This is a genomic window from Streptomyces sp. ME19-01-6 (assembly GCF_033793745.1).
GTDB lineage: Bacteria > Actinomycetota > Actinomycetes > Streptomycetales > Streptomycetaceae > Streptomyces.
The window spans coordinates 296,353-353,765 of the sequence record NZ_JARAXF010000006.1; the positions used below are offsets into that span (position 1 = coordinate 296,353).

Consider the following 57,413-nt stretch of genomic DNA (forward strand, 5'->3'; position numbering starts at 1 on the left):
GTCCAGACGGTGAACCGAGAGCAGAACCCGTTCATCCACGATGTGCTGTCCGCTTTCGTCGAAGCGACGGGTGTGCCGATCCTGTGCAACACCTCCCTGCACGACAAGGGCGAGCCGATCATCGACAGTATTTCTCAGGCCATTAATTTCTGCCTGCGGAAGGGAGTCCCGGTCGCCTATCTGAACCAGTGTCGTGTCACCTTCAAGAACGCGGACTCGTTCCCCGAGGAAAAGCCACACCCAAGGAACTCCGAGCCGTTTCAGCGGGACGAATCACAGTTGGCCGAGCTCGCCGAGCGGCTGAATCCGTCCGGGCTCGACGACCTCTACCTGCACATGTGGCTCCGTCACCCGATGTTGCGCCGCAAATTCGACCCGGCGGATCAGCGAAGTGCCCGGACTCTCAAGCGAACAGTCGACTCGTTGCTGGCGATGGACGAAGACCTTCGCAGCCACTTCTCGAGGTGGATCGACCTCTCACACAACCCACGAACGAGAGTGGCCGCAGGTGTCGAGGGTGACGCCTCTTCTCCAGCGTCACCCCCCAAGCCCTGAGCACTCAGCTGGTCAACAGCGCACCCGGGTCCACATCGGGGAAGTGGCGGCGGGCGATATGCGGAGAGGACTGGAGCCACCTGGCCAGGACGCGTCGGCCGTAGTGCTCTGTCGTGGCCGCCCCTTGTGGAGCTGTCGTGTCCTTCGTCAGGGCTTCGATGTGGGGGTTGAAAGCGAAAGCGAATGAGTACCGTTCGACGCCTGTAGGCGGGGTGATCACACGATGCACGGGGGCGGGCAGCCGGCCGCCCGTCGCCACGTGAAGTGTTTCGCCGAGGTTGACCACGAGCGCACCGGGCAGTGGTGTCACATCAACCCAGCCGTCGTGGCCGTCTTCCATCTGGAGCCCCCCGGCGTCGTCCTGCGCGATGAGGGCCAACAGACCGTGATCCCGGTGGGCGCCCAGACCATTGTCATCAAAGCCGGCGGTGCCGGCCGGGTAGTGGCTTGTCCTGAGACGGTGGTTGGGATTGCCCGCGACCAAGCCGTCGAAGAAGTCCGGGCGACCGTGGAGGGCCGTTGCGATCGCGCTCAGCAGCCGATGACTGAGTGTGGTGAGTTCGCCCAGCCAGTCGAGCATCACGGGTCGCAGCTCGGGGAGTGCGTCGGGCCACTGGTTCGGTCCGATCAGCTGTCGCCAGGGTGCCTCCGGAGCCAGTGGTTGCGGAGCCGTCTCGGGGCCTATCACGAACTGCTCACGCCGATCCGCGTCGGTAGGACCCTTGGTGTGTTCACCTCGAGACGGAACGAAGCCCCGAAAATGAGGAGAATTCAGGTCGGCGACCGACATCCGTACCTGATGGGAGAGGGCGAAAAAGCGCTTGGACACCTCGAAAGCGCGGTGAATCGTTTCGGTGGGAACGCCGTGGCCCACGAGGTAGACACAGCCTGTGTGCTGGAGCTGATCGACCAAAACGCGTGTGGATTCGGTCGATTCGGAAGCAGAGCCGGAATCCAGTGTGGACACGTCGAAGACGGGCAGGGGGAGCTCCGTGCCTCGGTGCTGTGTCACAGGTGATCCCCTTTCATGAGGTGCCGACCTTTGTGGGTCCGCTGATCATCTGCCCACCGTACCCTTGACGCTGTGACGCCGTCGGGCGTTGTCGTAGCTGGAACCGACTTGGCCCATGCTCCGCCGGAGCCCGAAACGGCAGCCGTTTCCCTTGGTTCGCATTCAGCTCGCATTCCGCTCACACCGGCGGCTCCGCCGGGGCGGGGCCCAGGGTGGTGGTGCCGGGGGCCGCGCGGTGGCCCAGGCCCCTGCGGTACGCGTCCATCGCCGCCTCGGTGCGGCCGGCCCGCCGCAGCAGATCGCCCAGCAGCCGGCACAGGTCGGCCAGGTCGCCGGCCGCGCCCGTCCGCTCCAGCAGGGACAGGGACGCGCGGTAGTGCTCCTCGGCTGTCGCCGCCTCGCCGCGCTCCTCCGCGATCAGGCCGAGCAGCCGGTGTGCCCCGCCCGCGTGCACCGCGCCGGCCTCGGCGGTGAGCCCGGACGCCGCGACACCGCCTCCCGCCTGATCGGCATCCGCCCCGCCATCCCCCGTGGACCGCTTCAGCAGCGGCAGCAGCAGCGCCTCCGCCTCCGCCGTCCGCCCGCGCCGCCGCAGCACGTCCGCCAGTTCCACCTCCACCTGCACCACGTACAGCGCGGCCCGCTTGGACGCCAGCATGTCCCGCGCGATGCACAGTTCGCGCTCCGCCCGCTCCAGGTTGCCGTCCTGCGCGTGGACGTAGCCGCGCATCCAGTGGCAGTGGGCCAGGTCGGTGTGGATGCGCAACTGTTCGTACAGCTCCTGCGCCTTGGCCAGCGAGGCGTCGGCCTCGGCGGTGCGGCCCTCGGCGATGAGCGTGCGGGCCACGCCGCGGTGGAGCCGGGCGATCAGCCCCGGGTCGTCCACGCTGGGGGCCAGCGCGAGCGCCAACTCGGCGGAGCGTGCGGCGCGGCCGTGCGCCCCCATGTCCATGTACGGGGCGATCGATGCGGTGTAGAGCAGCAGCAGGGCGTTCGGATCGTGCAGGCCCGAGGCGTTGAGCTCGTCGATGGCGCTCTCCAGGAGGTAGCAGGAGTAGCGCAGCTCGCCCGAGAGGAAATGGGCCACGGCGCGGCCGCGGATCGCCGGGACCCGCCGGGGCAGCGGCTCGTCGGCCAGGAGCTCTTCGGCCGCCTCGTAGTGGGCGCGCGCCGCGGCCAGTTCGCCGACCTCCTGCGCGCAGTCGCCGAGCCCCACCAGGGCGGTGGCCCGCTCGTCCCGGAAGCCGAGCCGCTCCGCCTCGGCCATCAGCTCCTCGAACAGCGCGGCCGCGTCCTTCGCGTCGCCCGCGGCCAGCTCCCTGCGGGCGTCGGTGAGCCCGGCCCGCAGCCGGATCGCGTCGTGCGGGTCGCGGCCCGTGGTCAGCTCCTCGTAGCTGATGCCGAGGCGCTCGGCGAGGTGGCGCAGCGCGGCTTCGGAGGGGCGTGCCTTCCCGGACTCCAGCGTGGAGACATACGCGGCGGTGTAGGCGGGCTCGGCCAGCTGCCGCTGGGTGAGTCCGCGTTCCGTACGCAGCCGGAGTACCCGGCGCCCGATCTCCGCGGCTCCGTCGGCCGTTCGTACGTCCCCGGCGTTTCTCTCGCCCACCGTGCCCTCTTCTCCTCGGCCGCAACTCAAGCGCCGAGTTAAGTCCATTTACGCGAGGATTGAAACATGTCGAGGTGATGGATCAGGGGGGCCGGCCGAGCGGGAGGCGGCGACCGTCCGTCGGTCAGGACCCCTCTTCGCCGATCACCACTTCGACGTACCGCTCGACCATACGGCTCCCGGCCGGGAGCGGTCCGCGGCATGCCCCGAAACACATGGTGAGACGCCGTCTGAGACACTGTGGCCGGTGTTCACGGGACGTCGGTGACTACTGACAACTGCTGACGATTACTGGCGACTTCCCTAATTCCCATTGCCGAATCGCGCTCCGAGCCCCTAGGTTGAGCGGCGACTTAATCCTGCTTAACTGGCTGCTTACGAAGTTGAGTTCGGGGGGTATTGACCGTGCGCAGACGTCTGCCCAGACGTTTCTCCATACGCACCGCAGCCGTCGCCGGCGGTTTCGTCCTGACGGCGGCCCTGGCCGCCACGGCGTCGGCCACCCCCGAGCCGCCGCCGCCCCCCGCCCGCACCGCGGCGGCCGACGGCGCCGACCTCACCCACGAGGTCGAGTACTTCACCCGCCCCGGCGGCCACCCCCGCCACACCGAGGTCCCGGCCGCCACCCCCGACCGCATCGCCCGCGCGGACCGTGCCCTGTCCGCCTCCGAGACCGCCGCCGACGGCGACGTCAGCTCGGTCATCCAGACCGGCCCGGTGGCCGACAAGCTCGACGTCGTCTTCATCGGCGACGGCTACACCGCCGCCCAGCAGGGCGACTTCCACACCGACCTGCGGTCCAAGTGGGAGCAGATGTCCGCCGTCGAGCCGTACGCCTCCTACAGGGAGCTGTTCAACGTCTGGTCGGTGGACGCGGTCTCCAACCAGTCCGGCGTCTCCGGGGACCCGGGCAAGGACGTCGTCAAGGACACCGCGCTGAAGTCGTACTTCTGGTGCGACGACATCGAGCGGCTGCTGTGCGTCGACACCGACAAGGTCGAGTCGTACGCCGCCAAGGCCCCGGACGCCGACCTGGTCGTCGTGCTCTCCAACTCCACCAAGTACGGCGGCGCGGGCTACACCCTCACCTCCCAGGTCGGCTACGACGGCATCGCCACCGCCTCCTCCGACCACGCCGACTCCGACCAGGTGGCCGTCCACGAGACCGGCCACTCCCTCGGCAAGCTGGCCGACGAGTACTTCTACGCCGACTACGGCACCTACACCGGCGCCGAGCCCGGCGAGTCCAACGCCACCAAGCTGACCGCCGCCCAGCTGACCGCGCAGCAGAAGAAGTGGTACCGCTGGATCGGCCAGACCTCGCCCGACGGCGGCACGGTCGGGGCGTACGAGGGTGGACGCTACTACCCCAAGGGCATCAACCGCCCCACCGAGAACTCGATCATGCGCACCCTCGGCCGAGAGTTCAGCCTCCCCGGCCGCGAGGCGATGATCGCGGGCTTCTACCAGCACGCCAGCGCGATCGCCAGCACCACCGGCACGGACACCGCCGTCAAGCGCGACGCGACCATCAAGGTCACCTTCCCGGCCTCCGCGTCCGTCACATGGTCCGTGGACGGCACCGAGGTCACCGCCGCGCGCGGCAAGAGCTCGGTCACCCCGGCCTCCCTCGGCATCACCTCCGACGGCCGCACGCACACCGTGACCGCCAAGGCCACGGACAACACCAAGGCGGTCAAGGACCCCGCCCTGCGCAAACTGCTGACCGACTCCCGCACCTGGAAGGTCACCACCTAGCCGCTCAGCGCCGCCACCCCCCAAGCTGCCGCCCCGTGGACCCCCGCCGCGGGGCGGCTTCTATTCCGCTTTTCCGCGCTTCCGCCCGGTCAGCGCGCGTAGGGCCGCAGCGGCGGCTCCTCGCGAACCCACGGCCGGCCGTGGAGCAGCAGGTCGAGCGGGAGGCTCAGCAGGCTCGGCAGGGTCTCGACGGCCACCGGGGTTTCCAGGGGCGGACCGGGATCGGTGTCCGCCTGTGCGGACGGGGGGGGGACAGAGCCAGCGTCAGCAGGGCCGCCGCGAGGCCGGCGGCCCAGGTGCGTAATCGCATGGGAACCTCCGCGGGGGAGCGTGTGAAAGGGCCTCCTATCGTGCGCAGACGTCACAAGGGCGTCAATATCCGTCCCTAACACCCCCACATCCGTATGTAACCCCCCACCCGTCAGGGGGTGTCCGCCGACAGCCCGCCCAGCAGCTCCCGTGCCTGCCCGGCGAACTCCCCGCTTCCGGTCGCGGCGGCTCGTTCCAGGAGCTCGCCCGCGCGCCCACGGTCGCCGTCCTCGGCGGCCATCTCACCGAGCCTGAAGGCGCCCTCGGCCACCAGCTCGGGCTCGTGGGTGGCCTTCAGCAGCCGCTCGTACCAGGTGCGGGCGCCGTCGCGGTCGCCCAGCCAGTAGTGCAGCTCGCCGAGATGGCCGGTGGCCAGCGGCCGGTGGATGCTGTCGGCCTTGAACGCCATCTGGTACCACTTCAGCGCGCCGGGCAGGTCGCGGCGGCCCTTGGCGATGCGGCCGAGCAGCATGGTGGCGTAGCCCTTCGTGCGGAGATCGCTCCCGGCCAGCTCCACCGCGCGCAGCAGGTACGTCTCGGCGGTCTCCGCGTCCCCCAGGTTGAGAGCCGTCCAGCCGAGGCCGAGGGTCGCCCAGGCGGGCCCCTTCACCTCGAGATCGAGGGCCTGCTGGTAGGCGGCGCGGGCCTCCTCGTTGTCGCCGTCGCCGCCGCGCGTGCGCAGCATGTCGCCGAGGCGCAGCACCATCTCGGCCAGGGTCTTCCGGTTCTCCTTCTGGTCGAGCTCACGCCCGGCGGCGATGCGGTGGGCCGTCCGGGCGGCCTCCACGGCGCCGTCGAAGTCCTCCAGGGTGACCAGCACCGAGGCGAGGGAGTAGGAGGCGTGCATGGCGTTGGTCGCCCCGCCGGTCTCGATCGACCGCCGGTACGCCTCGGCGGCGCCGGGCAGGCCGTCCCGCCTCTCCCGCAGGAGATCGGCCTTCTTCCGGTACACCCTGGCGAGGGCCGCGGGGTCCTCTTCGCGCTCGATCAGCTGGTCGTACAGGAAGAGGGTGTCGCCATCGTTCAGGGCGTCGTCGGCGAGCTTGCGCAGTTCTTCGACCGTCGGGTTCGCCTCTTGCGGGGGTCCGACGGGCGCCCCGGCGCGGTAGATCCGGAACTCGCCCCCGTACCCCTGGGATCCGGTGATCACCGAGACCGCGAGCATGCTGCCGTCCGGCGACCAGCCCAGGGCGGGGAGGATGTCGCCGTCTTCTGTCCGGCAGCGCATGAGCAGCGCGCCGTCGGAGACCCGCCACAGGTCGATCCGCTCGTCCGCCTCGGTCTCGTCGGCGGACGGGCCCTTCCCGCCGCCGGTCACCAGGTAGGCCCCGTCCGGCCGGACGATCGCGTCGGACCGGATTCCGGCGAGCGTGGTGAGGACGCGTCCGGTCTCCGGATCCAGGATGTGCACATCGCCCCCCTGGCCGACGAACATCCGGGTCTCGTCGCCGGTGAAGGAGACGCTTCCGGCCCGCGCCTTCCCCCTCGGAAGGTGCAGTCGGCGGGGCGATGCGCCGGACGAGCACAGCACGTCGACCCAGGCGCCGTAACCGGTGAAGCCGCCGTAGCCGCCATCGGCGCGGTAGCGGCCGAAGCCGGTGTCGGCCCGGTAGCGGCCGGTGCGCGAGCGGGCTTCCCGCGGCTGCGGGGGGACATCCACCTCGGCGCCGCTGTCGACGTCGTAGGCGCGGGTCGCGGCGGCGGCGTCCTCCGCCCCGCCGCCCCATCTGACGCGCTTGGTGATCTGGTGGGTGCCGGGCACCCACTGGATGTCCTGGCCCCACAGGGAGCTGTACGGGACGCGGACGTGCTCGCTCCAGTCGTCGGTGCGGAACACCACCAGCTCGCACGCCTGGCTGGTGACCGCGAGATACCGTCCGTCGTCCGAGAAGGCCAGGTCGCTGGGGGTGCTGTCGTCGTCTCCCTCACCCGGGAACGGGTCGAGCGTCACCGCGGGGCGCCGCAGGTCCAGCACCGTGGGGGCGTCCTCCTCCAGCACCTGGTCGGCCGTGATCGCGTAGAAGGTGGTCGCCCAGCCATGGCCGGGGCTCAGCGACCCCAGCCAGCGCGGGTCGGTGACCTCGACGTCGTAGTCGGCCTGCACGAGCAGATCCTCGTGCTTCCAGCGGCCGTCACGCTCGTAGTAGAAGTCGTGAAGGCGCTGCCAATCGGCCTCGGCCACGGGGTGGTTGCGGGTGGCGATCCGCTCGATCCGCCGGACGTACCGATGGGTGTGGGCGGCGACCCACTCGGGATCGAGCACCTGGTCGACGCCGACCATTCGCAGCGGGTGGAGCGAGCTGATCGGCAGGTGGTGCGTCGCCTCCCACAGCAGCGTGAAGAAGAAGCTCGGATCGTCGGGCAGCGAGGCGTGGGTCCGGCTTTCCGTGTCGTAGTACACGACGAAGACGCGGAACCGGACGCGCGACTCGTCGGGCGCGACGTCGAGGACGCGGATGCCGTACAGATCGGTGGCCATCGGACCTTCCACAGCAGGGGACTTGGGGAGTCCGGTCCATGGTCACAGACGGGTCCGACAGCCCGCCCGGCACCTTCGGAGTCGCCCCCGCTAAGGCCGCCGCAGCAGTCCCCGCTCCAGGGCCACCACCACCGCGCGCGTCCGGTCGTTCACGTCGAGCTTGGCGAACAGGCGCAGGAGATGGGTCTTGACCGTGGCCTCCGTGATGACGAGGCGTTTGCCGATCTCGGCGTTGGTCAGGCCGTCGGCCACGGCGCCCAGAACGTCGGTCTCGCGCGCTGTCAGCGGGTCCTGGGCCGGGCGGCGCATGCGCGCGAACAGCTTCTCGGCCACCCGGGGCGCGAGGACGGTCTCGCCGCGTGCCGCCGAGCGGATCGCGTCGGCGAGCTGTTCGCGGGTGGTGTCCTTGAGGAGATAGCCGATGGCGCCGGCCTCCACTCCGCGCTCGATGTCCCGGTCGGTGTCGTACGTCGTCAGGATCAGGACCCGGGTGCGCGGGTGTCGGACGACGATTTCGGCGGTCGCCCCCACGCCGTCGAGCACCGGCATCCGCAGGTCGATGAGCGCGACATCGGGGGCGTACCGCTCGACGAGTTCGAGCGCCGCCCTGCCGTCCCCCGCCTCACCGACGATCTCGATGCCGTCCTCGCCGGCGAGCAGGGCGACCACGCCCGCCCGCATCACGGTGTGGTCGTCCACCACGATCACCCGGACTCGTTCGCTGGTCATCCCGTACCCTCGCGCATCTCGTCGCTGCCCCCGCTGTCGCCGTCGCCGTCCTTGGGCATCTCCACAGGTATCACCGCCAGGACCCGCGTGCCGTCGCCGACCGAGCTGGTGACCGTCAGCCGGCCGCCCAGCTCCGCCAGGCGCTTACGCATCCCGACCAGTCCGAACCCCGCCGACTCCTTTGGGACGAAACCGGAGCCGTCGTCGGTGACCTCCAGCTCCACCCCGTACGGCCGGCGGGTCAGCATTACCCCGACCGTGGACGCCTGTGCGTGTTTACGGACGTTGGCCAGGGACTCCTGGGTACAGCGCAGCAGCGCGATCCGGGTCTGCTGGTCGCATGCGACGTCCGCCAGGTCGGCGGCCACCGTGAGCCCCGTGTCCTCCGCGAAGCGGTCGAGGATGCGGCCAAGTGTCCGCGCCACGGAGCCGGCCGCCGCACCGTCCCGCTGCTGTGCCGAGCCCACCAGCTCCCGCGCCTCGGTCAGGTTCTCGCGCGCCGTCGACTCGATCGAGCGCAGCTGCTGGGCGCTGCGCGCCGGATCGGAGGCGAGACCGGCCCGGGCCGCCTCCGCCAGCACGACGATCGACGCGAACCCCTGCGCGAGGGTGTCGTGGATGTCCCGCGCCATCCGCTCCCGTTCGTCCACCGCCCCCTGCCGCTGGTGCGCCTCGGACAGCTCCGCCTGGGTCCGCTCCAACTCGACGATCAGCCGGGCCCGTTCGGTGCTCTGCGCGACCACCGAGTGGGCCCACAGGCCGATCAGGACCCCCACGGCCACGACGATCAGGGTGGACACCAGCGTCTCGCTGAAGAACTCCAGCGACCAGCCCTGCCGGGGCCAGGTCCCCGCCAGCGTCGCGGCGGTCGCCAGCCCCAGGAACCCCATGGAGGCCCTGGGGGTCCGCCCGAACATCCAGTAGTGCGGCAGCGTCACCATGAACAGCGCCGCATAGCTGCCGCGCAGATACGCGATCCCGCCGAGCGCGAGCACCAGCACGGACAGATAGACATGCGGCCGTACGACGGGATTGCCGGGGAAGCGGTCGAGCAGCGCGTAGCACAGCGCCACGCAGCCCAGCAGCGCGAGCGCCCCGTACCTGCTCCCGCCGGGCCGGTCCATCGCGGCGAGCCCGATGGCCATCGCGGCGAACAGCACCCAGCACACCGCGTTCCAGCGGCGCAGCGACGCGGCCCAGAAGACGTCGGCGGAGGGCCCGGCAAGAGCAGTCATACCGATCAACGTACGTCGACCACCGGCTGTCCATGGGCCGCACGGTCCGGCACGGCCGCGGCCGCTCGCCCCGGCCGCGACGGCCACCAGGTCGACTCGCCGAGCAGGAGCAGGGCCGAGGGCAGGATCATGATCCGCACGACGAAGGCGTCGAGCAGCACGGCCGCCGCCAGCACGAAACCGATCTGCTTCATCTCGATGATGTGCAGGAAGACGAAGCTCACGAAGACCGTCGTCATCACGACCGCGGCGCTGGTGACCACGCTCGCCGAGGTGCGGAGCCCGTCGAGGACCGCCTGCTGCGTGGGGACCCCGGCGAGCGCGGCCTCCCTGATCCGGCTGACCACGAACACCTGGTAGTCCATGGAAAGTCCGAAGAGGATCACGAAGAGGAAGAGCGGGACCCGCGACCCGATCGAGCCGGTGGAGTGGAAGTCCAGCAGCCCCTCGGCCCAGGTGCCCTGGAAGACGAGGACGAGCAGCCCGAGCGCGGCCGCGGCCGACAGCAGGTTCAGTACGACACCGATCAGGCCGAGCACCACGGAACGGAAGGCGTACACGGTCATCGCGAACGTCACCAGCAGCAACGCGCCGATCACCAGCGGCAGTTTGCCGTTCTGATGGGCGGGATAGTCGGCGTAGCGGGCGACGTCACCGCTGACGCCGTACTCCGCGCCCTCGATCCGGCCGACGGTGGCGGGCAGGTAGTCGTGGCGCAGGTGGTCGAGGGAGTCGTAGGCCTGAGGGGAGTTGCCGAGATACGGCACCTTCAGCCGCAGGACGCTGACCCGGTGGTCGGCCGACGTCCTGATCAGCGAGCCGTCGGCGAACAGCGGATCGCGGTCGGCCAGTCCGGCGAGCCTGCGCAGCGCCCCGGTGACCTCCTGGGTGCGCGAGGCGTCGGCGCGTACGACCACGTCGTGCGTGACCCTCTGCTCGGGAAACGCCTCGTTGAGGCGGTCGTACACCCGCATCGCGGGGATCTCGCGGGAGTGGGTGTCCCGGCTCATCTCCGTGATCTTCAGCCCCGTCAGCGGAAGGACGAGGGCGAGCAGGGCGAGCACCGAGACACAGAGCGTGGCGAGGGGGTGCCGGGCGGCGGGCCGCAGCAGCGCCGCCCAGATCCGGCCGCCGCCCTCGCCGCGCGTCCGCCGGGCCGGCTTGCCGCGCTCCGCCCGGCGCCGCGCCCTGCGTTCCGCCCGCTTCCCGAGCACGACCAGCAGCGCGGGCAGCGCCGTCAGGGAGCTGGCCACGGCGACCAGGACGACCACGATGGTGCCGGTGGCCAGCGAGGAGAAGATCACGTCGGAGGCCAGATACAGCGTCGCGGTGGAGGCGACGACCGCCATCCCCGACACCACGACCGCACGGCCCGAGGTGGCCGCCGCCAGCTCCACCAGCGCCTCGGTGCTCAACCGGCCGCCGCCGCGGGCCCGCTCCTCGCGCTCCCGCTTGAGATGGAAGAGCGTGTAGTCGACGCCGACCGCGAGGCCGATCATCAGGATGACGTTCGTGCCGACCCCGGCGTCGGGGGACAGGTGCGAGGCCACCATCGACAGGCCGATCGCCGCCGCGATCGACGACAGGGCGAGCAGCAGCGGCACCGCGGCCATGACGACCGAACCGAAGACGATCAGCAGCGTGATCAGCGTGACCGGAAGCGTGATCGCCTCGGACAGCGCCAGGTCATCGCTGCGCTGCTGGTCGACCCCCTTGCTGACGGAGGGGGAGCCGGTCTCCTCGAGCAGCAGCCGCGGGCGGGACTTCTGGACGGCCGCGGTCTGCGCGACCAGCGCGTCGACCTTGTCCTTCGCGTCCCGCTCCTCGCCCTTCAGGGACACCTCGACCATGAGGATCCGGCCGTCGCCGGACCACAGCGGCCTGGCTACGCCCGCGACCTCGGGCAGTTGCTTCATCCGCGCCGTGAGGTCCCGCGCGGCCGCTTCGGCGGTTTGCTTGTCGGCCTGCTTGTCGAAGGCGCCGGAACGGGCGGAGATCAGCACCTGCTCGGTGGAGCGGCGCTCCAGATGCCCCTCGGCCGCCATGGCCTCGGCCCGGCCCGCCTCGCCGACGCGGTAGTCCGCGGTCTTGGCGCTGTTGGTGCCGACGGCTCCGCCGACGACCAGGCACAACGCCACGAACACCAGCCATCCGACGATCGCCCGCCAGGGGTGCCGCGCGCTCCAGCGTGCCACGCGCACAGTGAGTGAGTTCATGCCCGAAAGCCTTGCTGAGCAGGGCGTTTGGCGGACAGAGGCGTCAGGTTGAACCTGCCGTCCGCCGATCGGTGGACCCGGAGGAGGGGGTTATCCCCCGCACGCCCATCACGCATCCCTCAAGGCCCGGCTGCCGTGGCCTCCTGCCGTGACCCACCACCCGGCGCACGCCCCCGCACCCCGGCGCCCGTCCCGCGGCAGCGTCAGTGTCGCGCCCGCCGTCAGCACGAGCCCGGCCGCCGCGAAACGGCGCCGGTTCAGGCGTCACTCGAAGGTGTCCAGATAAGGAGATGCTGGGCCGCTACTCCTTCCGGCTCCCCGACCTGCCCGGCGGTATGAGGCCCCTGCGTGACCCGGACGCGGCCGATGAGTAGACCAGGAGGAAGGAGATAGCCGCCGACCCCGGCCGTTGTCTGGCGGCACACGGCCGCCGGACAAGGTCGCCCACCGCCGAAATCAGACGCCTTCGCGCAGGTACAGGTCGCGCAGCAGGCCGATCTCGCCGCCGTGATGCGCGACCTCGACCAGAGCGTGCAGCGCGAGCTTCAGATAGGTCTCATCGGCCCAACCGCCGGGGCCCAGGCCGATCGGCGCCAACAGGCGCTTGTCGCCGAGGGCTGCGATACGGGAGATGAAGTGCTCCCAGTCCTCGGCGAGCGCCTGGACGCCCTCTTTCGCGGTGCCCGGCCACTCGTGGCGGTCGCCGAACTCGGGGACGTCCTCGAAGAAGTGGATCACATAGCCGCGCAGGCAGAGGCTGCCGATGTGCCAGATGCGCCAGGCGATCGTCGTGAGGGGGTCCGGCGCCTCCGGACTCGATTCCGGAACGAGCGTGGCGACGCGGAAGACGCCGTCGTCGCCGGGGCGGATGCTGATGCAGTCGCTGACCGGCTCCCAGTGGTACTCGGCGTCGGTCAGGCCCTCAAGGCGCTCGAACAGCCGGGATCGCGTGCGTTCGAAGGCCGCGAGAATGTCCCGCGTGGCGGGGTCGGGCACGATCATGTCAGCCATGTCAACTCCAGGGCTCGGTGGTTTCGGGTCGGTCGGGATGATCAGGATCGAAGGGTCGGCCGGCTCGGTCACGTGCCCCCGCCTCGGCGTGTGTCGCCGGGCGCGAGCAGGCTGGTGAGTTCGGCGATGGCGTCCGGCGACGGCTTGCAGTAGCGGCGCGGGTTCTCCGGCTTGCGGTGCCGGGACTTGGCCATCAGCATCAGCAGCGACGCGCCGGCCTCGCCCCGGTGTGTCAGCGCGGAGTGGCGGTATTCGTGCAGGTCCCAGCCCATGCCCGGGCCCTGTGTGGCGGCGTGGATGTCCAGCAGGGCGCGGGCCTGGCCGTAGGACAGGCGCGCCGCCCCGGTGTCTGGGCACACGTCCCGAGGGCCAATGACCTTCCCCTGCCCCGCCCTCCGTCCTCGCGGACGCGCTCGGCGTCAGCGCCACCACCGCGGATGCGCTACGCGGAGCGAGCGGGCACCGACTACCTCGCCTACTCGTCGATCGTGAAGCGGTAGACCGTGGACTGTCGGGTCTGGAAACCGAGACGCTCATACAGCCGGTTCGCCGCAGCACGGTCCGGTCGGGAGGTGAGATCAACGGTCCGGGCGCCCGCTTCCTGGGCGAGCCGCAGGGCCTCCCGAGTGAGAAGGCCCGCGACCCCTTGGCCTCGCGCCACGCTGTCAACGACCACATCTTCGATGCGGGCCCGCAAGCCGGACGGCAAGGGCAACAACACCAGCGTCAGGGTGCCAATGATCGCGTCAGGCTTCCGTGCAACGAGCACTGTGTTGGCATCACAGGTCACCATCCGGTCGATCGCTTCGTAGTCGAGGGGCTTGGCGGTCGAAGACAACTGCGGAAGCAACCTGTCGAAAGCGTCGACGAGTTCCTGACTCGCCTCCCGAATGATCTCTACACCGACGTCCATGCCAGGAGCCTATCCGTCGACCGACCCTGCACGGTCACTCCGACAGCACGGGTCGTTACCGCCCACTCACCCCCACTGAATAGCCGTCCTTACCACCATGACTTCAAGATCGCCCCGCGCCCGACGTCCCGTCAGGAGCCCACAGGGCCGACAGATGCTGAGCGCCGGTTTTCGTTCGGGTCTCGTGGCGGCCCGTGCAGGGGGCTGACCTGGGGCTCCGCCGCCGACTCGCATAGGATGCGGTTTTCTCGCATCTGATGCGAGTCACGGAGAGTGGTGAAGCGGTAAGGTTCAACGGTTGTCCGCGCTCCGAGAGTCCACCAGTAACCAGTACCGAGGACCTCTTCGAGCTGTGCGCTTCAGTCCGAAACCGAACGAAGCGGGGGCTGAAGATCCGCGAGCCAGGGATGTTCCGGATGTGCGCGGGTGAGTAGCTCGGCCAAGGTCTCGCGCTGAGCCGAGGTCATATGCGGGACGGTCGCGTCGAAGTCTGCTTGATCCTTCCGGCGTGCGTGCTTGGCCTTGAACAGCAGGACCAGTTCGGGCGCCAGATACGGGATGCCGTCCTGGGTGTGGTGGATGATGTCGCTGTAGGGAAACCGGATCCTCTCATCGCGTCGGCAGATCCAGGTGTCGCCGTCGTGCGGTTCGCGGAACACGTCGAGCAGGTAGTTGCCGGTGGCCGGATCGCGCAGCCATGTCTGATGTACTGCGGCCAGCACCTCCGGTGTGACGTCCTCCCAGATCCGGCCGCTGCCTGCTGCGTCGAAGACGTATCCGGGGAAGCGGTTGCGGACCTCGGGAAAGCTTGCGGCCGGAATCGCGATCTCGATGTCTCCATGCGCGCGCGTCTGCCTGCCGCGGAACAACTCCAGCGCCCAGCCCGCGGCCACGTACCAGGGAGTGCTGATCCCGGCCAACTGCTGTGCGACCTCACTCGGGGTCCAACAGGATGACCACCTGGCGTGGAGGGCTTCGATCTCCTCAGGTGACAGCTCGATGCCGCCGCTGGGCAGTTGCTCGCTCACCGCAGGAATCTATCAGCGGACTCGAAGGCCCTGACTTTGGTCAATGAAGGAGATCGGCGGGACCTGAAGCCGCACGCCGCTGGCGATCACATGAGGTCACCAGCCGGCTGGGCTACTCCGAGAACTGGCGACAGTTGATGACGAGAGCCCACCATCAGTCGTCGAAGTCGGTGGAGCGGGTGAGCTTCTCCCAGGAGCCGAGTTCGGTGCGGGCACGGTCGAGGTGCGCGGTGATCGCGTCGGCGGCGTCGTTGCCGAGCGGCAGACGCAGCGGCGGCTCGTCGGCGTCCAGAGCGGTGAGGATGGCGGCCGCGGCCTTGGCCGGGTCCCCGGGTTCCTGGCCGATTCCGTCCGGCAGCCCGGAAAGGACGGGGCCCACGGTGTCCTGATAGGCGTCCAGGGCAGCCGCGGAGGGCCGCAGTGCCGCGGTGCCGGCGAAGCCGGTACGGAACGCGCCGGGCTCGACGATCAGCACCCGGATGCCGTGCGGGGCGACCTCGGCGGCCAATGCCTCCGAGAGCCCCTCCAGGGCGAATTTGGTGGCGCAGCAGGCGCCGCCTTTGGCGAAGGCGAACCGCCCACCCATGCTGGTCAGCTGCACGATGGCGCCCGAGCCCCGGCGGCGCATATGCGGCAGCGCGGCCCGGGTGAGCGCGGCCGGGCCGAAGAAGTGCAGGTCCATCAGGCCCCGCAGCTCCGCGTCGGTGGTCTCCTCGACCGCCCCCACCATGCCCCGTCCGGCGTTGTTGACCAGGATGTCGATCCGGCCGTGCCGGGCCGCCACGCCGTCGACCGCGCCTTGGACGCCCGCGATGTCGGTGACGTCCAGCGGTAGGGCCTCGACCTGGTCCGGGTGCGCGGCGACCAGGTCGTCGAGCAGCGCGGTACGGCGGGCGGCGGCGACCACGATGTCCCCTGCGGCCACCGCCGCTTCGGTGATCGCCCGGCCGAACCCGCTGCTCGCCCCGGTGACCAGCCATACCTTGTTCATGATCTTCTCCCTGTGTCGGGTGATCCGCTGTTCTCGGCGATCCATGCGTGCACCACCTTGCGAGGCACACCGTTTGCACGTCCAAGACCTGCTGTGATAGCCGATGGTTATGGACGTTCACGGACGGGACCTGAGGTACTTCGCCGCAGTGGCCGAGGAGCTGCACTTCACGCGCGCAGCCGAGCGGCTGTACGTCTCGCAGCCCGCGCTGAGCAAGCAGATCAGGACGCTGGAGAAACAGGTGGGGGCCGAGCTGTTCGAGCGCGACCGGCGCGAAGTGCGCCTGAGCGCGGTCGGTGCGGCGCTGCTGCCGCATGCTCAGCGCATGCTCGCCGAGTGGGAGGCGGCCCAGGAGACAGCCGCCCGGATCGTGGCCGACCAGGCGGCCGTCCTCGTCGTGGGGATGAGCACCAGCCCGGGGCGCGGCGGCGTGCTGCCGGCGATCCGCTCCCGCTTCACCGCCGCGCGCCCTGACGTCCGCCTCAGACTTCGCCAGGTCCCCTGGGACGACGCGACCGCCGGGCTCGCCGACGGCACGTGCGACGCGGCGTTCGTCTGGCTACCGCTGCCCGATCCGGACCGCTACCGGTGGGTGGTGGTCGCCGAGGAACCCCGCCTGGTCGCCATGGCCGATACTCACCCGCTCGCCGACAGGGAGATCATCGACTTCACCGACCTGCTGGACGAGCCGTTCCTCGCTCTGCCCGACAGCGCGGGGCCCCTCCGGGACTACTGGCTCGCCACCGACGACCGCGGCGGGAAGCCGGCACTCATCGGCGCGGAGGTGGCGAGCACCGAGGAGACGTACGAGGCGCTCGTCGCGGGTCTCGGAGTGGTCCTGCTGGCGGCCGGGAACGCCCCGCTGATCACCCTTGGCGGAGTCGTCACCCGTGCGGTGAGGGGCATCTCGCCCAGCCGCTTCGCCCTGGCCTGGCGCGCCGACGACCGCCGCCCGCTGGTGCGGGAGTACGCGCGCGCGTGTGAGCTGGCGACCGGGACAACGGGCTGAGGCGGGGCACAGCCGCGAGAAGCGCGCCACATCTATGCCGCCAACTCCCGCTCCAGCGGCGTACGGAACCGGGGCGTGACCCTGACCTCCCCCAGCCATCCGCTCAGCCGCGCCGCCTCCGCCGCCACGGCGGCCGTCGCCTCCCGGCCCACGTCGCTCAGCGCGCGCCAGACCACCTCGCCGTTCGCCCGCTGGGCCCAGCCGCCCACGACGCGGCCGTTCCACCACACCGTGGGGCCGATGTTGCCGCTGCCGTCGAAGAGCGGCTTCACATGGTCGGGGTCGAGGTACCAGCCGCGGGCCTGCCAGCCCATGGCCGTCGGGTCGAGGCCGGGCAGCAGCGCGGCCCAGGGCTCGTCGTCCGCCACCGGCTCGCCGTCCCCGGCCACATCCCCCGCCACCACGTACCCCGGCCCCTCCGCCAGCGCCACGCCCTGCGCGCCGATGTCGGCCAGCGCCCGGCGGGTGTCGGTCACCGTCCAGCCCGTCCACCACTTCAGGTCGGCCTCGGTCGCGGGCCCGTACGCCGCCAGCCAGCGGCGGGCCAGCTCGGCCTTCGCCTCGCGGACGGGGAGTTCGGGGAGCGGCGGGGCGAGGGCCCAGGGATAGAGGCTGCTGGTCCAGGAGCCGCGCGGGCGGCAGCGGCGCAGATGGCCGTCGGAGGCGAGCAGGCGGAGCAGCCGGCTGCCGACCGTCTGCCGGGCCGCGTACGGCTTGCCGGGCGACATCACGATGCGCTCGCGCAGCGCGGGCACGTCCTCGGCCACCTCGGCGGTCGTCGCCTCGCCCCGCTCGGCCACCGCCGCCAGCACCGCCTTCTCCGCCTCGGCCAGCCGCGCCTCGTCCCAGTGGTCCTCGGCGCGCTCCCGCAGATGCTTCAACAGCGTGGCCCGCTCCTTGGCGGCGATGGCCCGCGCGGTCGACGAGCCGACGACCGGCGCGAGCTCCGTCGTCACGGCGAAGATCGTGCGCCGCATGCTCAACAGCTTGACCAGCGAGACATCCTCGTACAGCGCCCGCTCCACCTCCCCGGCCCCCGGCTCCCGCAGCCGCGCGCACGCGGACAGATAGACGGTGGCCGGATCGGTCGCGTGCAGCCCGACGACCGCGTCCGCCACGGCTTCGACGGAGGCCGCCCGCCCGGACGGCGCCAGCAGATGCCGCCGTCCGAGGCGGGCGCGGCGCTGGGCGGGGGTGATACGGGGGAGGGAGTCGCTCATGGAGGCGACCGTAGGAGCCATACCTGTCATCTTCTGGCAGGTACGGCCGTACGGCGTCGCCGGGCACGGTTCCCATCACGGGATTGTGTGACTGGCGTCGAGCCTCTCAGGCAATCCATGCTCGAAGACGTTCGCTGAGCACGACGTCATGCGGCAGCCGCTCCAGCTCTTGCGCGTCCACGGCCACACCCTGCTGCCCGAGGATGCTGGCCAGGGCGCCCCAGTGGTCGGCCGCCATCTGCTCATCTGTCTTGCCGTCGAACGGCTCGTCCGGCCCGACCACCATCCGGGCCGTCCTCTCGACGTCCTCGACCGAGATCCGCGCCCGGATATCCGCTGGGCCTGAGGAGCTCCAGCCGCGATCGTTGAGCAACACCAAACTGCGGCCGTCCGCAAGTACGGCCTCAAGCCGTGCCGACACCGACATCTGACGAGCGCTCGTAGCACCGACGTCCAGATCGGCGTGCGTGATCAAGCGGGTCACAACAGTCATGCCACCCTCCTGGAATCTCGGACCCTACTGCAATGATCACTGAACCAAGATCCACGTGTACCCCCTTGCAGCACTTGCTCGTTGGACCGGCTGCGGACTCCCGTGAGCGTTACGGCACCGCGAACTCAGCCCAGACCACCTTCCCTCGCAACGGCCTGGTGTGATGCCCCCAGTCCTTGCTGAGCGCCGCCACGATCACCAATCCCCGCCCTCGCTCCTGGCTCTCGGGCACGGGCCCGTCGGGCCAGACCGGCGGCCGACGGTCCGGGTCGTCGACTTCCAGCCGCAGCCGCTGTGCGCTGCGCAGCGTGGTCAGGGCGATCACGCCATGGGCCTGCCCGGCGTGCCGCACCGCATTCGTCACGAGCTCGCTGGCCACTACCTCGACGCATTCGGCCAGCTCGTCGTCCACGCGCCAGGTGTCCAGGACGTCGCGGACGTGGCGTCGGGCGTTGCCCGCTGCCTTGGGCGCGTGGGGGAGGAGCATGCGGCTGATGTGAAGTCCAGGGTCATTTGCGTCATTCACGAGTCCACTGTCAGTGGTCTCGATTACTCTCGGCAATGAGTTGGTCGCCGACGGCAGCGACTGTTGTGTGAGGGGGTAGCCGTGCCGAATCCCAACGACCTCGACCCGTCCCAGTCCCCGCTGGCCTTCTTCGGCTCGGAGGTGCGCCTGCAGCGCGAGAAGGCGGGCATGTCCCAGCAGGACCTCGGCAAGGCGCTGTACTGCTCCGGCGCGCTCGTCGGGTACATCGAGGCGGCGAAGCGGTATCCGACGCTGGAGTTCGCGGAGCGCTGCGACGAGGTGTTCGGGACGGGTGGGTTCTTCACGCGGATGTGGCCGTTGGTGAGCCGGTTCGTGTTGCCGCACGCGTTCCGCCACATGGTTGACTTCGAGGCGGGTGCTACGGCGATCCGTACGTATCAAGCGCAGGTGTTGTACGGCCTGGTGCAGACGGAAGACTTCGCCCGCGCCATGCTCGCGCCGGGTCGCCACGAGGACTTGGATGCCGCCCTCGCGGCTCGGATGGAGCGCCAGAGCATTCTCCAAGGGGCGAGCGCGCCGGATGTCTGGGTAGTGATCGATGAGGCCGCACTTCGCCGCCGTCCGGTCGGTGGGGAAGCGGTGCGTGTCCAACTTCAGCACTTGTTGGACTACCGCTACGACCCCAAGATGGTTGTTCAAATCCTTCCGTTCAGCGCGGGAATCACGGTATCGATGGACGGCTCTTTCACCCTCCTGACCATGGACGAGGGCGCGGACTTGGTCTACAGCGAAGGCGTGGGGACCGCCCAAGTGCTGGCTCACCCGGACGAGTTCAAGAAAGCGTGCTTCCGTTACGATCTTCTGCGGGCCGCCGCGCTCTCGCCGGAGGACTCGTGTGAGCTGATCGCCTCACTCCTGGAGGAGCTATGACCAGCACATGGCGCAAGTCCAGCTACAGCAGCAGCCAGGGTGGCGAGTGCGTCGAGTGCGCCCCCCTCGGCGGAGCCGCCTGGACCAAGTCCAGTTACAGCAGCGGTCAGGGTGGCGAGTGCGTCGAGTGCGCCGAGATCAGCCATGGCATAGCCGTCCGCGACTCCAAGAACCCCGACGGCCCGCGTCTCCACTTCACCGCCTCCGCCTGGCAGGCCTTCCTCGCCCGTCCTAGCGTGTGGGGACGATGACGCGGTTCACCTCTCGCGCGACCCTGGTGGACCGGCCGCCGATCTCGACGTAGAGGAAGTCCCGGTCGCGGACACCGGGATGACTGAGAACCGCCGTGGCGCCTGCCGCCAGGCGGTGTGCCTGGCTGGCCGGTGCGGCGTTCGCGGCGACCCAACGATCGCCCGCCAGTCGGCGCTGCACGCCGTTCATGGTCTCTTCCTTCTCGGCGGGCTGGAAGTAGACGTTCAGGGCGCCATCGGGGTCCCACCACATCTCGCCGACGTATCCGTCGCGCGCGTGGCACTTCGCGCCCTCCGCGGCCTTGACCGGGCGGGTCCTGCCCTCGCCGGACCTGACGTTCACCACAGTGACCGTGGCACAGGATTCGGCTTCGTCACCTGCCAGCGCCACCTGTGTGCCGTCAGGGCTGAACTGGGCCGACTCGACGGAGTCCGGCCGGTGCGGGGCGAGTCGGCGCGGCCCGCCGTCCAGCGTCACCAGGTAGACCGGTCCGGTCTTGGTCGACAACGAGTCCGTATATGCGGCCAGCACGGCGCCGTCGGTGCCGGCGAGCAGTTGCGGGGCCGCCTCGTCCCACATGTTGCGCCAGGTGGGAACCGTCGTGGCCGTTCGCCGTGGTGTCGGCGCCTTGGCCGCGAGGTCGGCGATGACGAGGTGGTTGCCCTTGTCGAGCCAGGCGACCTTGGCGGCGCCGACGGGTACGACCGTCTGGCACTGGCATTTCAGGGAGCGGTCCTGGCATCCGGCGCAGGGAACCTTCGTCACCTTGCCGGTGGTGGCCGAGATGGCCAGGACGCGGTCGCTGATCGTGGTGAACACATAGCGACCGTCGGTGGTGAAGGCTGGATGGGTGCCGATCCAGCCGAAGGAGGCGCGGCCGATCCGCTTGGTGCCGTTCATGGCGACCAGTTCGCTGCGCGTCTGTGTCCAGTCCTGGCCGAAGTCGACCTTCATATAGGCGTAGACCCGCGGCGGGCCCGGCTTCTCGGCCTCGTCACCGCTGCCGGACGGGGCCGTCTGCTTCAGCACGATGGCCAGAGCGGTCACGGCTGCCAGCACGATCCCGACCACGGCGAGTATGACGGTGTTCTTCGACACCTCGGACACCTCCGAACGCGACTGCAGATGACATGCATACGCGCTGTTCGGCGGGACCGGTCCCGGCGGGCCGGCTCGCTCAGCGGACGTGCGGCGTCGCGGCGGCGATGAAGTCGCGGACGCCCTGCCGGGTCCGCTCGCGGATGTCGTCCAGCCGGGCGCGGTCCTCCGCCTTGTGCAACTCGGTCACGTGGCTCATCAATCGCTCGGCGAGTTCCACGAGCGCGGGGTCGTCCGAGAGCATCTGCGTGCGGAACATCGCCTCCTGCGCCGCGTAACGCATCTCGTAAACGTGTTCCCGCAGCTCCGGGGTGTCCTCGTCGGGCCGGTTCTCGTGGGTGACGAACCACCGGTGGATCAGCACCCGGCGGTAGTTGAGCAGCGCCCCCGCGTAGGAGCAGTACGCGTCGATCCGCTCCTGCCGCAGCTTCTCCGCCCGGGCGAAGTGCTCGCTCCGGTCGGTGGACCGCCGCTGGAACACATGGGTGACTCCGGAACCCAACACCGTGCCGAGCACGGCTATGACACTCGCCAGGACTGCCTCCATGGACGGAAGTTGACCACAGCAACGCCGGCACGCGGGCGGGACGCGGGCAGGACGTGCGCGGGGTCCGGGGCGGAGGGCGTCGGCGGTGTGCGGCAAGATGAACCCATGGATAGCTTCGGGGGAAGCGGAGGTCGCCTGCTGGCCGGGCGCTATCAGCTGGTGTCACGGCTGGGGCGCGGCGGCATGGGTACGGTGTGGCGGGCCGTCGACACATTGCTGGGCCGGGATGTGGCGGTCAAGGAGCTGCACCTCGACGAGGGGCTGGACGGGATGTCGGCCCTCGACGTCCAGCAGCAGCACGAGCGCACGCTGCGCGAGGCCCGTACCGTGGCGCAGATCAAGCATCCGAATGTGATCGTCCTGCACGATGTCGTGGAGGAGGACGGACGCCCCTGGATCGTCATGGAGTTGGTCGACGGCCGCTCGCTCGCCGACCGGCTGGCCGCCGAGGGGCCGGTCGGGCCGGGTGAGGCGGCGCGGGTCGGGGTCGCGCTGCTGGACGCGCTGCGGGTGGCGCATGCGCGCGGGGTGCTGCACCGGGACATCAAGCCCGCCAATGTGCTGATGGAGGCGGGCACCAGGCGGGTGGTGCTGACGGACTTCGGGATCGCGCAGGTGACGGGGAGCACGACGATCACGGAGACCGGGACGTTCGTGGGCTCGCCCGAATACACCGCGCCGGAGCGGATGTCGGGGCGCCGCACGGGCCCGGAGTCGGACCTGTGGTCGCTGGGCGTGCTGCTGTGCACGCTGGTCAGCGGCGAGTCCCCGTTCCGCCGTGACTCGTTGGGCGGCGTGCTGCACGCGGTCGTGTTCGACGAGGTACGGGCGCCCGAGGCCGCCGGGGCCCTGGCCCCCGTCATCGAGGGGCTGTTGCAGCGCGACCCCGACCTGCGGCTGCCCGGGGACGAGGCGGCCCGGATGCTGCGGATGTGCCTGGAGCCGGGGGACACCCCCGAGATCCCCCTGGAGTACACGCCGACGCAGCCCGCCGTGCCGGTGGCGACCGGCCATGGCGCCGGGTACGGGGCCACGGGGTACGGGGCCGCCGGGTACGGACCCGCCACCCCGCCGGCGGCCTCCGTGGCTCCGGAGCCCCCCACCCCCGTCGCGCCCGCCCCGCGCCGCGGTGGCCCCCGCCGTCGTACGGCGCTGATGGCGGCCGTCGCGGTGGTCGCGCTGGCCGGCCTCGGCGCCGGGGTCGCGGCGCTGGCGCTCGACCGGGGGGATGGCGACACCGCGCAAGAGGGGCGGGGCGGAGCCACGGCCACCGCCACGACAGCCCCCGGCAAGAAGCCGTCGGGCAAGGCGTCGCCGACGCCTTCGACGACCGCCGTCCCGGACGGCTACGAGCTGGTGCACGACCCGAAGGGCTTCACGATCGCCGTACCCAAGGGGTACTCCCGCGAGGACAAGCCCCCGCGCGTCTACTACAACTCGCCCGGCATGGAGTTCCGGATCGGGATCCACGTCCAGGAGCAGGACCCCAAGGGCCCGCTGCGGCTGAGCCGGGAGGCGGACGCCAGGGGGCCGCAGAACTACCCGGGGTACCGCGGCGGCCAGGTCATCGCGACGGACCGCAAGGGGCAGCCCGCCGCCCTGTGGGCGTTCATCTGGAACGGCTCGGCCGACGACGGCGGCTCGCGCCAGACCTATGACCTGACCTGGAACGAAGCGGGCAAGATGTACGACGTGTGGGTGTCCGCGCCGGTCGGGCGGAAATCCGAGGGAAAGCAGTACTTCGACACGGCTGTCAGTAGTTTCTTGCCGTCCGCCGGGCAGAACTGAACGGCACCGCAACGGCTTTGTCACGAGCGGCCACAGGCGCCCCGGGGCCGGTGGCGGGCCGCGCGCTCGACCAGGTAATGATGGAGCCATGACGAACGACGGGGGACGGGCGAACGAGCCCACCAGCTACGACCTGCGGCCGCCGCAGACCCCGGCCGCGCCGGCGCCGCCGCCACCCGCGCCGGTGCCGTCCCAGGGGGAGTCCCAGGACCGGCAGCCGCCCCACACCCCGTACGAGCCGACGCAGTTCGACGGCCCGGTCACCCCCGTGCAGGCCACCCCCGGGGGGCCCGGACGGCCCGCCTCCGCGCAGCCCGACCCCCGTACGTCCCCACCCGCGCCCGCCGCCTCCGACCCCAACGTCGGCCGCGTCATCGGCGGCCGCTACCGCCTCGTCTCCCGCCTGGGGCACGGCGGCATGGGCACGGTCTGGAAGGCACACGACCAGGTCGTCGACCGCGATGTCGCGGTCAAGGAGCCTCGGGTGCCCGACACCCTGCCGGAGGGTGAGCGGCAGAAGGTCTACCAGCGGATGCAGCGCGAGGCGCGCGCCGCGGCCCGGATCGACCACCCCTCGGTCGTCTCCGTGTACGACGTGGCGGTCGAGGACGGCCGGCCCTGGCTGGTCATGGAGCTGGTGCGCGGCGACTCGCTCGCCGACCGGCTGGCCGAGGGCACGCTGGACCCGCGCGAGGCGGCCCGGATCGGCGTCGCGGTGGTGGGCGCGCTGACGGCCGCCCATGAGGCCGGGGTGCTGCACCGCGACGTCAAGCCGGACAACGTCCTGCTCGGCCGGAACGACCGGGTGGTGCTGACCGACTTCGGCATCGCGCAGGTCGAGGGCGAGCAGGGGCTGACGGAGACCGGCGCGTTCGTCGGCTCCCCCGAATTCATCGCGCCCGAGCGGGTGCTGGGCCAGCGGCCCGGGCTCGAGTCGGACCTGTGGTCGCTGGGCGTCGTGCTGTACGCGGCGGTCGAGGGCATGTCCCCGTTCCGCCGCTCGCACGCCCCCGCGACCCTGCAGGCCATCCTCTCCGCCGAGCCGCAGACCCCCGCGCGAGGCTCGGGCGCGCTCGGCACGCTCATCATGCAGCTGCTGCGCAAGGACGCGGCGGCCCGGCCGACGGCGGCCGAGACGCGGCAGGCGCTGGAGGAGGTGGCGCGGCCCCCGCAGCCGGTCCCGACGATGCTGACGACCAGGCTGTACGGCCAGGCCGGCGATGCGGGCGGGGGCGGGCCGCAGAGCGGGGACGAGCCCCAGGGCGCGGGCAGCTGCTTCGTGCCGCCCATCCTGCACAAGAACCGCAAGGCGCAGCTGGGCCTGGGCGGTGTGGTGCTGGTGGTGGCCGCCGCGCTGGTGCTGGTGCTGATGAAGCCGTTCGCGAGCGAGGGCAGTGGCCTCCCGTCCGGGTGGACGGTCCGGGACGAGCGCGAGGTGGTCGACGCGTCGCTCGCCGTACCCGAGGACTACAAGCGGGTGCTGGACGACAGCGATGAGGACAACCAGTCCGTCACCTTCAAGGACCCCAGCGGGGTCTTCACCGTCTATCTCCTCCGGGCTGTCAAGGACGGCGAGGAGGATGTCACCGGGCTCAAGGACGCGGTCGAGAAGACGATCGCGAAGCGCGAGAGCGATACCCAGTACGACTACGCGGACGCCCACAGCAGGCAGGTGGAATCCTCGCAGCAGGGCCAGCCGGCGGAGGACGTGAACACCACCTACCGCCCTTACTCCAGCAACCGCGACGACTACATCCCCTATCTCGACCGCACCCACATCTACGTCAACTCCGACAAGACGCAGTGGCAGCTGACCGTGACCATGCCCGCCAAGGGGGAGGCCCGTAAGACCGGGGACAAGCTCTACGAGGACGTCGTGAAGCACCTGGAGATCCAGCGCGAGGACCTCAAGACAGCCGCGAAATAGAGTTACCGTCGGGTAGTCAAACCGGCCGGGCCGGGCCTACCCTCGCCCCCATGACGGACTCGCAGGACAGCGCACAGCCCACGCAGGACGCCGCCCCCGCCGCCGCATCTGCCCCCGCCGACGGCAACCCGGTCGCCCCCGCCGGCGCCCGCACCGCCGCCCATGTCGTCACCCCCGAGCTGATCGCCCGGCTCGCGCGCGGCGTGGTGGGCAGCGGCAGCACCACCAGCCACACCCCGTTCACCGGGGAGGTCCTGGCCGAACTGCCCGAGTCCGCCCCCGAGGACGTCGCCGAGGCGTACGAGCGGGCGCGCAAGGCGCAGCGGGCGTGGGCCCGGACCCCCGTGCGCCGGCGCGCCGCTGTGCTGCTGCGCTTCCACGACCTGCTCATGCGCCGCCAGTCCGAGGTGTTGGACCTGATCCAGGTGGAGACGGGCAAGACCCGGCTGCACGCCCACGAGGAGGTGCAGGAGGTCTGCCTCACCGCCCGCCACTACGGGCGCAAGGCCTCCGCCTACCTGGGCGCCCGCCGCCACACCGGCGCCGTTCCCGTCCTCACCAAGGTCACCGAGCTGCGCCAGCCCAAGGGCGTCATCGGCCTGATCTCCCCCTGGAACTACCCGCTCTCCCTCTCCGTCGGCGACTCCCTCCCCGCCTTCGCCGCGGGCAACGCGATCGTGATGAAGCCGGACACCGAGACCGCGCTGACCGCCCTGTGGGCCCGTGAGCTGCTGATCGAGGCCGGGCTGCCCGAGGGGGTGTGGCAGATCGTCCTCGGCGAGGGCCCGGTCGTCGGCCCCGCCGTCGTCCAGCACGCCGACTACGCGTCGTTCACCGGCTCCACCCGCACCGGCCGCGAGGTCGCCCAGCGCGCGGCGGCCCGGCTGATCGGCTGTTCCCTGGAACTGGGCGGCAAGAACGCCATGCTGGTGCTGAGGGACGCCGATCTCGACAAGGCCGCTGAGGGCTCGGTGCGCGCCTGCTTCTCGTCCGCCGGGCAGCTGTGCGAGTCCATCGAGCGCCTCTACGTCCATGCGTCGGTCGCCGACGCCTTCCTGGAGCGGTTCGTCGCCCGGACGAAGGCGATGCGCCTGGGCACGGCCCTCGCGTACGGGGCGGAGATGGGCTCCCTCGCGGGCGAGCGCCAGCTGGAGACCGTCGTACGCCATGTCGACGAGGCCCGGGAGAAGGGCGCGAAGGTGCTCACCGGCGGCCGCGTCCGGCCCGACATCGGCCCGTACTTCTACGAGCCGACCATCCTCGACGGGGTCGAGCCGCCGATGGCGGTGTGCGCCGAGGAAACGTTTGGCCCGGTCGTCTCCATCTACCGCTTCAGCGACGAGGACGAGGCGGTCGAGCGGGCCAACGCCACCCCGTACGGCCTCAACGCCAGCGTCTGGACGAAGGACGGCCGGCGCGGCCGCGCGGTCGCCGCCCGGCTGCGGGCCGGCACGGTCAACGTCAACGAGGGCTACGGCGCGGCATACGGCAGCGTCCGGGCGCCGCTGGGCGGGATGGGCGACTCCGGCCTCGGCCGCCGCCACGGCTCGGAGGGAATCCTCAAGTTCACCGAGGCGCAGACCGTGGCGCACCAGCGGCTGCTGCCGCTCGGGCCGGCCTTCGGGATGACGGACGAGAAGTACGCGGCGTTCATGACCCGCAGCCTGCGCGCGATGAAGGCGCTGCGCCTGCGCTGACCGGCACGTGGTGAGGGAACAGGAGGTACTGATGTGGATGATGGGTACGACTACGACGTCATCGTCGTCGGCTCGGGCTTCGGCGGCTCCGTCACCGCCCTGCGCCTGACCGAGAAGGGGTACCGCGTCGGCGTCCTCGAAGCGGGGCGCCGCTTCACCCCCGAGACCCTGCCCAAGAACTCCTGGCACCTCCGCGACTACCTGTGGGCCCCCGCCCTCGGCTGCTACGGCATCCAGCGCATCCACCTCCTGGGCAAGGTGATGGTGCTGGCGGGCGCCGGGGTCGGGGGCGGCTCGCTCAACTACGCCAACACCCTCTACGTACCGCCCGAACCCTTCTTCCGGGACCCGCAGTGGGGCGCCATCACCGACTGGCAGGCGGAGCTCGACCCGTACTACGACCAGGCGCGGCGGATGCTCGGGGCGCGCCTGAACAAGACCATGACCCCCTCCGACGAGCACCTCAAGGCCGCCGCCGAGCGGATGGGGGTGGGCGAGAGCTTCCATATGGCGCCGGTGGGGGTCTTCTTCGGGGACGGCGACGACGCGGACGGGACGGCGACGGCGGCGCCGGGGGAGCGCGCCCCCGACCCGTACTTCGGCGGCGCGGGCCCCTCGCGCAGGGCCTGCACCGAGTGCGGCGAGTGCATGACCGGCTGCCGCCACGGCGCGAAGAACACCCTCAACGAGAACTACCTCCACCTCGCCGAGCGGGCCGGCGCCGTCGTCCACCCCATGACGACCGTCGTGGCCATCGGCGAGGACCGGCGGGGCGGCTACCGGGTCACCACCGTCCCCACCGACCGGCGCCGCAAGGGCCCGCCGCGCACGCTGCGCGCCCGCCAGGTCGTGCTGGCCGCCGGGACGTACGGCACCCAGACGCTGCTGCACACCATGCGGGACAAGGGCTTGCTGCCCCGGATCTCCGACCGGCTCGGCATACTCACCCGCACCAACTCCGAGGCCCTGGTCGGCGCGCAGACCACGGACCGCCGCTACCGCAAGGTCCACCCGGGGCGGCGGCGGGCCGACTTCACCCGTGGCGTGGCGATCACCTCGTCCATCCACCCCGGCGACACCACCCACATCGAGCCCGTCCGCTACGGCAAGGGCTCCAACGCGATGGGGCTGCTGTCCGTCCTGCAGATCCCCGACGGCGGGCGCCTGCCGCGCTGGCTGCGGTTCCTGGCGGCCCACCTCCGGCACCCCGCGCTGGCGGTGCGCTCGATGTCCACGCGCCGCTGGTCGGAGCGCACCATCATCGGCCTGGTCATGCAGACCCACGACAACTCGCTCACCACCTACCGCAAGCCGAAGGGCCTCGGAAAGGGGCTGCTGACCGCCCGGCAGGGCCACGGCGACCCCAACCCGGACCACATCCCCGAGGGTGCGGAGGCCGCCCGCCACCTCGCCGAGTCCATCAACGGCTTCCCCGGCAGCAACGTCGGCGAACTGATGGGCACTCCGCTCACCGCCCACTTCCTCGGCGGCTGCCCGATCGGCGCGGACCCCGACCACGGCGTCATCGACCCGTACCACCGGCTGTACGGGCACCCGGGCATCCACGTCGTGGACGGCGCGGCCGTCTCCGCGAACCTGGGCGTGAACCCGTCCCTGACCATCACGGCCCAGGCGGAGCGCGCCATGTCCCTGTGGCCCAACAAGGGCGAGTCCGACCCCCGCCCGCCCCAGGGCACCCCCTACGAGCGCGTCACCCCGGTGCCGCCCCAGTCCCCGGCCGTCCCCGAGGCCGCCTTCGGCGCCCTGAAGCTCCCCCTGCTGCCGGTCCCGAAGGTGCCCCCGGCCGCCGACCACTGAGGCATTGGACCGGCAAGTTCTCGCGCCGTCGGGTCGGATGAATGGGGCGGCCGGGGTCCACCTCGGGCCCGGCGTCCTGTCAGGTTGAGTTCTTCGGCCGCGACTCGCGGCCTTGGGTGCGCAGTTGCTCGTTGATGCGCTGTGCTTCTTCCAGCTGGTCTTCGAGGATGACGATGCGGCAGGCGGCCTCGATGGGGGTGCCCTGGTCGACAAGCTCGCGGGCGCGGGTAGCGATGCGCAACTGGTAACGGGAGTAGCGGCGGTGGCCGCCTTCCGAGCGCAGGGGGGTGATCAGGCGGTGTTCACCGAGAGCGCGGAGGAAGGCGGGGGTGGTGCCGAGCATCTCGGCGGCCCGGCCCATGGTGTAGGCGGGATAGTCGTCGTCATCGAGAGGGATGGCGGGACGGGAACCGGCACGGGGCATAGACCTCTTCTGTCGGGGACGCGTCGAGGGGCCCGGGTGCCGTACTGGCACCCGGGCCCCGAGCGTTCAACACCATCTACCGGCAACCTGCGCCGGCCTTGTTCGTCCGCAGGTTCCGCCTGGGAGGACGGGGCTGCGGGGATCGCGGATGCGTGACCGGGGACCACCTTCCAATCCGGGGCCTGCGGTACCCGGGCGGACTTCTTCCTCGCCCGGGCGATCCCGATGGCGTTCTGCTCCTTACCTTCGGTTACTCGGTTGCACTGCTGGATACCGCGGGTACTGCTCACGGCCCCCCTGGGGCCGCGTCTTTCCTGACCTGCTTGCACAGCAGTTCGTGTCTGCTGTGCCCACTTCGACTTCCTGGGTACGACAGAACAATAACCCTCCGACGAGTCAATGTCTACTCTCGTCACGACAGGTTTTCTTCGTGGCTGAGGCGAGAGCTTCTGCCGCAAGCGCACCCGGAAGAGTGCTGTCCCCCGACCAGGGGGAGCGGGCTCAGCCGTTGACGAAGGTGAGGCTGGTCGCGTCGTAGCGGGTGCCCGCGATCTGCTCGGGCGGGGCGGCGGCCTCGATGGCGGCGAGGTCCTCGGCGGACAGCTCGACGGTCAGGGCGGCGAGGTTCTCTTCCAGGTACCGCTGCCGCCGGGTGCCGGGGATCGGCACCACGTCGTCGCCCCGGTGCTGCACCCAGGCCAGGGCGAGCTGGCCGGCGGTGACCCCCTTGGCCTCGGCCAGCTCGTTCAACTTCGCGACGATCGCCAGGTTCCGTTCGAGGTTGCCGTCGGCGAAACGCGGCTGGCTGCGCCGCATGTCGGTCTCCGCCAGCCCCTCGAACGAGCTGTACCGGCCGGTCAGGAAGCCGCGCCCGAGCGGGGAGAACGGGACCAGGCCGATGCCCAGCTCGCGGCACACCGGGGCGATCTCCGCCTCCAGCTCGCGGGTCCACAGCGACCACTCACTCTGCAGCGCGGCGATCGGGTGCACCGCGTGCGCCCGCCGGATGGTTTGCGCACTGGCTTCCGACAGCCCGAGATGGCGGACCTTCCCGGCCCGTACCAGCTCGGCCATGGCGCCGACGGTCTCCTCGATCGGCACCTGCGGATCGACCCGGTGCTGGTAGTAGAGGTCGATGTGGTCGACCCCGAGCCGGCGCAGCGAGGCATCGCACGCCTGCCGCACGTAGGCGGCGTCGCCGCGGATCAGGGTGGGCTCGCCCAGGCGGTTGGCGAAGCCGAACTTCGTGGCCAGCGCCACCTCGTCGCGGCGCCCGGCGATGGCCCGTCCGATCAGCTCCTCGTTGTGCCCGGCGCCGTAGTAGTCGGAGGTGTCCAGCAAGGTCACCCCGAGGTCGAGGGCGCGGTGCAGTGTCGCGATCGACTGCTCGTCGTCCGCGGCGCCGTAGGCGTGGCTCATGCCCATGCATCCCAGCCCCTGTGCGGAAACCGCCAGTTCGCCCAGGTGCCGAGTGGGAACGTTGGTCATGCTGTTGCCTCCTGGGCTCGTGGGGATCATCTGCCCAAAACGCTAGGTGTTGGAGTGCACTCCACGTCAAATATGCGTGCCAGCCCTTCACTCCGGCGATGAACGCGCCCCACGCGCGGGCGTCGAATATGAGCGCCGGGTGGCCGGGGTCCTTGCTGTCCCGGACGGGCACGAGGCCGGGGAAGCCGTCGGTGGGTCGCATGTCGCGCTGTCCTCCCTCGCACGGCGGATGAATGCCACGGACTGCGGCGGTGGGAGGGCCGCGTCTCGGAGGTGATCGTAGGACAGTCCGAGCAGCTCGACCTCCCTCGGATTCTCGACAAGTCCGTGACGTCGCGGGAGTGCGGTGGCCGTAAGCGCGGTCGATATGCGGTCGATATGAGGCGGGGGCACGCCGACGCCACGGCGTGTCCCCGCTCGTACCACCAGGGGCCGGCCCTGGAAGGCCGGCCTTTGAAGCGCTCCGGCTAGCCGACCGTGCCCGCCACCGAGTAGGTGACCATGGTCTGGTCGGGGTTGTCCGCGACCTGAAGCACGACGTGGCTGTAGTCGAGCGGCCCGAGCGTCGGATGGCGCAGCTTCTTCGATCCGCTGCCCACCGCCGTGACGTCATGCCGCGGCCACCACTGCCGGACCTCCTCGCTGTCCCGCTTCAGCTCTGCGATCAGGGCCTCGAAGCCGGGGTCGTCCGGGTGCCGGGCCGCTGCGAGCCGGAACCGGCCCAGCATGGCCCGGGCCTCCGGCTCCCACTCGAGGTACACCTCCCGGGCACGCGGCGCGGTGAACATCCAGCGCACGAGGTTGCGCTCGCCGGTGGGCAACGCGTCCCAGTCGGTGAACAGTTCGTGCCCGGCGGGGTTCGAGGCCAGCACGTCCCAGCGGCGTCCCTTGACGATCGTCGGGAACGGCTCGAGCCGCTGGACCAGCGCGACCACTCCAGGATCGATCCACTCGGCCGGTGCGTCGGCGGCACCGGCGCGCAACGGTTCCTCGCCGACACGGGCGAGCACCCTCAGGTACTGCCGCTCGGCGGCGGACATCCGCAGTGCGTCGGCCAGGGCGTCCAGCACTTGGGCCGACGGCCGCGCGGGACGGCCCTGCTCCAGGAACGTGTAGTACGTCGTGGACATGTTGGCCAGCAGCGCGACCTCCTCCCGGCGCAATCCCGCGGTGCGTCGGCGCCTTCCTGCGGGCAGGCCGACATCGCTGGGGCGGAGGCGCTCGCGTCTCGATCGGAGCAACTGCCCCAGGGCCTGAGGATCTCCGCTTGCTGCCATACAGCGCAGCCTAGTCACGCCAATACCAGTAACAAGCTGCTCTGGTTGCCGGTTCCGGCGTCGCCCATGCTCGGCGCATGACGATCACCCCGAGAACCATCATCCAGGAAACCATCACCATTCCCGTGGCCGACGGCACCACCCTGCCTGCCTACCTGGCTCGCCCGGCCGGCCGCGCCGCCCCGGTCGCGGTGGTCGTGGCACACGAGCTGTTCGGGGTGAACCCCGACATCCGCGGCGTGGCCGACGGCCTGGCGGAGGCCGGGTACCTGGCCCTCGCGCCGGAGTTCTACCACCGGCACGCCGAACCCGGCCGCTGGCTCGAACGCACCGACGCCGGTCGTCAGGAGGGGTTCGCCCTGCTGCACCAGGTGCTCCGGGAGGAGGCCCTGGCCGATGTGGACGCATGCCTGAGCCGGCTGGACTCGCAGCCGGGGATTCAGCGGACCGCGATGATCGGCTTCAGCGCCGGCGGCCACCTGGCGTACCTGGCGGCCTGCCGGCTGCCAATCAGCCGCACTGCGGTGCTGTACGGCGGCTGGCTGCCCACGACCGACATCCCGATGAGCCGGCCCACGCCCACGCTCGACCTGACCCCCGGGATCAGCGGCCGGTTGGTCTACCTGGCCGGCGAGGACGACGCACTGATCGACACGGGCCAGCGTGGCCGGATCCGAGCCGCGCTGGAGCAGGCCGGCGTCGAGCACGAACTGGTCACCTACCCCGGTGCCGCTCACGCGTTCTTCTGGCCCGGTACGTCGGCCTTCGACCAGGAGGCCCGAGGCGACGCCTGGACCCGGATTCTGAGCCTGCTCGCTGACGAGAAAGCCGGCTTTGGGTCGTCGACGTTCGCGAGATGTCCTGCCCGCGGGATCAATGCGACGCGAGCGGGCCGGCGCGCGCGGGCGAAGTCCGCCTCGCCGGACCGGAGGACAATGTCCAAAAACAATGTCGGTCTCCAGGGCCGACCGGGCCCTGGCGACCGACGTTGCGCGTGACCTCGACGGCTCAGGCCGTCAGGCCGCTCTCAAGGCGTCGTCACGCAGCCGCGCCACTGCTGCGGCGACGGCGCACCACGAACACGGCGCCCGCGCCCGCGGCCATCGCGACGCCGCCGATCACGGCGATGGTGGGCAGCGCGGAGGAGGAGCCCGTCTCGGCGAGGGTGCCCTTGGGGTCGATCTTGGTGTCGCCCGCCGGCTTGGGCAGGGGCTTCTTGCCGCCCTGCGGCTTGGGCTCGGCCGGCGGGACGTGGCCGGGCTTCGAGCCGGCCGGGAGTACGTCGAACTCGTAGTAGTCGCCGGTCGAGTAGACGCAGTTGCCCTCGTCGTCGGTGTAGACGCCGAAGGTGAGCGCGTAGCCGAAGCCGTCGCCGAGGGCCTTGGCGGAGACGCTCAGCCGCATGTCGAGGGTGACGGTCTCGTGGGCGCGCACGTCGGTGTAGCCGATGTAGCCCGCGGACGGGTCGTTCTCGTCGGTGGAGATCGACGTCCAGGCGCCGGTGTCCGGGTCCTTGTACTGCAGCGTCAGGAACTTGCCGGTGCCGTCGGGGTGCTTGGAGTCCGCGGTGCCGGCGAAGACACCGAAGTCCACGCGCTTGAGCGCCTTGTCCGAGTCGTTCTCGACCTGGAACTTGAAGCCGTGGAAACCGCTGCCCGCCACGACCTTCGACGGCAGGCCGGTGATGGTGGTGGTGAGGTCGGGGTCCTCGTTCCACGAGCCGTCGTCGTTGCAGTCGTCGCCCGGCGTCGGCTCGTCCGTCGGCTCACCGGTCGGCGGCTTGGAGGTGGGGGTCTCGGTGGTGGGCGGCGTGGTCGGCGGCTTGGTGTCCGTGGGGGTGTCGGTCGTGGGCGGGGTGGTCGGCGGCTTGGTGTCCGTCGGCTCGGTGGTGGGCGGGTTGGTCGTCGGGTCGGTCGGGGACGGGGTGGTCACCGTGGGGTCGGGCGTCGCGGTGGCCGTGGCGGTCGGCTCGTCCGTCGGCTCGTCGGCGAAGGCAGCGGGCGCCGCCAGCAGCGCGGCAGGGACTATGGCGGCCGTCGCGGCGGCGGTCGCCAGGGCGCGGCGAAGCTTCATGAAGACCTCTTCTGGGTCCGTTCGTGCCGCTGGTGGGCCCAGAGGCACGCGGTGGAAGGCCGTCGCGGTGGGGGCGCGGTCTGGCCGTGCGTTTGCACGTACATGACCGGCCGGGTGGCCGAAAGGTTGCCCTTGAGATTGCTCACAGAATGGTCACAGAAAATCCCGATCAAGGTCACGGGCGTCCGGGGCGCGCGAAGGGGCCGTGCCAGTGCAGAGGCATGCGAAGGGCCCCGGAGACGCCCGAGCGGGGCGGGCGTCCCCGGGGCCCTCGGCGGTCAGCACCGGCGTCAGGGCAGCGCCGGTGCTGAGGGGCGGCGCCGGGGGGAGCGCCGCTGGCTTGTGGATGCCGCCGGTCTTTCGGGGTGGAGCGCGGTGGTGAAGCGGCGGTGCGAGAGGGGGCGTACGCCCGCGTGGTCGGACCAATGGCGGTGAGGAAGTCCGGGGGCGTCTTCCCTCCGTGCATCGTGGTGGATGTGGCGCTTCCGGCGCAACCGTTTCGACCGGATACGGTCGGTCCCAGGCGTCCCCGGGACCGACCGTTCTTTGGGGTGGTGACCGGGCTGCTGTCCCCTGCCGACCGGTCACCTCGCCGAAGCGAGGTCCCACGACGCGCGCCGCCTGAATCACCGCAGGGGGGCACGTCTCATCGCTTCGGCGGATCTGAGCCACGCGTGGATTTTCCCGGGCCGCTCCTGGCTGGCGCGGACATCGGGATCAACGAAGCGGCTCACGGCCCGGTCACGTGGCGTACGGGTGACGGTAGGTGACGGCGCGGGCCCGGAAAGTGCCCGCGAAGAGCCCGGGAAGTCCCGATGGCGAGCCCGTTAGAATCGATGGTCCAGCTCCTGCGAAACACCGAAACACCGCAAACCTCCGCCGGAAGGCCGCCGAAGTGCCATCAGCGTCCCCTGCTGCCGCCCCCGACACCGTCCTGGTCGTCGACTTCGGCGCGCAGTACGCCCAGCTCATCGCCCGTCGCGTCCGCGAGGCCCGGGTCTACAGCGAGATCGTCCCGTCCACGATGCCGGTGGCCGAGATGCTCGCCAAGAAGCCGAAGGCGATCATCCTCTCCGGCGGCCCGTCGTCGGTCTACGCCGAGGGCGCCCCCACCGTCGACCGCGCGCTGTTCGAGGCCGGGGTACCGATCTTCGGCATGTGCTACGGCTTCCAGCTGATGGCCACCACGCTCGGCGGCACCGTGGACAACACCGGGGCCCGTGAGTACGGCCGTACGCCGCTGACCGTCACCAAGCCCGGCTCCACGCTCTTCGAGGGCACCCCGGCCGAGCAGGCCGTATGGATGTCGCACGGCGATGCCTGCTCGGCCGCCCCCGAGGGCTTCACCGTCACCGCGTCCACCGATGTGGTGCCGGTCGCGGCCTTCGAGAACGACGAGAAGAAGCTGTACGGCGTGCAGCACCACCCCGAGGTGATGCACTCCACCCACGGCCAGCAGGTGCTGGAGCACTTCCTCTACCGGGGCGCCGGGATCGAGCCGAGCTGGACCACCAGCAATGTGGTGGAGGAGGCCGTCGCCGCCATCCGTGAGCAGGTCGGCACCAAGCGCGCGATCTGCGGCCTGTCCGGCGGTGTGGACTCCGCCGTCGCCGCCGCCCTCGTGCAGCGGGCCATCGGCGACCAGCTGACCTGTGTGTACGTGGACCACGGCCTGATGCGCAAGGGCGAGTCCGAGCAGGTCGAGAAGGACTTCGTCGCGGCCACCGGCGTCCAGCTGAAGGTCGTCGATGCCGAGGAGCGCTTCCTGACCGCGCTCGCGGGGGTGTCCGACCCCGAGGAGAAGCGGAAGATCATCGGCCGGGAGTTCATCCGGGTCTTCGAACAGGCCCAGGCCGAGCTGGTCGCCGAGGCGGGCGCCGCGGGCGAGGCCGTGGAGTTCCTGGTGCAGGGCACCCTCTACCCGGACGTGGTGGAGTCCGGCGGCGGCACCGGCACCGCCAACATCAAGTCCCACCACAATGTGGGCGGGCTCCCGGACGACCTCGAGTTCGAGCTGATCGAGCCGCTGCGCCGGCTGTTCAAGGACGAGGTGCGGATGGTCGGCCAGGAGCTCGGCCTTCCGGACGAGATCGTCCAGCGCCAGCCCTTCCCGGGTCCGGGCCTGGGCATCCGTATCGTCGGCGAGGTCACCAAGGAGCGCCTGGACCTGCTGCGCGAGGCCGACGCCATCGCGCGCGAGGAGCTGACCGCCGCGGGCCTTGACCGGGACATCTGGCAGTGCCCGGTGGTGCTGCTCGCGGACGTGCGGTCGGTGGGCGTGCAGGGCGACGGCCGCACCTACGGCCACCCGATCGTGCTGCGCCCCGTCTCCTCCGAGGACGCCATGACCGCGGACTGGTCGCGGCTGCCGTACGACGTGCTGTCGCGGATCTCGACCCGGATCACCAACGAGGTCGACGAGGTGAACCGGGTGGTCCTGGACATCACCAGCAAGCCGCCGGGCACCATCGAGTGGGAGTGACCTCCCCGGTCTCCCTCCGTACGTACCGACGCCGCCGCCCGTTCCGCCGGGCGGCGGCGTCGCCGTTCCGTCGCGGCTCTGGCGTCCTGTGATACCCCCAGGTAGCTTCCGCTCCGAGCCCTGAGAGCAGCAGTGCGCCAAGGAGTGAGCCGCCGATGCCGCCGATGTCGCCCACGCCGGAGCCGATCCCCACCGACCAGTTGCACTTCACCCTGCCGCCGCAGCACACCTCGCTTGAGGACGAGCGGCGCCACCGCAAGGAGCGGCTCGCCGCGGCCCTGCGCCTCTTCGGGCGGTTCGGGTTCGAGGAGGGCGTCTCGGGCCATATCACCGCGCGGGACCCGGAGTTCGCCGACTGCTTCTGGGTGAACCCCTTCGGGATGCCTTTCGGTCACATCACCGTCAGCGATCTGATCCTCGTCAACCAGGCGGGCCGGGTCGTGCACGGGCGCCACCACGTCAACCAGGCGGCGTTCGTCGTTCACTCGTCCGTGCATCAGGCGCGGCCGGACGTCGTGGCCGTCGCGCACTGCCACTCGCTGCACGGCCGCGCCCTGTCGGCGCTCGGCGAGCTGCTCGAACCCATCACCCAGGACGTCTGCGCCTTCTTCGAGGACCACGCGCTCTACGACCGTTACACGGGCGTGGTCGTGGACGAGGCGGAGGGGCGGGCCATCGCGGCCGCGCTCGGCCCCCACAAGGCCGTCATCCTGCGCAATCACGGGCTGCTGACGGTCGGCGACACGGTCGACGCCGCGGCCTGGTGGTTCATCGCGATGGAGCGCTCCTGCCAGGTGCAGCTGGCCGCGAAGGCCGCGGGCAAGCCGGTCCTGATCGACTACAAGAACGCCGTGCAGACCCGGGAGCAGCTGGGCACCGATCTCGTCGCCTGGATCAACTATCAACCTCTGTACCAGCAGATCACCCGCGGTGAGCCCGACCTGCTGAGCTGAGACCTCCCGACTTACGGCACAATCCCCTGTCAAGACCTGTCAGTTGGGACGAGAGCACGACTGACCCGAGAGAACGATGAGCGGGAGCGCCTCGTGGCGGTGAAAGCGGCGGAAGACGCCACGACGGCAGAGCGCCATCAGCACAGCGGATGCGAGTGCCCCGACTGCGCCCGGGACGGGCACCGGCGGGCGGTGGCCGCGTTTTTGGCCCTGCGCGACCGGTTCGCGGCCGGGGAGGGCCTGCCGGCGGCGCTCGCGCACTCCGCCGAGGCCTCCCGGCAGTGGGTGTCGGACGAGCTGACGCAGGCGGCCCGGACGACCTGGGACACCGGCCGTGCCGAGAGCTTCGCGTGGGGCGGGGCGGTGCGGCGGCGCACGCTGGTCGTGGTGTGGGGCGCGGTCGGCGCGCTGCTGATCGGGCAGCTGGCCACGGCGGTCGGCGCGGGCTGGTCGGCGGCGCGTACGGCCTCGCTGACCGTCGCGCTGCTCGCCGCCGGGCTGCTGACGCTCGCCGCCCGGCTGCACCGCGGCAGCGGCGGCCCGCTCGCCCCGCTCGTCGGCGAGGACAACCGCCTGTCCACCTCGCGCGCCGTGGCCGCCGCGTGGGTGCTGTTCGCGGTCTTCGCGGTGCTGATGCTCGCCGTCGAGCTGGCCTTCACCCCCGGGCCGGCGGAGCGGGCGGCCGACGGGCTGGCCCCGGGCGGCGCCGCCGGGCTGCTCACCGTCACCGCCCTGCCCTGCCTGGCCGCGGTCGCGGCCCGGCTCGTGGTGGCGGCGCGGGTGCGGTCGCAGCGGCTGCAGAAGGTCCGGGCGCTGCGGCCGCGCGCCGCGGACCTGCTGACCGACGACGCGGGCCGCGGCAGCCTGGCGGACGCGCAGTACGTGGTGGTGCACGCGGTCGCGCTGGTCTTCGCCGCGGTGCTGCTCGCGCGCGAGCCCTGGCGGCTGCCCGACCTGCCGTGGGGCCTGGTGCTGCTGGCCGCCGTCTCGGTGCTGATGTATCTGGCCGGGAAGTACGCGGAGGGCGGGCGGCCCACGGTGCTCTCGGTGGTCCGGGTCCGGCCCGAGGAGGGCGGCTTCGACCGGGACGCGCCGATCCGCACCGGGGACGACATCGAGATCCGCGGCAGCGGCTTCGTGCCCCCGGGGGCGCAGGAGCCGGACCGGCTCGCCCGTATGGTCGTACGCATCGGGGCGGTGCACGTCCAGGTCCCGCTGGTGCCGGTCGCCGGGGGCTTCAGCAACCCGACCGACACCGTGCTGACCGTGCCGGTGCCGGTGGATGTGGAGCCGGGGCGGGTGGAGGTGCAGGTCGTCACCGCGGCGGGGGCGGAGACAAACCGCTATCCGATCGACGTTCTGGACTGAGCCGCCTGCCCGTTTCCTCCGTAAGGTTTTGTTGATGAGGCAACGGGAGAGGCGGGCGTCATGAGGCATGCTGACAGAACGGTCGGAGCCGGCTCGGGCAGTGTGAGCGGTGTGGGTGGGATAGGCGGGAGCGGCGGGCACACCGGCGGCTGGCGGGACTCCGCCGGGCGGTACGCCCTGCTGCCGCTGCGGATCTTCCTCGGGGTGACGTTCATCTACGCGGGGATCGACAAGCTGACGGACTCGGCCTTCCTGGCCGACCGTGGCACCGGCTCGGTCGGCGAGCTGATGCGGCAAATACGCGACAGCTCCGCGGTGCCGTGGCTGGTGGACCAGGCGCTGAAGGACCCGTCGAGCTTCGGGTACGCCATCGCCTTCGGGGAGCTGGCGGTCGGGCTCGGCACGCTCATGGGGCTGCTGGGGCGGCTGGCGGCGTTCGGCGGCGCGCTCATCTCGCTGAGCCTGTGGCTGACGGTCAGCTGGCAGACGGACCCGTACTACTACGGAAACGATTTGGCGTATCTGATGGCGTGGCTGCCGCTGGTGCTGGCGGGCACCCCCTATCTGTCGCTGGACGTGGCCATCTCCAAGCGCCGCAGGCGCCAGGGCGCGCAGCTGTTCAGCTAGCTCAGCCGGCTCCCTCCCGGTCCTGCCGGTCCTGGCGGGGCTCTCGTGCGCCGCTGCCGCGGTCGGCGGGCGGCGACTCGTAGCGGCGGCGCAGCTCGTCCATGGGCAGGTCGCGCAGGGGCGGGGCGGTGTGCTCGGAGATGCGGGCGCGGTGCCGCCGGGACCAAGAGGACCAGGAGGCGAGCGCCGAGACGAGCCCCGCCAGGCACAGCCCGCCCAAGAGGACGGGCAGGGGCGCGAAGGGCGGCAGATCCCACTGGCCGGCGGCGTCCAGGCCGTACGCGAGGCCCGCCCCGAGGACGACGAGTCCGGCGACCAGCTTGCCCGGCTCGAAACGGTGGCGCGTCATGACCGGCTCACCTCCACATTGCCCAGGCCGATCTCCAGGTCCAGCCGCAGCGTGCCCTTCACGGCGCGCCCGTCCGCCGGCTCCACGGTCACGGTCCGGTCCCTTCCCGGCTTGATGTCGATGTCGTCACTCTTCTCGCCCGGCAGCCGTATGTCGCCGAGCCCCACATGGATCGACAGCTCGAGCCGCGCGTCCTTGGGCACGGTGACCGCGAGCTTCCCGGCGCCGACCTCGGCGTGCGTGGTGACGGTCTGACCCTTCTCCAGTGACAGGCGGTCCAGCTTCAGCTCGCCGACGCCCCCGCCCAGCGCGTACGAGCCGCGGACGGCCGCCGTGGACGCGGGCGCCCAGGTGCGGCGCGTCCAGTCGGTGGTGACGGACTCGGGGAGCCAGGCGGCGGCCGCCAGCAGCGCGCTGGTCACCACCGCCAGCACGATGGTGCCCGTGCCGGTGCGGCCGTACCGGGAGCTGACCGCGATGCCAAGCCCGAGGACGCCCAGCGCGCACGCGAGCCCGATCTCCAGGCTGGTGCCGAGCGGCCGGGAGCCCCACGTCGCGCCCGTGCCCGCCACGGCCGCCGCCAGGGCGAGCAGAAACGTCCAGCCGCCGATCGACGTCCCGTCGAGCGCCTTGCGGGACCTGCGGGGCGCCGCCCACCGCCCGGCGCCCCTGGTGGCGTACGAGGCGCCGTCCGAGCCGTCGTCGGGGCCCCACAGATAGCCCGTGTCCTCGCCGACCGGGCCCGTCGTGCCGTCCTTGACGATCGGGTCCCGCCACCAGGACGGGCCGCCCCGGGCCGGCGGCGGGGCCTTGGTCTCGGGGGGCGCGTCGGCCACCGCCTGCGCCGTCGCCGGGTCCACCGCGCCCTCGCTCTCCGCCTGGTGGCGGTGGCGGGACCAATAGCCGGCGCCCGCCGCGGCGATGGACAGCATGATGGAGAAATAGATCACGCTGCCGTTGTTCAGCATGGACAGGAACAGGCCGCAGCCCACCAGCGCGCACAGCACCGCGGTGAGCGCCGGGCCCTCCACCCGGCCCGAGAGCAGCCTGCGGCCCTCGTTCTCCTCCTCGCCCTGGACCGGGACCAGCAGCCAGCAGAAGCCGTACACGATCAGGCCGAAGCCGCCCGTGACGGCGAGCACGGACAGCACCACCCGGAAGATCACCGGGTCCACGTCGCAGAACCGGCCGAGCCCCCCGCATACGCCCGAGATCATTTTCTGATCGCGGCTGCGGCGCAGCGGCGCCCTCGCCGGCGGCCGCGGACCGCCGGAGCCGGCCGCGCCGGGGGCCGGATCCGTGACGGTGGGTGCATCGGTCATGCTCACCATGGTGACAAGCCGGCGGGCCGGGCGGCATCTGTCTCAACCCTGGCCCTTCCCTGAGATCGTCCCTTAGACGGCGACGGCTATCGTGGCGCATCGAACGTATGCGGGGGGCCAAGGCCAGCCGGGGGAGCGGGAGGGGCACACAGTGTCAGATGAAGGGCGGCTGATCGCGGGGAGGTACCGGCTGGCCGAGCAGATCGGCCGCGGTGGCATGGGCACGGTCTGGCGTGCCGAGGACGAACTGCTGGACCGCCAGGTCGCACTGAAGCAGCTGCACATATCGCCTCACCTCACCGAGGACGAGGTCGCCACCCTCTTCGAGCGCACCCGCCGCGAGGCGCGCAGCGCCGCCCGTATCGCGCACCCCAACGTGGTGGTCGTCCACGACGTGGTGGAGGACTCGGGGCTGCCGTGCATCGTCATGGAGTACGTGCCCTCGACCACGCTGGGCGATCTGCTCAAGACCGGCCGGACCGTCACCCCCGACGAGGCGGCCAGGATCGGCCGCGGCATGATCGCCGCGCTGCGGGCCGCGCACGCGGCCGGGGTGCTGCACCGTGACGTCAAGCCCGGCAACGTCCTCCTCGGCGACGAGGGGCGGGTCGTGCTCACCGACTTCGGCATCGCCATGGCCACCGGCACCTCCACGCTCACCAAGACCGGTGAGGTCGTCGGGTCCATCGACTACATCGCGCCCGAGCGGATCAGGGGCCGGACCCCGGGGCCCTCCTCGGACCTGTGGGCGCTGGGCGCGACGCTCTACCAGGCCATCGAGGGGCGGCCGCCGTTCCGCAAGGCCACGCCGATCGAGACCGGGTACGCGATCGCCGTCGACCCGCTGGAGCCGCCGCTGCGGGCCGGGCCGCTGACGGGTCTGATCGAAGGGCTGCTGGCCAAGGAGCCCGAGGACCGGCCGACGGCGGAGCAGACCGAGCGCGCGCTGCGCGGTCCGGCGGGGCTGCCCGAGACGACGTCGATGCCCAGGCCGGACCCGACGTCCGACACCACCCGGCTGTTCACGCCCTCCTACGACCCCGCGTCGGCGCCCCCCTACGACCCTGCTTCCGCGTCCCCCTACGAGCCCGCGTCCGCATCCGCGTCCACGCCGACTCCGCCGTACGCGCACCCCTCCACGCCCGCCCCTGTGTCCTACGCCCCCCCGACCCCGCCCACGCACGCCCACGCGCCCGCCTCCCCGCCCGCCCCCGGGCCCTCGGGCGGCGGCGGCCGCCGCCGCGGGCGTACGGCGCTGTGGAGCGCGTCGGTGGCCGTGGTGGCCGTGGTCGGGGTCGCGGCCGGGGTGTATCTGTCGGGCGTCAACCTCGGCGGGAGCGAGGACGACGGGGCGGGGTCCGGGACCCCCACGGCCACCGCGTCGTCGCCGACGTACAAGATTCCGGAGCTTCCCGACGGCTACCACCGGGAAAAGCTGTCGGAGTTCGGAGTCTCCCTCCCCGTGCCTGACGACTGGACCCGCCAGCCCGACTCCAGCCCGGAGGGCACGGTGGACGGCACCCAGGAGGTCAGGTTCCTGGACCCCACCCAGAAGGTCAGGCTGATGATCAACGTCCTGGACTCGGCGGGTCCGGACCATAAGCAGCACTTCGAGGACCTCGAGATCCAGCTGAAGCAGACCTATCCCGTCTTTCAGCGGCTGCGCCTGGACAACACGAAGTACCGGGGCCTGCCCGGGGCGATCTGGGAGTTCAAGTTCCAGGGGCGGGAGCGCTCGTACCGCGCCATCGACCTCGGCTTCGGCGAGGAGGGCGGCAAGGCGTACGCGATCTACCTCAGCGCCCCCTCGGACGATTGGGGCGACTATCTGCCGGTGTTCCGTCACGTCCGGGACGGCTTCAAGATCGAGGACAGTTCCCCCTGAGCGCCCTGTCGGGGAACGATCAGGGGTGACCCTGATACCCGAGGGGGGCCGTTCGTGTGACGATCGGAGCGTGACCGCCGCCGCGCCCCCCGCCGAGCCGCCCCCGCGCAAGCTGTACCGCAGCGCGGAGGGGCGGATGGTCGGCGGCGTCGCGCGCGGGCTCGCCGGCCATCTCGGGCTGCCGGTCTCCTGGGTGCGGTTCGTGTTCATCGCGCTGCTGATGGCCGAGGGCTTCGGCGCGCTGGTGTACGCGCTGTTCTGGTTCGTGGTGCCGCTGGGCTTCGGCGGCGTCGAGACCGCCCGCCCGGCGTCCGACCGTGGCCCCGAGGGCGGGCGCCGCCTCCTGGCCCGCAAGCCGGACAAGGGTCAGGTCTTCGCGCTGCTCGCGCTGCTGGTCGGCCTGGGCGTCTTCGTCGAGAGATTCCAGCTGGGCCGCGCCAACACCTATATCTGGCCGCTGCTGCTCATCGGCGCGGGCGTGGCCCTGGTCTGGCGCCAGGCGGACAACTCCCGGCGCGCCCAGTGGGTCGAGCTCAGCCGCCGCAAGCAGGTGCTGCCGATCGCGCGGGGCGCCGCCGGGGTGGTGCTGGTCGGCGCCGGGGTGACGGGCATCGTGGTGCTGCAGGGCTCGGCCAAGCACCTGGGCGCGGTGCTGCAGGCCGCGCTCGCGGTGCTGGTGGGCATCGCGCTGCTCGCGGGCCCGTATCTGGTGCGGATGGCCCAGGACCTCTCCGAGGAGCGTCTGATGCGCATCCGCGCCCAGGAGCGGGCCGAGGTCGCCGCCCATGTCCACGACTCCGTCCTGCACACCCTGACCCTGATCCAGCGGAACGCGGAGGACCCCCGGGAGGTCGCCCGGCTGGCCCGGGCCCAGGAGCGCGAGCTGCGCGCCTGGCTGTACCGGCCGGAGGGCAGGGGCAAGGACGAGGCCGATGAGCCGGACACGCTGGCGGAGGCGGTCAAGGCGACCGCCGCCGAGGTCGAGGACCACCACGGCGTGCCGATCGAAGTGGTGGTCGTCGGCGACTGCCCGCTGGACGAGCAGCTGGCCGCGCAGCTGCAGGCCGCGCGCGAGGCGATGGTCAACGCAGCCAAGTACGGTGGCGACGGCGGGGCCGTCCAGGTCTTCGCCGAGGTCGAGGGGGCCACGGTGTTCATCTCCGTACGGGACCGGGGCCCGGGCTTCGACCTGGACGCGGTGCCGGAGGACCGGATGGGCGTGCGCGAGTCCATCATCGGCAGAATGCGGCGCAACGGCGGCACGGCGCGGCTGAGGTCCGCGCCGGACGGGGGCACGGTAGTGGAGCTGGAGATGGAGAGGGCGGCGACGACGACATGACCGACGCGAGCGAGGCGGCGAACGGGGCGGCGGCGAACGGGCCGGCGGACGAGGCGGCACGGCGCCGGGTGCGGGTCGTCCTCGTCGACGACCACCGGATGTTCCGGACCGGCGTCCAGGCCGAGATCGGGGAGACGGCCCGCACGGGCGTCGAGGTGGTCGGGGAGGCGGCGGACGTCGACCAGGCCGTCACGGTGATCGGCGCCACCCGGCCGGAGGTCGTCCTCCTCGACGTCCACCTCCCGGGCGGCGGAGGCGTCGAGGTGCTGCGCCGCAGCGCGGCGCTGATGGCCGCCCACGACCGGCCGGTGCGCTTCCTGGCGCTGTCGGTCTCGGACGCCGCCGAGGATGTCATCGGGGTGATCCGCGGCGGCGCCCGCGGCTATGTCACCAAGACCATCACCGGCACCGACCTGGTCGACGCGATCTTCCGGGTCTCCGAGGGCGACGCCGTCTTCTCGCCCCGCCTCGCCGGCTTCGTCCTGGACGCCTTCGCCTCCACGGACGCCCCGCCGGTGGACGAGGACCTCGACCGCCTCACCCAGCGCGAGCGCGAGGTGTTGCGGCTGATCGCCCGCGGCTACGCCTACAAGGAGATCGCCAAGCAGCTGTTCATCTCGGTGAAGACGGTGGAGAGCCATGTATCGGCGGTGCTGCGCAAGCTCCAGCTCTCCAACCGCCACGAGCTGACCCGCTGGGCGACGGCCCGCCGCCTGGTCTGACCTGTGGCCTGTGGCTAATAGCCGATGGTGAACCGCCGCTGTACGAACCGGGGCAGCTCGGCCTCGTCCAGCAGCGCGACGGCGGCGTCCTCGATGGAGATGCGGCTGCGCCCCTCGGCGTCCAGGACCGGCTGGTCGCCGCCGAGCCGGAAGCGGCCGGTGCGCTCGCCGGGGGCGATCTCCTCGGCCGGGCTGAAGTAGGTCCACAGCCGGTTCGAGGTGCGCAGCGCGTTCAGCGCGTCCCGGTGGCCCCGCACGGCGGCGGCGTACTCCCTGGGCAGGCCGAGTGAGTCCAGCGCCTCGTACAGCTCTTCGTCGGAGTCGGCGCGCGTGACCCCCGGCCTGATCTCCAGGCTTCCCGCGCCGCCGATCACGATGAGCCGGGTCCGGGGGTGGCTCTCCAGGGCCTTCAGCAGCGCCTTGGCGGCCGTGGTGTAGACGGTCGGATCGGCGATCGAGCGCTGCACGGTGTCCGCCATGTCCTGGGCGGCGTTGCCCGGTTGGAAGCCGCTGATCAGGACGTCCAGGCCGGGCAGGACCGCCGCCACGCTGTCGGCGTCGAGGACGTCGACGCTCTTCCACACCACGTTCTCGCGGTCCTCCTCGATACGGGAGGCGTCGCGGGTGAACGCGGTGACGTCATGGCCCCGGCCGAGGGCTTCGGTGACGACGCGCTGTCCGATGCTGCCGGTGGCGCCAATGATTCCTATACGCATGAAACAAATCTCCAATGCCGGAAGGCGGATCTATGCGGCGTGGCTATACGGCGTGTGGTGACTATACGGCGTGAAGTTTTGATACGGCAACCAAGGACTGAGACGCTGTAGAGTGCTCCCGTGGGCACGACGACGGGACGCCGGGAGAGGCTGCGGGCCGAGACGACGGCCGAAATCAAGAAGGTCGCGCTCGGGCTGATGTCCTCGGGCGGGCCGGACGCGATCACGCTTCGGGCCATCGCCCGCGAGATGGGCATGACGGCCAACGCCATCTACGGCTACTTCGCCACCCGGGACGACCTGGTCTCCACGCTGATCAGCGACGTGTACACCTCGCTCGCCGACGCCGTGGACGCCGCCCGCGACGCCTGCCCCGCCGACGACCCGGCCGGTCGCATCACCGCTTGGGCGACCGCCTTCCGGGACTGGGCACTCACCAACCCCGAGGGCTTCCGGCTGATCTACGGCGACCCCGTACCCGGCTACCAGGCGCCCGAAGGAGGCGCCGCGCCCGAGGCCGAACACCGCGTCTGCGCCGGGCTCACCGGCCTGGCCGCCGGGGCCTGGCCGCACGCCCAGGGCCTCTTCGCGGAGGCCGATTTCCAGTGGTCGGACTTCGACCCCAAGCTGGCGGGCGAGGTGCGGGAGGAATTCCCCGGACTGCCGCCCGCCGCGGTGGCCATCGCGCTGCGCATCTGGGGCCATCTGCACGGCCTGGTCTCACTGGAGATCTACGGCCATATGCGCGTCCAGACCCCGCGCCCGGACAAGATCTACCGCGCGGAGCTGGCCCAGCTGATCCGCGGGCTCGGCCTGCCCGCGTAGCGGCGCGGCGACTTCACCCCGGCCCCGACCGCATGGGCGACCGGGGCGCATGGAGCGGCCGGGGCGCGTGAGCGGTCGGGGCGTGAAGGTGAGGGCCCGTCTCCCGGGCCCGGTCCGTCAGTTGTCGGTCAACGCCGGTCAGCCTTTGGCGCCTGCCATGGTCTGCTTGGCCAGCTCGTACGCGGGCAGCATGGCCTCGTGCTCCTCGCTGTCGAGCCCGCCGAGGTGCAGCACGACGCCTCCCTGCGGGGTCATCACCGCCAGCGCCCGCTCCCGCTTGGACTCGTCCAGATCGGGGTCGTCGAGGATGTAGCTGATCTCCGCGGCGGGCAGGTCACCGGCCTTCACCTCGCTGTACCGGGCGTCGCGTACGTGCTTCTCCCCGGCCATGAACGCCTTCAGCAGCTGCCGGGGCTTGGTGCCGGCCGCGGCCTTGCCCTTGTCGCCGGTCCATACGCGCAGAAAGCCGATGTGCCCGGCGGGCTTCGCGTCGATCTCGCAGACGAGGGTCACCGGGCCCTGTTCGAGGAGGGTGGAGCCCAGTTCGGGGTCGGCTCCCTCCACTTCCTTCACCGCCTCCGCCTTCCACGACTTGGCGAGGCTGAACCGCACCGGCAGCGCGCACGCCGTGTCCCGGCCGCCGAGTTCGCCGCTCGCGGCCGCCACCTCGACACCACCCTTGCCGCTCTTGCCGCCCTTGTCGCCGTCGCCCGAGTCCGAGGAGCAGCCCGTCAGTCCCCCGAACATGCCGATCACACCGATCGCCACCGCGGCGCCCACGGCTGCCCGACCAGGTATGCGCATCGCGCTGTTCCCCGCCTTCTGCACAGAAAAATCGAAAATTCGCCGCAGCATATACCGGAACGGAAGCCGAGCGGCCGGGTCTACTGTCTGCGCCGCCGAGCCGGCCGGCGGCTCGAACTCATTGGACCCACCCCGGTGGTGATCCGGGCCGGTCGGAGTCGGTGCCCGTGTGGTAGAAATCGGCCACGCACGGGGGTAGAACGGTCGCCTCCGGCCAACGGGCGGAGGAATCGGGATGAATGCGCGGATGGTCGCGGGATGTGCCTTGACGGTGGGGGCGCTGCTGTTCACCAGCGCCTGCAAAGACGGCACGGAGGGTGGCCAGAAGGAGGCATCCGGCGGGCCCGCCGCCACGAAGAGCCAGAGCCCCACGTCCGCCACCAAGACGCCCACCGCGGTTCCCTCGCCGACCGGCACGATGGCGAAAATGCCTGCGGGTACAAACCCGGGGCTGCGGAACAAAGGCCGGCTGACGGTGTGCAGAGGCGCGGCGCAGACGCCGTTCCTCACGTCGAGCGGTGAGGTGCCGTCCTCGAACGGCGCCACGGTCGGCCAAGTCAAGGGCTTCGACGTCGAGATGTTGAGCCTGATCGGCCAGCGGATCAATGCCGTGCCCCAGTTCAACGGCAACGTCCCGGTCGACAAGGTCTACAACGGGGAGGCGCTGAAGCAGAAGTGGTGTGACGTGATCGGCGGCATATCCACGGACTCCAAGGCCGCCTTCCCGCAGATGTCGTTCAGCGTCCCGTACTTCACGCGCAAGAGCGCGATCCTCGTCCAGGGCGACGCGCGCTACGCCTCGCTCGACGAGCTGGTCGGCAAGCGGGTCGGCGCCAGGACGACCACGCCCGAATTCCCGGACGACATCGACACCTACAACGACAAGCACAGCAAGAAGATCACCGTGCAGCGGGTCGAACAGGACGAACTGCTGCTCGGCATGCTGACGAGCGGACGCGTCGACGCCGTCGTACTCGGCAACGGCCAGGCGAAGTACTTCGCGGCCCTGCACAAGGAGTCGAACCTGCACATCACGGCCGAGTTCGGCAAGACCTACCAGGCCATGTTCGCGGTACGGAAGGGCAATTCCGCACTGCTGAAGCAGATCGACGCGGCGCTGGCCGACGCGGGCCGCAACGGCCTGTACGCGGCGGCCTACCGCACGTGGTTCAGCGAGGAGCCGAAGTCCGTCCCGCCCACGGGATGAACGCGTAGCGCGCCGCCCGCGGCCGGGCCGGCCCGTGGCCGCATGCGTTTCCGGCCCCCGGATCGTGTGAATAACTTGCCTGAGCTGCCCGCTTCCTGTGATCGCGGGCAGGGGGGAGGCAGGGGAGATGGGCACTGCGGGACGGTCAACAGAAGCGGAACCGGAACCGGAACCCGAGTGGTGGCAGACCTGGGAGGCCGAAGCGGAGCGGCGGCTGCCGCCGCACGCCTACACCTACTACGCCTCCGGCGCCGGGCGTGACATCACCCGGGACGAGGGGCTGCGCGACTGGGACGTGCTGCGGCTGCTGCCGCACGTCCTGCGCCGCGTGTCCGGCGGCACCACCCGTACGACGGTGCTGGGCACCGAGGTCGCCACCCCGGTGCTCGTCGCCCCCATGGCGGGCCAGGAGTACGCCCACCCCGACGGGGAGCGGGAGATGGCCAAGGGCGCGGCCGGCGCCGGGTCCCTGCTGGGCGTGACGACCTGGACCGCCAGCCGCTTCGAGGACGTCGCCGCCTCGGGCGCTCCCTGGTGGTACCAGGTGTACGTCACCCGCGACCGCGGCCTGACCGCCGAACTCGTCCGGCGCGCCGCCCACCACGGCGCCCGCGCCCTGCTGTTCACCGTCGACCTGCCGGTGCTCGGCCGCCGCGGGGACCGGCAGCGGGCCGCCGACCTCGACCCGACCGTGCGCCTGGTCAACCTGGCGGGCCGCCAGGTGCTCCCGCGCGAAGAGGTCCAGAGCGAGCCGGACCTGACGCCGGACCTGATCGGCTGGCTGCACGAGACCAGCGGGCTCCCGGTCGTGGTCAAGGGCGTGCTGCGGGCGGACGACGCCAAGGTCGTCGCGGACCACGGGGGCGCGGGCGTGGTGGTCTCCACCCACGGCGGCCGCCAGCTCGACCGCAGCGTGACCTCGGCGTCCGCGCTGCCCCGGGTGGCCGAGGCGCTCGCGGGCAGCGGCGTCGAGGTCTACGCCGACAGCGGGGTGCGCCGCGGCGAGCACATCGCCGCGGCCCTCGCGCTGGGCGCCCGCGCGGTGTTCGTCGGCCGCCCGGCGCTGTGGGGGCTGGCGACGGAGGGGGCCGCCGGGGTCCAGGAGGCCGTGGACCGGCTCACCGCCGAACTCGCCCACACCATGACCCTGCTCGGGGCCGAGACCCCCGCCGCGCTCACCCCCGACCTTGTTTCCGGGACTTGAGCGCGCAGGGAATCGGGGCGCGACCGCTGGCCTGGGTGTAGCCGCTACCCGAGGCTGATGCGTCAAGCGGCCGCATCCAGCGTGTCCTTGACCGTGACTCCGCCGACGACTGAAGTCGCAGGCTTCCTGCATCGCTGGCTAAGCAGCGTTGCGGAGGGCCGGCCCGGCCCTGTTGAGGACGTTCCGTGCGCCCACGTGGTCGGCGTTCGCGAGGAAGCCGCAGGAGACGCATTCGAACTTCGCTTGGGTGATGCGGTTCTCCTTCGCTGCGTGCCCGCATTCGGGGCATGTGCGGGAGGCGTTGCGGGCGTCCACCACGATCACTCGACGACCGGCGCTCTCAGCCTTGTCCGTCAGGATTCTCAGGAACGTCCCCCAACCCGCGTCCAGAATACTGCGGTTCAGCCCGGACTTCGCGGCGGCGCCGTTCCGGAGGAAGGCGCCGACGTTGTCGGGGTCGGGCTTGGGCGCGGGCGTCTTGGTCATGCCCGCTGTATTCAGTTTCTCGTGGGCGATCAAGTCATGATCGCGGACCAGTTCATTCGCCGTCTTGTGATGGTGGTCGAGTCGCTGCCGCCTGATCTTCGCGTGCAGCTTCGCGGCCTTCCGGGCCGCAGCGCAATGCTTCTTCGTGCGGTGCTGGGTGCGCTCGGGGAAGGTACTCAGGCACCGTTGTGCTTCGGCCAGGGCTTCAGCCGACTTGTTCAGGAAGCGCGGGTTCTCCTTGTGCGCTCCGTTGGAGTCGGTGAAGAAGTGCACCGTGCCCATGTCGATGCCGACGATCGCCCCCGTGGCCGGAAGCGGTTCGGCGGGTACCTCGTCACAGGCGAGGATCACATACCAGTGCACGCCCTCACGCCCGACGCTGATCGTCTTGACTCGCCCGCGCACCGGCCGGTGCTGGTGTACGCGGACGTGTCCGACGCCTTGCAGGCGTACGCGGGTCTGACGGTCGTGCGGACTGGAGTCCCAGCGGCAGCCGTCGCCGTCCCTCGGGAACTCCACTGTGTCGAAGTGCCCGACGCCCTTGAAACGTGGGTAGCCGGGCTTGTCACCGGCCTTCACGCGGCGGAAGAATGCGGCGAACGCCTTGTTCAACCGGCGGAGCGTGGCCTGCTGAGAACTGAACGACCAGCGCGCCTGATCAGGGTCGACTGCCCGGATCTCCTTGAGCTGCGCTGACTGCTGCCCATAGGTGATGCTCGTCTTCGAGCTGTGCCGGTAGGCATCCCGCCGCTCCTGCAACGCGGCGTTGTACATGCGGCAGTGGTCTCGCAGCATCTCGCGAAGGGCTTGCTCCTGGCGGACGGTGGGGCGGAGGCGAAACTTGTAGGTCCTTATCACGACCGGGCCTCCTTGCCCTTCATCCAGAAATCCCTTCTCGTCGTCTTGGCCCGGAACCACCGGCCGCCCCTACGCGGGGCGGGTCGCCCCCGCGAACGGCATCTGGTCGATCGGCGCCACGCGGACGGGCGCGCCGGGGCGCGGGGCGTGGATCATGCGGCCGCCGCCGATGTAGAGACCGACATGGCTGACGCCCGCGTAGAAGAAGACCAGGTCGCCTGGGGCCAGCTCGGTGCGCGAGACCCGTCGGCCCGCGTTGATCTGGGTGTAGGTGGTGCGCGGCAGGGCCACCCCGGCGGCTTGCCAGGCGGCCTGGGTGAGCCCCGAGCAGTCGTAGCCGTGCGGGCCGGTCGCGCCCCAGATGTACGGCTTGCCGAGCGCCCCGTACGCGTATGAGACGGCGCGGGCCGCGCGGCCCGACGTGGTGTACGGCGCGGCGCCGGTCCGGGTGCCCTGAGCCTCCCGGCCCTTCTGAGCTGCCCGGGCCTCCTGAGCCTCGCGGGCCTTCTGGGCCTCGTAGCGGCGGCGCTGCTCGCTGGTCAGCCGGTCGAGGAGGGCCTGGGCGGCGGCGAGCTTCTTCCGGGCGGCGCCCTTGTGCCGGGCGAGCGCCGCCTGGGCTCCGCGCAGCTGGTCGAGCCGGTCCTGCGCCTCGCCGCGTACCTGGCGTAACTTCCGGGCCTGGCGGGAGAGGCCCGCGACGGCGGCGGCCTGGCGGCTGCCCACGCGGTCGGCGAGCGAGGCGCGCCGCAGATACTGCTCGGGGGAGGAGGACAGCGCGAGCTGGAGGGTGGGCGCGACGGTGCCGGAGCGGTACTGGGCGGCGGCGAAGGCGCCCAGCGCGTTGCGCGAGGCGTTCAGCCGCGCCGTTCTGCGGGCCGCCTCGTCGCGCAGCTGGTCGAGCGCCTGGCGGGCCTTGCCCGCCTTCTCCTTCGCGCCGTTGTACTTCTCGTTGGCCTCCTCGGCCTCCCGCTGGTACCGGTCCACCTTCTCCCTCACCTGGGCGGTGGTGAGGCGGGTCTCGGCGTGGCCGGTGCCGCTCATGGCGGTGGCGGCGGCCCCCGCGAGGGCGACGGCGGCGGTCCAGGCGGTCCCGCCCGTGAGCGAGCGCTGCTTGGGCTTCCTGTGCGACGCCACGGCGGCGGGTCACCTTCCCTTTTCATCGCGGTCCTGCGCATATCTGGCAGGTGGCAGCCCGCCCATGAGGCGGGGACCCTCGGTTGACGGGAAGCGGACTGCCACCTGGGGGAGGAAGCTAGGCGGGCGGGCACGGGCGGGCGGTGCGATGAACGGGAGTGGACGGATTCGGTGTCCTGCTGCCCATAACCGACCGCCCGGCGCACGGCCGTCGATGATTCGCGGGGCGGCCGTGATCGAAGCGACGATCGTGACCCACCCGGTTGCCGGGGGCTGCTATGGGCAGGGCTACGCTCGCCAACCATGGACGTCCTCATCAATGTCTTCGTCGGGCTGCACATCGTCGGCATCGCCGCGCTGCTCGGCGGCTTCCTGGCGCAGCTGAAGCCGATGCGCGCGGGCGAGGGGCGGATGACCCCGGGGATGCTGCACGGCGCGCTGACCATGCTGGTGACCGGTGCCGCGCTGGTGGGGCTCAACCAGGCCGACGACAACAGCGTCAACAACATCAAGATCGGTGTGAAGCTGGCGCTGCTGATCGTGATCCTGGGGCTGGTCTATGTGAAGCGCGACGAGGAGAAGGTCGAGTCGGCGGCCCTCGGCGCGGTGGGGCTGCTGACCACGGCCAACATCTTCATCGCCGTCCTGTGGACCTGATACGCGCACGCCGCACCCGCGTACGAGCCCGCGAGTGACTGTCAGGTTCCGCACAACCTGTTGGCCCCACTGTCTGTCTCACCAGGTAAGGCAGGCGAAGGGAGCGGGCAGTGGGGGTACTTGCGGGATGGGGCCGCCGTACGGGCGTGGCCTTGGGGGTAGCGGGGATGGTGGTGCCGCTGGCGGTCGCGCTCGGCACTCCGGCGCAGGCCGCCTCGTCGTGCACGACGAGCATCGGGCCGTACCAGAAACAGGTGGAGAAGTTCCTGGGCCGCCCGGTGGACGGGCGGCAGTCGCGGACGGACTGTCTGGCGATTCAGAAGTTCCAGGTCAACCACGGCATCAGCCCGACCATCGGCTACGCCGGGCCGGTCACCTGGGGCGTGATGAAGCTGATCAACTCGCAGAAGGCGGCCGGGCACAACCCGAACAAGGCGAAAAAGTGCCCCACCAACAAGGGCCGCATCGCCTGCGTGGACCTCACCCGCCAGCTGAGCTGGATCCAGGACGGCTCGCGGCTGGTGTACGGCCCGGTGCCGGTGCGCACCGGCCGCGACCGGTATGAGACCCGGGGCGGGCTGAAGAAGATCTACTGGCGGAACATCGACCACTGGTCGACGATCTACGACGTCCCGATGCCGTACAGCCAGTTCTTCGATGGCGGCCAGGCCTTCCACTCCATCGCGGGGAGCGTGTGGTCGCCGCCCGGCTCCCACGGCTGCGTCAACATGCGCAAGAGCGACGCCAAGAAGTACTGGAGCCTGCTGCGCAACGGCGACGACGTGTACGTCTACGGCCGCAAGCCCGGCACCTGAGCCGCCGCCGTCCGGGTCCCGGAGAGCCCTCCGGGACCCGGGCAGCCGCTACGCGGGGCGGACGCTCCCGTAGATCGGCATCTCGGTGATCGGCGCGATCTTGACCACATCGCCCGGCTTCGGGGCGTGGATCATCATCCCGTCGCCTATGTAGAGGCCGACATGGCTGATGTCGTCATAGAAGAAGACGAGATCGCCCGGCTCGAGGTCGGAGGTCGACACGCGGGTGCCGACCTTCACCTGGTCCCAGGTGGTGCGCGGCAGTGAGACCCCGGCGGCCTTCCAGGCGGCCTGGGTGAGCCCCGAGCAGTCGTAGGAGTTGGGGCCGGTCGCGCCCCAGACGTACGGCTTGCCGAGCTGCGACCGCGCGAAGGCGATGGCCTTGTCGGCCTTGGTGGCGTACGAGCCGGAGGAGCCCGAAGACCCCGAGGAGCCGGTGGATCCCGAGGACCCCGAGCCGCTGCCCTGGTTCTGCTGCTGCTCCTGTTGCCGCTTGGCCGCCGCCTCCCGCTGCTTCTGCGCCAGCTCCGCCGCCTTGCGCCGAGCCTCCTCTTCCTTCTTCTTCTCGATCGCCGCCAGCCGCGCCTTCTCCTCGGCGGTCAGCTTCGACAGCAGCTGACGGGCCTGGGTGAGCTTGTCCTGGACGGTCTTCTTCCTGGTCTTCAGCTGCTGCTGCGACCGGGTCAGCGAGGCCAGGCTCTCGCCGGCCTTCATACGCTCCTTGGCGGCCTTGGCCTGCTGCGACAGGAAGTCGTCGACGGCCTGCTTCTGCTCGCCGGTCAGCCGGTCCATCAGATGGGACTGGTCGAAGAAGTCCTGCGGGTCGGAGGCGAACAGCAGGGTCGCGGTGCTGGAGGCCATGCCGCCGTCGCGGTACTGCGCCGCCGCGTAGCTGCCCAGCTTGCGCCGTGCCTCGTTCAGCTTCTCGGTGCGCTTGGCGACGCTGTCCAGCAGCCGGTCGACCTTGGCGCGCTGCTCGCCGGTGCGCTCCTTGGCGGCGTTGTAGCTCTGGGTCGCGGATTCGGCCTGGTGGTAGAGCGTGTCGACCTTTTTCTTGACCTCTTCGACCGTCGGCTTGGGCTTGCCGGGCTCGGCGCTCGCCGTCTGGGAGAGGAGGGTGACGGAGGCCAGGGCGGCCGTGGTGACCCCGACGGCCGTGCGGCGGCCGGTGGCCGAGTCCAGTATTCGGGTCCGCGGCTTGCGGTGCGACGCCAAAGGAGGCGACTCCTTCCGTGGACCGCCTACCGGGTTAGCTGTCGGGTTCGGGCGTCGGAAGGCTGCCCTACGGGCCGTGCGGCGGACGGTTGGCGTCGCCGCGTGGCCCGATTCACCCCAGTGGTACGTCTGGGTCCCCGGCTCCGGCTGCCTCGCGGCGGGGCCGGACTCGGCGGAGACAGCCCGTGTCGACGCGGTCGCCGACGGGTTCCGGACCGTCTGACGCAGGACGGTAGCGGGCTCGTGGGGCTTGTGTGAAGTCTGTGTTCGAATTGCCCCGAAACCGTTTCGTGATATCCGCACGTACGCTGTCAGTGCGGCGGCCTAGACTCGGTGAGCGATGAGCAGCCTCTTTGACGACAGCTTCCTGGCGGACCTCGGGCCCTCGGACGAGGAGCCTCCGCCGCCCGAGGACGACGGCCGGCCCACCGCCGAGGACGTCCCGCACGACCTCTTCGGCGGGGCGTTCGACGCGCCCGCCCCCAAGGACGCGTACTACCGCGACGGCGCGGCGCGGCCCGCGGTGGACCCGGCCGCGCTGCTGGAGGGGATGAACGAGCAGCAGCGGGCCGCCGTGGTGCACACCGGCTCGCCGCTGCTGATCGTCGCGGGCGCCGGGTCCGGCAAGACCCGGGTGCTCACCCACCGCATCGCGTATCTGCTCGGCGCGCGCCAGGTGCACCCCGGCCAGATCCTCGCCATCACCTTCACCAACAAGGCCGCGGGTGAGATGAAGGAGCGGGTCGAGGAGCTGGTCGGGCCGCGCGCGAAGGTCATGTGGGTGTCGACCTTCCACAGCGCCTGTGTGCGCATCCTGCGCCGGGAGTCCAAGAAGCTCGGCTTCACGTCCTCCTTCTCGATCTACGACGCGGCCGACTCCAAGCGGCTGATGGCGCTGGTGTGCCGGGACCTCGACCTCGACCCGAAGCGGTATCCGCCCAAGTCCTTCAGCGCCAAGGTCTCCAACCTGAAGAACGAGCTCATCGACGAGGAGACCTTCGCCGGACAGGCCTCGGACGGCTTCGAGAAGACGCTCGCCGAGGCGTATGCGATGTACCAGTCGCGGCTGCGTGAGGCCAACGCGCTCGACTTCGACGACATCATCATGACGACGGTCAATCTGCTCCAGGCGTTCCCGGACGTCGCCGAGCACTACCGCCGCCGCTTCCGGCACGTCCTGGTCGACGAGTACCAGGACACCAACCACGCGCAGTACACGCTGGTGCGCGAGCTGGTGGGGACGGGCCCGGTGGCCGCCGCCGACGGCGGGCAGGGCGAGGGCGGCGACGGCGAGGCGCTCGGGGCCGCCGAGCTGTGCGTGGTGGGCGATGCCGACCAGTCGATCTACGCCTTCCGGGGCGCCACCATCCGTAACATCCTCCAGTTCGAGGAGGACTACCCGGACGCCACGACCATCCTCCTGGAGCAGAACTACCGCTCCACACAGACGATCCTCAGCGCGGCCAACGCCGTCATCGAGCGCAATGAGAACCGGCGCCCGAAGAACCTCTGGACCGACGCCGGCGCCGGGGCGACCATCACCGGCTATGTGGCCGACACCGAGCACGACGAGGCGCAGTTCGTCGCCGACGAGATCGACCGGCTGACGGACGCGGGCGAGGCCAGAGCCGGGGACGTCGCCGTCTTCTACCGGACCAACGCCCAGTCCCGTGTCTTCGAAGAGATCTTCATCCGGGTCGGGCTGCCGTACAAGGTCGTCGGCGGCGTGCGCTTCTACGAGCGCAAGGAGGTCCGCGACGTCCTCGCGTATCTGCGGGTGCTGGCCAACCCGGAGGACTCCGTCCCGCTGCGCCGGATTCTGAATGTGCCCAAGCGCGGCATCGGCGAGCGCGCCGAGGCGATGATCGACGCGCTGGCGCTGCGCGAGAAGACCACCTTCCCGCAGGCGCTGCGCCGGGTCGACGAGGCGTACGGCATGGCGGCCCGCTCGGCCAACGCGGTGAAGCGGTTCAACGTGCTGATGGAGGAGTTGCGCACGATCGCCGAGTCGGGGGCGGGGCCGGCCACCGTACTGGAGGCGGTGCTGGAGCGCACGGGCTATCTGGCGGAGCTGC

The 57,413-nt window shown here is 71.1% G+C and carries 49 protein-coding genes, 2 pseudogenes and 1 riboswitch (1 of these 52 running past the window's edge); of the genes and pseudogenes, 23 read left to right on the top strand and 28 right to left on the bottom strand.

The genetic code is table 11. The annotated features are described in order from the left end of the window. Positions 1–555: carbamoyltransferase C-terminal domain-containing protein (locus PV419_RS17240; protein ID WP_319689552.1), on the top strand; the 555-nt coding region annotated here is incomplete at its 5' end. A gap of 4 nt (positions 556–559) precedes the next feature. Here PV419_RS17240 and PV419_RS17245 read toward each other — a convergent pair. Beyond that, on the bottom strand, positions 560–1,567 hold the full coding sequence (locus PV419_RS17245) for an isopenicillin N synthase family dioxygenase (RefSeq protein ID WP_319689554.1): 1,008 nt from the start codon (positions 1,565–1,567) through the stop codon (positions 560–562). Positions 1,568–1,745: 178 nt separating this feature from the next. Next, positions 1,746–3,173: a helix-turn-helix domain-containing protein gene (locus PV419_RS17250; RefSeq protein ID WP_319689555.1), complete on the bottom strand. Its 1,428-nt coding sequence runs from the start codon at positions 3,171–3,173 to the stop codon at positions 1,746–1,748. 405 nt (positions 3,174–3,578) lie between these two features. Here PV419_RS17250 and PV419_RS17255 point away from each other — a divergent pair, with 405 nt between their 5' ends. Beyond that, positions 3,579–4,931, top strand: coding sequence for a M64 family metallopeptidase (locus PV419_RS17255; RefSeq protein ID WP_319689558.1), 1,353 nt, complete (start codon positions 3,579–3,581; stop codon positions 4,929–4,931). Positions 4,932–5,352: 421 nt separating this feature from the next. On the opposite strand, the gene PV419_RS17260 is transcribed toward PV419_RS17255, so the two are convergent. From PV419_RS17260 to PV419_RS17300, 9 genes and pseudogenes are all read right to left on the bottom strand, one after another. Continuing rightward, positions 5,353–7,719, bottom strand: a complete 2,367-nt coding sequence (locus PV419_RS17260) for a WD40 repeat domain-containing protein (protein WP_319689560.1) — start codon at positions 7,717–7,719, stop codon at positions 5,353–5,355. 90 nt (positions 7,720–7,809) lie between these two features. After that, the gene (locus tag PV419_RS17265; protein WP_319689561.1) at positions 7,810–8,448 is read right to left on the bottom strand and encodes a response regulator transcription factor; all 639 of its coding nucleotides are present in this window, start codon (positions 8,446–8,448) and stop codon (positions 7,810–7,812) included. Further along, entirely contained in the window at positions 8,445–9,683 is a 1,239-nt protein-coding gene (locus tag PV419_RS17270; protein WP_319689563.1) for a sensor histidine kinase, read from the bottom strand. Before PV419_RS17270 ends, PV419_RS17265 begins: the two co-directional genes overlap by 4 nt. A gap of 5 nt (positions 9,684–9,688) precedes the next feature. Next, a complete protein-coding gene (locus PV419_RS17275) occupies positions 9,689–11,899 on the bottom strand; it encodes an MMPL family transporter (protein WP_319689565.1) in 2,211 nt (736 codons plus the stop codon). A gap of 456 nt (positions 11,900–12,355) precedes the next feature. Next, positions 12,356–12,910, bottom strand: a complete 555-nt coding sequence (locus PV419_RS17280; protein ID WP_319689566.1) for a DinB family protein — start codon at positions 12,908–12,910, stop codon at positions 12,356–12,358. Between the two features lie 68 nt (positions 12,911–12,978). Beyond that, positions 12,979–13,308 (bottom strand): annotated as a pseudogene (locus tag PV419_RS17285) (site-specific integrase); the annotation flags it as partial. Positions 13,309–13,385: 77 nt separating this feature from the next. Then, positions 13,386–13,823 carry a GNAT family N-acetyltransferase gene (locus PV419_RS17290; RefSeq protein ID WP_319689567.1) on the bottom strand — a complete coding sequence of 146 codons (438 nt, stop codon included), beginning with the start codon at positions 13,821–13,823 and terminating at the stop codon, positions 13,386–13,388. 359 nt (positions 13,824–14,182) lie between these two features. Further along, on the bottom strand, positions 14,183–14,851 hold the full coding sequence (locus PV419_RS17295) for a nucleotidyltransferase domain-containing protein (protein WP_319689569.1): 669 nt from the start codon (positions 14,849–14,851) through the stop codon (positions 14,183–14,185). 154 nt (positions 14,852–15,005) lie between these two features. Continuing rightward, a complete protein-coding gene (locus tag PV419_RS17300; protein WP_319689571.1) occupies positions 15,006–15,842 on the bottom strand; it encodes an oxidoreductase in 837 nt (278 codons plus the stop codon). Between the two features lie 103 nt (positions 15,843–15,945). Between PV419_RS17300 and PV419_RS17305 the strand changes: the two genes are divergently transcribed. Next, positions 15,946–16,851 (top strand): LysR family transcriptional regulator, encoded by a 906-nt coding sequence (locus PV419_RS17305; RefSeq protein WP_319689573.1) that lies wholly within the window; start codon positions 15,946–15,948, stop codon positions 16,849–16,851. 32 nt (positions 16,852–16,883) lie between these two features. On the opposite strand, the gene PV419_RS17310 is transcribed toward PV419_RS17305, so the two are convergent. The 3 genes from PV419_RS17310 to PV419_RS17320 all read right to left on the bottom strand — a co-directional run bounded on the left by PV419_RS17310 (position 16,884) and on the right by PV419_RS17320 (position 19,051). Beyond that, entirely contained in the window at positions 16,884–18,071 is a 1,188-nt protein-coding gene (locus PV419_RS17310; protein WP_319689575.1) for a winged helix DNA-binding domain-containing protein, read from the bottom strand. Positions 18,072–18,177: 106 nt separating this feature from the next. Then, complete coding sequence (locus PV419_RS17315) at positions 18,178–18,564, bottom strand: hypothetical protein (protein WP_319689576.1); 387 nt, start codon at positions 18,562–18,564, stop codon at positions 18,178–18,180. Positions 18,565–18,673: 109 nt separating this feature from the next. Beyond that, positions 18,674–19,051, bottom strand: coding sequence for an ATP-binding protein (locus PV419_RS17320; RefSeq protein WP_319689577.1), 378 nt, complete (start codon positions 19,049–19,051; stop codon positions 18,674–18,676). Between the two features lie 120 nt (positions 19,052–19,171). Between PV419_RS17320 and PV419_RS17325 the strand changes: the two genes are divergently transcribed. Both PV419_RS17325 and PV419_RS17330 read left to right on the top strand, forming a co-directional pair. After that, a complete protein-coding gene (locus PV419_RS17325; RefSeq protein ID WP_319689579.1) occupies positions 19,172–19,981 on the top strand; it encodes a helix-turn-helix transcriptional regulator in 810 nt (269 codons plus the stop codon). Further along, the gene (locus tag PV419_RS17330) at positions 19,978–20,232 is read left to right on the top strand and encodes a DUF397 domain-containing protein (protein WP_319689580.1); all 255 of its coding nucleotides are present in this window, start codon (positions 19,978–19,980) and stop codon (positions 20,230–20,232) included. The genes PV419_RS17325 and PV419_RS17330 overlap by 4 nt, the downstream gene beginning before the upstream one ends. On the opposite strand, the gene PV419_RS17335 is transcribed toward PV419_RS17330, so the two are convergent. Then, positions 20,213–21,331 (bottom strand): hypothetical protein, encoded by a 1,119-nt coding sequence (locus PV419_RS17335; protein WP_319689581.1) that lies wholly within the window; start codon positions 21,329–21,331, stop codon positions 20,213–20,215. The two genes, PV419_RS17330 and PV419_RS17335, sit on opposite strands and share 20 nt — an antisense overlap. A gap of 79 nt (positions 21,332–21,410) precedes the next feature. After that, on the bottom strand, positions 21,411–21,878 hold the full coding sequence (locus PV419_RS17340; RefSeq protein ID WP_319689582.1) for a hypothetical protein: 468 nt from the start codon (positions 21,876–21,878) through the stop codon (positions 21,411–21,413). Positions 21,879–21,983: 105 nt separating this feature from the next. Here PV419_RS17340 and PV419_RS17345 point away from each other — a divergent pair, with 105 nt between their 5' ends. The 4 genes from PV419_RS17345 to PV419_RS17360 all read left to right on the top strand — a co-directional run bounded on the left by PV419_RS17345 (position 21,984) and on the right by PV419_RS17360 (position 29,108). After that, positions 21,984–23,666, top strand: a complete 1,683-nt coding sequence (locus tag PV419_RS17345; protein WP_319689583.1) for a serine/threonine-protein kinase — start codon at positions 21,984–21,986, stop codon at positions 23,664–23,666. Positions 23,667–23,754: 88 nt separating this feature from the next. Beyond that, complete coding sequence (locus tag PV419_RS17350; RefSeq protein ID WP_319689584.1) at positions 23,755–25,593, top strand: serine/threonine-protein kinase; 1,839 nt, start codon at positions 23,755–23,757, stop codon at positions 25,591–25,593. Positions 25,594–25,643: 50 nt separating this feature from the next. Continuing rightward, on the top strand, positions 25,644–27,290 hold the full coding sequence (locus PV419_RS17355) for a succinic semialdehyde dehydrogenase (RefSeq protein WP_319689585.1): 1,647 nt from the start codon (positions 25,644–25,646) through the stop codon (positions 27,288–27,290). A 33-nt stretch (positions 27,291–27,323) separates the two neighbouring features. Further along, on the top strand, positions 27,324–29,108 hold the full coding sequence (locus tag PV419_RS17360) for a GMC family oxidoreductase (protein ID WP_319689586.1): 1,785 nt from the start codon (positions 27,324–27,326) through the stop codon (positions 29,106–29,108). A 79-nt stretch (positions 29,109–29,187) separates the two neighbouring features. Here PV419_RS17360 and PV419_RS17365 read toward each other — a convergent pair whose 3' ends face one another. From PV419_RS17365 to PV419_RS17380, 4 genes and pseudogenes are all read right to left on the bottom strand, one after another. After that, positions 29,188–29,532, bottom strand: coding sequence for a MerR family transcriptional regulator (locus tag PV419_RS17365; protein ID WP_319689587.1), 345 nt, complete (start codon positions 29,530–29,532; stop codon positions 29,188–29,190). Positions 29,533–30,033: 501 nt separating this feature from the next. Then, entirely contained in the window at positions 30,034–31,020 is a 987-nt protein-coding gene (locus tag PV419_RS17370; RefSeq protein ID WP_319689588.1) for an aldo/keto reductase, read from the bottom strand. A 97-nt stretch (positions 31,021–31,117) separates the two neighbouring features. Further along, a pseudogene (locus PV419_RS17375) lies at positions 31,118–31,222 on the bottom strand (DUF397 domain-containing protein); the annotation flags it as partial. A gap of 265 nt (positions 31,223–31,487) precedes the next feature. Next, positions 31,488–32,297 carry a helix-turn-helix transcriptional regulator gene (locus PV419_RS17380; RefSeq protein WP_319689589.1) on the bottom strand — a complete coding sequence of 270 codons (810 nt, stop codon included), beginning with the start codon at positions 32,295–32,297 and terminating at the stop codon, positions 31,488–31,490. Positions 32,298–32,374: 77 nt separating this feature from the next. On the opposite strand from PV419_RS17380, the gene PV419_RS17385 reads away from it, so the two are divergent. Continuing rightward, positions 32,375–33,295, top strand: coding sequence for a dienelactone hydrolase family protein (locus PV419_RS17385; protein WP_319689590.1), 921 nt, complete (start codon positions 32,375–32,377; stop codon positions 33,293–33,295). A gap of 40 nt (positions 33,296–33,335) precedes the next feature. Here the strand turns inward: PV419_RS17385 and PV419_RS17390 are convergent, their stop codons facing one another. Further along, positions 33,336–34,370: an LAETG motif-containing sortase-dependent surface protein gene (locus PV419_RS17390; protein WP_319689592.1), complete on the bottom strand. Its 1,035-nt coding sequence runs from the start codon at positions 34,368–34,370 to the stop codon at positions 33,336–33,338. A gap of 895 nt (positions 34,371–35,265) precedes the next feature. Here PV419_RS17390 and guaA point away from each other — a divergent pair. From guaA to PV419_RS17410, 4 genes are all read left to right on the top strand, one after another. After that, positions 35,266–36,852: a glutamine-hydrolyzing GMP synthase gene (guaA, locus tag PV419_RS17395; protein WP_319689594.1), complete on the top strand. Its 1,587-nt coding sequence runs from the start codon at positions 35,266–35,268 to the stop codon at positions 36,850–36,852. 164 nt (positions 36,853–37,016) lie between these two features. Continuing rightward, positions 37,017–37,805, top strand: coding sequence for a class II aldolase/adducin family protein (locus tag PV419_RS17400; protein WP_415925325.1), 789 nt, complete (start codon positions 37,017–37,019; stop codon positions 37,803–37,805). 93 nt (positions 37,806–37,898) lie between these two features. Further along, a complete protein-coding gene (locus tag PV419_RS17405) occupies positions 37,899–39,173 on the top strand; it encodes a hypothetical protein (protein WP_319689597.1) in 1,275 nt (424 codons plus the stop codon). 60 nt (positions 39,174–39,233) lie between these two features. Beyond that, a complete protein-coding gene (locus tag PV419_RS17410; protein ID WP_319689598.1) occupies positions 39,234–39,800 on the top strand; it encodes a DoxX family protein in 567 nt (188 codons plus the stop codon). 1 nt (position 39,801) lies between these two features. Here the strand turns inward: PV419_RS17410 and PV419_RS17415 are convergent, their stop codons facing one another. After that, on the bottom strand, positions 39,802–40,149 hold the full coding sequence (locus tag PV419_RS17415) for a hypothetical protein (protein ID WP_319689599.1): 348 nt from the start codon (positions 40,147–40,149) through the stop codon (positions 39,802–39,804). Next, positions 40,146–41,471: a PspC domain-containing protein gene (locus tag PV419_RS17420; protein ID WP_319689601.1), complete on the bottom strand. Its 1,326-nt coding sequence runs from the start codon at positions 41,469–41,471 to the stop codon at positions 40,146–40,148. Before PV419_RS17420 ends, PV419_RS17415 begins: the two co-directional genes overlap by 4 nt. Before the next feature lie 217 nt (positions 41,472–41,688). Between PV419_RS17420 and PV419_RS17425 the strand changes: the two genes are divergently transcribed. The 3 genes from PV419_RS17425 to PV419_RS17435 all read left to right on the top strand — a co-directional run bounded on the left by PV419_RS17425 (position 41,689) and on the right by PV419_RS17435 (position 45,417). Continuing rightward, the gene (locus tag PV419_RS17425; protein WP_415925326.1) at positions 41,689–43,356 is read left to right on the top strand and encodes a protein kinase domain-containing protein; all 1,668 of its coding nucleotides are present in this window, start codon (positions 41,689–41,691) and stop codon (positions 43,354–43,356) included. Between the two features lie 70 nt (positions 43,357–43,426). Next, entirely contained in the window at positions 43,427–44,695 is a 1,269-nt protein-coding gene (locus PV419_RS17430; RefSeq protein WP_319689604.1) for a PspC domain-containing protein, read from the top strand. Then, positions 44,692–45,417, top strand: a complete 726-nt coding sequence (locus PV419_RS17435; protein WP_319689605.1) for a response regulator transcription factor — start codon at positions 44,692–44,694, stop codon at positions 45,415–45,417. The genes PV419_RS17430 and PV419_RS17435 overlap by 4 nt, the downstream gene beginning before the upstream one ends. Before the next feature lie 14 nt (positions 45,418–45,431). Here the strand turns inward: PV419_RS17435 and PV419_RS17440 are convergent, their stop codons facing one another. Beyond that, positions 45,432–46,133, bottom strand: coding sequence for an NAD(P)-dependent oxidoreductase (locus PV419_RS17440; protein ID WP_319689607.1), 702 nt, complete (start codon positions 46,131–46,133; stop codon positions 45,432–45,434). A 120-nt stretch (positions 46,134–46,253) separates the two neighbouring features. Here PV419_RS17440 and PV419_RS17445 point away from each other — a divergent pair, with 120 nt between their 5' ends. Continuing rightward, positions 46,254–46,958, top strand: a complete 705-nt coding sequence (locus PV419_RS17445; protein ID WP_319689608.1) for a TetR/AcrR family transcriptional regulator — start codon at positions 46,254–46,256, stop codon at positions 46,956–46,958. 138 nt (positions 46,959–47,096) lie between these two features. On the opposite strand, the gene PV419_RS17450 is transcribed toward PV419_RS17445, so the two are convergent. Beyond that, positions 47,097–47,762, bottom strand: a complete 666-nt coding sequence (locus tag PV419_RS17450; RefSeq protein ID WP_319689609.1) for a lipoprotein — start codon at positions 47,760–47,762, stop codon at positions 47,097–47,099. 235 nt (positions 47,763–47,997) lie between these two features. On the opposite strand from PV419_RS17450, the gene PV419_RS17455 reads away from it, so the two are divergent. Together PV419_RS17455 and PV419_RS17460 are read left to right on the top strand one after the other, a co-directional pair. Beyond that, positions 47,998–48,969, top strand: coding sequence for a transporter substrate-binding domain-containing protein (locus PV419_RS17455; RefSeq protein WP_319689611.1), 972 nt, complete (start codon positions 47,998–48,000; stop codon positions 48,967–48,969). A 127-nt stretch (positions 48,970–49,096) separates the two neighbouring features. Beyond that, positions 49,097–50,173, top strand: a complete 1,077-nt coding sequence (locus PV419_RS17460; protein ID WP_319689612.1) for an alpha-hydroxy acid oxidase — start codon at positions 49,097–49,099, stop codon at positions 50,171–50,173. 138 nt (positions 50,174–50,311) lie between these two features. On the opposite strand, the gene PV419_RS17465 is transcribed toward PV419_RS17460, so the two are convergent. Then, on the bottom strand, positions 50,312–51,517 hold the full coding sequence (locus PV419_RS17465; protein ID WP_319689999.1) for a transposase: 1,206 nt from the start codon (positions 51,515–51,517) through the stop codon (positions 50,312–50,314). 69 nt (positions 51,518–51,586) lie between these two features. Further along, complete coding sequence (locus tag PV419_RS17470) at positions 51,587–52,651, bottom strand: NlpC/P60 family protein (protein ID WP_319689614.1); 1,065 nt, start codon at positions 52,649–52,651, stop codon at positions 51,587–51,589. Between the two features lie 303 nt (positions 52,652–52,954). Here PV419_RS17470 and PV419_RS17475 point away from each other — a divergent pair, with 303 nt between their 5' ends. Together PV419_RS17475 and PV419_RS17480 are read left to right on the top strand one after the other, a co-directional pair. Further along, positions 52,955–53,308 (top strand): hypothetical protein, encoded by a 354-nt coding sequence (locus tag PV419_RS17475; protein ID WP_319689616.1) that lies wholly within the window; start codon positions 52,955–52,957, stop codon positions 53,306–53,308. 167 nt (positions 53,309–53,475) lie between these two features. Continuing rightward, positions 53,476–54,123, top strand: coding sequence for a L,D-transpeptidase (locus PV419_RS17480; RefSeq protein WP_319690003.1), 648 nt, complete (start codon positions 53,476–53,478; stop codon positions 54,121–54,123). 48 nt (positions 54,124–54,171) lie between these two features. Here PV419_RS17480 and PV419_RS17485 read toward each other — a convergent pair whose 3' ends face one another. Beyond that, positions 54,172–55,338, bottom strand: a complete 1,167-nt coding sequence (locus PV419_RS17485) for an NlpC/P60 family protein (protein WP_319689617.1) — start codon at positions 55,336–55,338, stop codon at positions 54,172–54,174. Between the two features lie 7 nt (positions 55,339–55,345). After that, a riboswitch (cyclic di-AMP (ydaO/yuaA leader) is annotated at positions 55,346–55,523 on the bottom strand. A 155-nt stretch (positions 55,524–55,678) separates the two neighbouring features. Between PV419_RS17485 and pcrA the strand changes: the two genes are divergently transcribed. Then, positions 55,679–57,413, top strand: the 5' portion of a protein-coding gene (gene pcrA / locus PV419_RS17490) for a DNA helicase PcrA (RefSeq protein ID WP_319689618.1). It continues 767 nt past the right edge of the window; 1,735 of the gene's 2,502 nt are visible here — the first part of the coding sequence; it begins with the start codon at positions 55,679–55,681; its stop codon lies off the right edge, out of view.

Excerpts from the sequence above, each read along its gene's own strand:
- PV419_RS17280 (WP_319689566.1), bottom strand. The coding sequence starts at position 12,910 with ATGGCTGACATGATCGTGCCCGACCCCGCCACGCGGGACATTCTCGCG.
- PV419_RS17310 (WP_319689575.1), bottom strand. The coding sequence starts at position 18,071 with ATGAGCGACTCCCTCCCCCGTATCACCCCCGCCCAGCGCCGCGCCCGC.
- PV419_RS17300 (WP_319689571.1), bottom strand. The coding sequence starts at position 15,842 with ATGAACAAGGTATGGCTGGTCACCGGGGCGAGCAGCGGGTTCGGCCGG.
- PV419_RS17385 (WP_319689590.1), top strand. The coding sequence starts at position 32,375 with ATGACGATCACCCCGAGAACCATCATCCAGGAAACCATCACCATTCCC.
- PV419_RS17315 (WP_319689576.1), bottom strand. The coding sequence starts at position 18,564 with ATGACTGTTGTGACCCGCTTGATCACGCACGCCGATCTGGACGTCGGT.
- PV419_RS17415 (WP_319689599.1), bottom strand. The coding sequence starts at position 40,149 with ATGACGCGCCACCGTTTCGAGCCGGGCAAGCTGGTCGCCGGACTCGTC.
- PV419_RS17425 (WP_415925326.1), top strand. The coding sequence starts at position 41,689 with ATGGGCACGGTCTGGCGTGCCGAGGACGAACTGCTGGACCGCCAGGTC.
- PV419_RS17390 (WP_319689592.1), bottom strand. The coding sequence starts at position 34,370 with ATGAAGCTTCGCCGCGCCCTGGCGACCGCCGCCGCGACGGCCGCCATA.
- PV419_RS17345 (WP_319689583.1), top strand. The coding sequence starts at position 21,984 with ATGGATAGCTTCGGGGGAAGCGGAGGTCGCCTGCTGGCCGGGCGCTAT.
- PV419_RS17355 (WP_319689585.1), top strand. The coding sequence starts at position 25,644 with ATGACGGACTCGCAGGACAGCGCACAGCCCACGCAGGACGCCGCCCCC.
- PV419_RS17380 (WP_319689589.1), bottom strand. The coding sequence starts at position 32,297 with ATGGCAGCAAGCGGAGATCCTCAGGCCCTGGGGCAGTTGCTCCGATCG.
- PV419_RS17400 (WP_415925325.1), top strand. The coding sequence starts at position 37,017 with ATGTCGCCCACGCCGGAGCCGATCCCCACCGACCAGTTGCACTTCACC.
- PV419_RS17305 (WP_319689573.1), top strand. The coding sequence starts at position 15,946 with ATGGTTATGGACGTTCACGGACGGGACCTGAGGTACTTCGCCGCAGTG.
- PV419_RS17275 (WP_319689565.1), bottom strand. The coding sequence starts at position 11,899 with ATGAACTCACTCACTGTGCGCGTGGCACGCTGGAGCGCGCGGCACCCC.
- PV419_RS17440 (WP_319689607.1), bottom strand. The coding sequence starts at position 46,133 with ATGCGTATAGGAATCATTGGCGCCACCGGCAGCATCGGACAGCGCGTC.
- PV419_RS17330 (WP_319689580.1), top strand. The coding sequence starts at position 19,978 with ATGACCAGCACATGGCGCAAGTCCAGCTACAGCAGCAGCCAGGGTGGC.
- PV419_RS17420 (WP_319689601.1), bottom strand. The coding sequence starts at position 41,471 with ATGACCGATGCACCCACCGTCACGGATCCGGCCCCCGGCGCGGCCGGC.
- PV419_RS17365 (WP_319689587.1), bottom strand. The coding sequence starts at position 29,532 with ATGCCCCGTGCCGGTTCCCGTCCCGCCATCCCTCTCGATGACGACGAC.
- PV419_RS17290 (WP_319689567.1), bottom strand. The coding sequence starts at position 13,823 with ATGGACGTCGGTGTAGAGATCATTCGGGAGGCGAGTCAGGAACTCGTC.
- PV419_RS17350 (WP_319689584.1), top strand. The coding sequence starts at position 23,755 with ATGACGAACGACGGGGGACGGGCGAACGAGCCCACCAGCTACGACCTG.
- PV419_RS17410 (WP_319689598.1), top strand. The coding sequence starts at position 39,234 with ATGAGGCATGCTGACAGAACGGTCGGAGCCGGCTCGGGCAGTGTGAGC.
- PV419_RS17265 (WP_319689561.1), bottom strand. The coding sequence starts at position 8,448 with ATGACCAGCGAACGAGTCCGGGTGATCGTGGTGGACGACCACACCGTG.
- PV419_RS17480 (WP_319690003.1), top strand. The coding sequence starts at position 53,476 with ATGGTGGTGCCGCTGGCGGTCGCGCTCGGCACTCCGGCGCAGGCCGCC.
- PV419_RS17340 (WP_319689582.1), bottom strand. The coding sequence starts at position 21,878 with ATGGAGGCAGTCCTGGCGAGTGTCATAGCCGTGCTCGGCACGGTGTTG.
- PV419_RS17475 (WP_319689616.1), top strand. The coding sequence starts at position 52,955 with ATGGACGTCCTCATCAATGTCTTCGTCGGGCTGCACATCGTCGGCATC.
- PV419_RS17435 (WP_319689605.1), top strand. The coding sequence starts at position 44,692 with ATGACCGACGCGAGCGAGGCGGCGAACGGGGCGGCGGCGAACGGGCCG.
- PV419_RS17450 (WP_319689609.1), bottom strand. The coding sequence starts at position 47,762 with ATGCGCATACCTGGTCGGGCAGCCGTGGGCGCCGCGGTGGCGATCGGT.
- PV419_RS17460 (WP_319689612.1), top strand. The coding sequence starts at position 49,097 with ATGGGCACTGCGGGACGGTCAACAGAAGCGGAACCGGAACCGGAACCC.
- PV419_RS17455 (WP_319689611.1), top strand. The coding sequence starts at position 47,998 with ATGAATGCGCGGATGGTCGCGGGATGTGCCTTGACGGTGGGGGCGCTG.
- PV419_RS17270 (WP_319689563.1), bottom strand. The coding sequence starts at position 9,683 with ATGACTGCTCTTGCCGGGCCCTCCGCCGACGTCTTCTGGGCCGCGTCG.
- PV419_RS17370 (WP_319689588.1), bottom strand. The coding sequence starts at position 31,020 with ATGACCAACGTTCCCACTCGGCACCTGGGCGAACTGGCGGTTTCCGCA.
- PV419_RS17320 (WP_319689577.1), bottom strand. The coding sequence starts at position 19,051 with ATGCTCCTCCCCCACGCGCCCAAGGCAGCGGGCAACGCCCGACGCCAC.
- PV419_RS17260 (WP_319689560.1), bottom strand. The coding sequence starts at position 7,719 with ATGGCCACCGATCTGTACGGCATCCGCGTCCTCGACGTCGCGCCCGAC.